The organism is Verrucomicrobiota bacterium (genome assembly GCA_021413925.1).
In the GTDB taxonomy this organism is placed as follows: Bacteria; Verrucomicrobiota; Verrucomicrobiia; order Chthoniobacterales; family UBA6821; genus UBA6821.
Map to the genome: position 1 here is coordinate 1 of JAIOPL010000019.1, position 57671 is coordinate 57671.

Consider the following 57671-nt stretch of genomic DNA (forward strand, 5'->3'; position numbering starts at 1 on the left):
CCGTTTGACGAAGAGGCAGAAAATAAGAGTCGTGCGCGTCGGAGTCCTTTTTCCATTTTTCCAATGAGGAGAGTGGAGAGGGTCAGGCTTCATGGGATGTGCTTTTGGATGGGTGGGATGTAGGACGGATCGCGGTAGGCAGCCAGAGATTGCTTGCGCGATCTGAAAAGATTTTCCTCTCCGATATCATGGATGAGGTGCTGACGGTCGAGATCCTTGCGCAACCCTTCCGTGACACGCGTGAGGGCCAGGATGACACCCCTCTCCATCAGAGTGGCATGCAACTCCAGGAGCGCGCGTCCCGCCGTGAAGTCCATCGAGGTGATCGGTCCGCAGTCGACGATGATGACTCTCACCCCAGGCGATTGGGCGACCAAATGCCGGATCTCATGACAGAAGTGAGGTGCATTGGCGTAATAAAGATCTGTACCGAACCAATAGAGAATAACACCCGGTTCGACAAAGACACCTGGTGCGGCTTTCTCCATACGCCAGTGGATCTCGGGATCGCGGACGACGACGCCAGTGCGCGGCTGATATCCTCTGCGGACATGGTCGAGCAGTGAGACGATGATCGCCAGCACGATGCCGAATTCGACTCCAAGAAAAACGACAGAGGAGGCCGTGAAGAGGGCGACATAGAATTCCTTTCGACCGCAGGTCCAGAGCTTCCGGAATCCTCCCCAGTCGATCATCCCTGTCGCCACCACAAAGACAATCGCCCCGAGGACACAGAGGGGCAGGAACTTAAGCGGTCCAGTGAGCAGGATAAGGACGACGCCCACCGTGGCAGCGGTGGCGAGATTCGCAAGCTGGCTTCGCCCTCCGCACGACTCCAGCATGGCTGTCTGAGTGGGGCTGCCATTGACGACGAAGGTGCCGGTGAGTCCCGCGACAGCATTCGCCGCACCAAGTCCCAGCAGATCCCGGTTCTCATCAGGCACGGTGTGGTGCTTGATTCCAAAGGCTCGAGCGGTCGCTGAGCTCTGGGTGATGATCATGACAAAGCAGGCTCCGGCAACAGGGAGCAGGGCCTTCACGTCTGACCACGAAATCAGCGGTAGGGCCAAGGGAGGCAATCCCCCTTCCACGGGACCGATGAGGCGGATGCCATGGTGCCCGAAATCGAGAAGGTAGCTGGCTAGGATAGTTCCAATCACCGCAATGAGGGCGCCGGGAACCTTTGGGGTCCAGCGTCGGGTGCCAAGTATGAGTGACAGTACGATCAGAGAAACGATCAGGGTCGGAGCATGAACTTCCGGGAGATGGGTGAGAATTGCACGGAGTTGTTCTAGCGTCACCGAGGAGGGCGACGGTATTCCGAGCATCTGGCCAATCACGGCAATCCCGACCTGAAAGCCGACGCCGGTGAGGAAACCGATCAGGACGGTTCGGGAGAGAAAATCAGCCAGAAAACCGAGTCGCAGGAGGCGTGCGAGAATGAGCAGACCTCCAGTGATTATTGCTACCACCGAGGCGTGAGCCAGGAATGCGGCAGTACCTGGAAGAGCCATCGGGGAGACACCGGTCGCAAGGATTGCGGCCGTGGCAGAATCGGCTGCAACGAAAAGTGAGCGCGCCCCTCCGAGCAGTGCGAACGCAATGACCGGGAAGAGAAGGGTGTAGAGACCTGTGATGACAGGTGTCCCAGCAATCCGGGCATACCCCATCGCCTGCGGGATATTCATCGCAGCCAGCGAAACTCCTGCGATGATCTCGGAGAGCAACTTCCCCGGAACCAGCGGGAAGATCCCGGGGCTGAGACCACGACCGATTCCTTGAATTAAGGAGGCCAGGCTGTCTCTAAATGAACTGGGAGAGCGGGGTGCGTTACCCATGCTTAAGCCAGCTGGAGACCGTGAGTAAGGAATGGCTGGAAATCCTCCCTATTCTCAGTGACAAGCTGTGCGGAGCAACTGATGGCCGTTGCGGCGATGATGCAATCAGCCAAAGATCGGGAACGGCGTCCCGTAGCATTAAAGAGGCGCGCAGCTTCATTGGAAACTTCACGATCCATGGGGATCACACCCGTGAGGATCTCCGATACCAGAACGCAATCATCATCAGTGAGCGGGCCGCATCGCAACTCCGCCCAAGCCATCGCACTCACCTGAATGGAGATGCCCTGTCCTATCCAGGCAAGAATACACTCTGACAGCTTGTCCGATGCACCTCCGGCAAAGCGGATCAAGCAGTTCGTATCGAGATGAATGGGGGTACGCATCTTAGCTCCGGGATTCACGGACGGTCTCCATCCACGAATCCACGTTGATCTTGCGTGTCTTGAGTCGTTTTCTGAGCTGTTCTGCTGCCTGTAGGCGATGCGTGATCTCCTTGCTTTGGGAATGGGTCTGTTCTGCAATTTCCAGACTTCTGCGGATCACTTCAGCTTGGGAGGTATGCCAGATGGTGGCCAATTTCCTAAGCCGGGTGATAGCGCTCGCATCTAGGGCAAATGTTGCTCGGTGGGTCATTACAGCCATACCATAACGAGTACCATAACAAATGGATGACGCAAGAGGAGGATGCTATTATCAGGCTCAGGTGACGGGATTAGAGAGGATACCAATCTTCTCAATCTCGACCTCGACGGAGTCCCCTTCTTTTAACCAACGCTGGGGGGTCCTTCCGACGCCCACGCCCGATGGTGTGCCGGTCAGGATCACAGTGCCAACAGGCAACGTGGTGTCGCCGCTCAGGAATTCTATCAGAGCCGGCACATCAAAGATCATGTCGCTTGTGTTAGAATCTTGAAGGGTCTCGTTGTTCACTCGTGTGGTGATGCGGAGGGCATTGGGATCAGGGATCTCGTCACGGGTGACTATCCATGGGCCCATCGGAGCGAAGGTGTCGAAGGACTTGCCGCGGCACCATTGGGAGCCTCCCCATTCCTTCTGCCAGTCCCGGGCGCTGACGTCATTGGCCACGGTATAGCCGAGGACATGATCGAGAGCATTTTCTCGTGTGGCATTGAGACAATTCTTTCCGATGATGATGGCAAGTTCCCCCTCATAGTCGACTTGTGTGGAGACCAGGTTCCTGGGGATCTGAATTGGTGCCCCGGGATCGAGAATGGCTGAAGGATTCTTGAGAAAAAGGACGGGGAACTTCGGGATTTTCGCATTCATCTCCTCGGCGTGCAGGCGATAGTTCAAACCAATGCAGAGGATTGCCGCCGGAACCATTGGTGTCAGTAGAGTGAAGTTGGTGATATGTTCACCCGTGAGGTGAACGCCTTGAAAGGGATCTCCGGAGAGGACCTCCATCGCGTTGCCCTGGTCATCGAGAGGCCGGGCATAATGAATGCTGCCGTCAGAGAGCAGGATGCGGGCAATCTTCATGAATGAAACCTACATGACAAACAGTATTAAGAGCATGAAGATTTCACAGGGATGAAGGTGATTAAGGGGATTGTTCTGGTTCATCCGCAGAAAGTGAGTTTATCCCGAGGCCTGAGGGAAAATGAAGGGTTCGGATCGCGGGAGCGATCGAAGCAAAGGGGGATCCTATTATTAACCACGAAGGGCAATCCAAGTGGGATCCAAGTTAGAGAAACCAAGATGGGTCGGGGCTGTTAGCATGGGCTCCGTTAAGACGGAGCTGGGTTACTGAATGAAGTGCCTCTCCCAAGCTAGCTTGCGAGAGCACATCAGCTCAGCAACCGCCCCGCAGCGCATCCGTGACGGGTGCACTGCGTCCATGCCTGTATTTCGCTAACAGCTTTCAGTCTAATAGGCTGGCATCAGTCCTTTTCAGTTACCTTGGATGGTCCTTTGTCGGTACTTCGTGGTGAAATTCTGCATTGGCTTGTCTTCAAGAACACTTCTCTGTTGCGCCAACTCATAACAGTTTAGGGCCCTACACACTCCTTGCGGAAGATCCATTGTTCTACAGTTTATCCCTTTCATCCCCTTCATCCCTGTGAATGAAGCCTTAAACCTTTTCCATCTGCATGGCACGCTCCGCCATGTCGGGCCCGAGGTAGCAATGCGAACCGACGGAGAGGAAGCCATGCCGAGCGAGCATCTTCATGTAAAAGGAGCGCGATTGGAGACCCTCCTTTGGAAAGTCCCCGACCAGTGAATCCTCGTTGGTATAAAGCTCCAGGAAGGCTACTCCGGCAGCCCGGTGCGCAAGCGAGGCGATTCCCTGCTCGAGTTCACCAAGTGGCAGGTAAAAGAGCGTATCGCTGCAAACGATGAGGTCGTACTCCTCGGAAAGACCGATTTCCTCGAGCGCGGCAAAGGAGCCGAGTTGGATGTTCCGCTTCTTCCCAAAGCGCTCCACAGCATAGCTGCTGGCATCGACTCCGGTATAGCGGATCTTAGGTCGCAGTGTGCGCAGGGCTGAGAACCAGTTCCCCTCCCCGCATCCGACATCGAGCACGGTACGGACGGGGCGCTCGAGATAATACTCGGCAACAGAGAGAGTGAGGGCAGCTTTCCTGCGGATTGCGGCACCCGATTTAACCCGGGTCTTCGGATCACGATACCACCGGTCGAAATAAGCCCGGTCGTAGCGGGCCGGGCCAGATTTTTTACTCATTATAAAAAAATCGGTAATGGGAAACCGGTGATCGGCTATGGGGTTCCGAAAGATCCCCCATCCACCTATCACCTATTACCTATCCCCGGTGCCGTCAGGCACCTAGGAACGAGCAGATGTAGTGGCAGGGATCGAGCTTCACCGTGATGGTGAAGCCGGAGTTCGCGGGAACGTCGAAGGCATGACCCGCTGCATGAGAAAGCGTCTTATCCGTTCCATCCAGCACAACCTCGCAGGAACCCTCGACGATCTCCATGCGTTCGGCCTTGCCCGTTCCGAAATGATAGGTTCCGGGCAGGATGACCCCCACCGTCTTGTGGTCACTCTCCTGGGTGATGACAGTATGTGAGATGACGCGCCCCTCGAAGTAGATGTTGGCCTTGGCATGAATGGTGGCATTAGTGAATTCCATGCTGCGGTGATCGGCGTAAGGCAGATCTTTTGCAAGTGCAAAGCACGGCATTTTCCGCCCATGATCGCCGGCAATGCGCATCGTGCCTCTGATTATCCTTGGTTCTCTAGCTCTCTGGGGCTCCTCGCTGCGTGCCGAGATCGGAGCCTCGCAGGATCAGTGCATTGCCCGTTATGGAAAGCCCGAGCGCGATGCCCTCAAGGAGAGCGGATTACTCTATTTCCGAAAGGATGGCATCTGCACGATCGTTCATTTCTATAAGGGGAAATGCGACGTCCTGAGTCTCTTTTCCGATAAGACCGAATCAGGAGTGCCTGAGGATCTTTCCGCTGATCGGATCAAGTCTCTGCTGAAAAGCGAGGGAGCCAGTCCCGACTGGAGGCCTGCAGGTTGCTACTCGATCAACGGAGTTTGGAACACTGCTGATGGAAAATCCTTCGCCATCTACGACACCATGCGTCACAAACTCGCAATCATGACACATGAAGCCTATGTGAGGGAGAAGGCCGCGGTCGCCAAGGCTCGTTCCGGCCTAAACTAGAAGCCGTCCCCTGAAGATCTTGCAGAGGTAAGGGGAGTCGAACCCCTGGCCTCTCTACATGTGAAATCAAATGCTTAATCAATAAATCGTGGACCGCGTTGTGGTGGTCGTGTTCGGCGTGGTCCTGGTTTGTTGACTAACAGTCGTAGTGCAGGGAGTGCGGCCTCTTTGGGTGCTACTGTAGGAGAAGCACGAAGTTAGCGTTAGGGTGAGTATCAAGCAGGCGATTCCAATCATAGCGGTTGTTTTCATAGATCGAACCTACTCTCAGAGAAGCCTCTAAGCTAGATGGGTAAATGCTTAGAAATGACTAATGTAATGGCTTAGGGATCTCATTCGGATCTCATCCTGCAAGCTAAGCGCTTCTACCAATAGGATTCGGTCAAGAGATGTGGGAGGGTTACAATCTATGAAAACAACCACTCTCACCTTACTTGCCCTAACCTTCCTTGCCGTCGGCGCCCTTTCGAGTTGCAACACCGTTAAGGGTGTCGGTCAGGATGTCAGCGCCACAGGTCGTGGTGTCAGCAAAGGCGCTGGAGCTGTCCAGAGCGCCTTTTAGTCCCTCGTGATCTCTCATCTATAGAGCGCCTAGGGTGATATCCAATATGGGATGGGAATTATCATAGTTCCCGTCTCAGTTGGAATCCGTCCGCATCTCCCAACTCCACTCCAGTCCGCTCCAGTCTGCTCCAGTCTGCTCCCATTCAGTGCGGGGCAGCCTGTGCTGGAGGAATGGTTCTTGTAGCCGGGATACGGCTGCGAAAGAGTGCCCTATGGATCCCTTTTTTACCGGACTCGGCCAGAACGTCTATGATCGTTGGAAGCAGGAGAACTTCGATCTCTCCGCCTTCCCTGGGATCGCTGAGGAAGTCCTTCTGGAGAATCCTCCCTCGGACACCGTCGATCTGGGATCTCTGATCCAGGAGTTCCTCCTCAACGATGAGCAGCCCTTTCAGACATCCTCGGGATTCGGCCAGCCTGAGCTGATCGTCTATGACAATCCCAAGTTTTACATCCAGATCCTCTTCTGGCTGGATGGGACGACCGACATCCATCAGCACGAGTTCTCCGGAGCCTTTCATGTGATGGAGGGGTCGAGCATTCACTCCCACTTTGAGTTCGAGAACGTCCGTCCCGTGACGGCCCATTTCCGTCTCGGCGAGTTGAAGCTCAAGGATGCCACCCTGCTGGAGACGGGAAATACGGTTCAGATCATCTCGGGTCGCAGTTGCATCCACTCGCTCTTCCACCTCGAGACCCCCTCGGTGACCGTCGTCATCCGCACCCATTCCGATCCGGGAACAGGACCTCAGTTCACTTACCTGCCTCCCCATGTAGCTGTTGATCCGGTCCATCACGACGCCCTCACCATGAGACGCAAGCAACTCCTAGATGTGATGGAGCAGACGGGCAATTCCGACTATGCTGATCTTGTTGCCGAGATGGTCGGCGAGCTCGATTTTGAACGTGGCTTCTTCATCCTTCAGAATTGCATCAGCCACCTCAGAAACCTCGGGGGATGGGAGGATGTCTGGGAGGTCTTTTCATCAAAGCACGGAGCCCTTGCAGGACCGGTCGTCCCCACCCTTCTGGAAATCATCCGCCGTGACGGGATCGCAGCGATGCGAGGGAACATCGAGGATGTGGAGCACCGCTTCTTTCTGGCGCTTCTGCTGAATGTGGAGCGACGTGAAGACATTCTGGAGATGGTCTCCCGGAAGTCCGACGGCGATTCTCTGGAAACGATCATGCGCTGGGCTGAGGAGCTAATGCAGGTGACCGAATCCGGAACATGGATCCTGGACGCTGGATTCCCTGAAGAATTCGGCATCGCCGAAGAAGAACAGCCCGTTCTCTTCCTCTCCGCACTGAGTCACTTCATCAGCGGAGGGAAAGCTGCCGCCGAGCTGAAGAGACTCTCCGCAAGCGATCTCGCCCTCCTGAGAGAAACTTTTGCCCGTTCCAGTTGGAGTTCACTGCTCCTCCCTATTCAGGGGAAGAACTCCCCTTCCAAAGGATCAAGCAAGGTGAAAAAAACCGCCGGAAGCAAGAATTCCAAACAAGCGGGGAGAGGGAGGCGATAGCTCTTTCCACGGCACTGGAAGCTCCCAATCCACTGACAACAGCGAAGGCCTCCTTGTTTGCAGAACCCTCTAGTTTGACTGATCGCTCATGACAACAGAAGATCTTGTCATGAAGTGTCATTTGATCGTGGGCTTGTTCCTGTTTCCTGCCGTAACAGGCTCCCTGCTGGCCTCCAATCTCCCCCTTTGGGAACGACTGACACCACAGCAGCAAATGGTCCTGAGTTCCGGAAAGCAGGTCGTTCTTGAGGAGGAGATCCCTGACAATCCTTGGCCAAAACTGACGATCTATCAGTTGGTCAAGAGCAGCTCCGCCGACGTGGCCGCCGTCTTTTGGAACAGCGAACTGGACACGAAATACCTCCCAAACTGCAAGTCAGCACGCATCCTTGATCGCCCCTCGCGCGATGTGCACAAGGCGGAGTTTATCCTCAGAATGCCCTTGTTTCTCCCGGAGGAACTCTACGTGTCGCGGATCACGATCAAGAGCCCTTCGGAGAATGTCTTCGAAATTTCATGGAAGGTGCTGGAGTCGCGTTACTCAAAAGAATGCATCGGCATGATCCGGATCGAACCGCACGGTGATCTGGCTATCTTCAGCTATCAGAACTTCGTGAAGCCACGGAGTAACTTCGCGGGCCTTCTGCGTTGGCCGGCACAGGCCACCATTGTCGATAGCGTGAAGTCCTTGGTACGCCAGGTGGAAACGGAGAAGCAAAAGAACCCTCAACTCCTTGCCGGTCAGCTTCAGGCCGTTGAGCAGGCAGTGGGCCTCCCTCCCGGTTCGCTGCGATAGGGAAGCGCTGAAGGTTGACCGCTAATTCCCGTGAGGCATAGGATCGCCGCATGATCCGTTCGTTTGCTTGTTTCCTGCTGCTCCTTGCCGGAGCAACGGCATCGCTCTCCGCTGAGGAGTCGATGTGGAGTGCGTTGACACAGCAGCAGCATGCGCAGCTTCTCGCTGGCAAACAGGTGGAGTTGGAGGAGGAGATCTCAGGCAAGCCCTGGCCCCGCTTCACGATCTACCATCTCGTGAAAGGGACGCCTGCAGATGTTGCGGCCATTTTTTGGGATTGCGAACTGGATCCGAAGTACATTCCGAACTGCCTCTCCGTACGGATCATTTCACGGCCGGCTCCTTGGATCCACGATGGAGAGTATACGCTGAAGATGCCCCTGTTCCTGCCGGACGAGTTGTATGTGTCGCGGAATGAACTGAAGAGACACTCCGCCAATTCCTATGAAATCTCCTGGAAAGTCCTCCACTCCCGCTACTCCGAATCATGCTCAGGATCGCTACGTATGGAGGAGCACGACGGGAAGACCCTGCTCTGCTACAGTAATCTCGTTGTCCCCGGCAGCCGCATCGCGGGACTTCTCCGCTCAACCGCCGGAAATCAGGTGGTCTCCAGCGTACAGGCTCTTGTCCGGCAGATAGACTCGGAAATCGAGATGAGGCCCCAACTGCTCGAGCAACAGCTTCACTCTCTGGAACACGCTCTGGAAACGGCAAAGTAGCAAGGTGCCGACCCTCCTGCATCTGACCCTACAGGCGTGGCTGCTAGTGGCTGTCGCCGCATTCTGCATCGGTTTCACCAAGGCGGGATTCGGTGGATTCGGACTCATCGCGGTACTCCTCATGGCGCAGGCCTTTCCTGCCAAGGAATCAACCGGAGCCGTGCTCCCGATGCTCATCATGGCTGATTTCATGGCTATCTTCGCCTATCGCAGGCATGTCTCGTGGGGAGAGCTGTGGAGACTCCTCCCATCGACTTTTCTGGGTCTTATCGCGGGATGGTTGCTGATGAGCAGGATCCCCGACGATCTCTTCTCTCACTTCCTTGGTTGGCTTATTCTTGTGATGATGGCACTCGTCCTCTGGCAGCGATTCGACAGGAGGATACTCTCCGGAATCATGCATCACCCAGTTCTCGCGACGGGATCGGGATTTCTGGCCGGAGTGACCACGATGATGGCCAATGCGGGCGGTCCCGCGATGACCTTTTACCTCTTGGCCAAGAGGTTCGACAAGATGGCCTTTGTCGGAACCTGCGCCTGGTTCTTCTGTGTCACTAACCTGGTGAAAGTTCCGCTGAGCTGGAATCTCGGCCTGATCACCATATCCTCCCTGGCGATCAATCTGATGATGCTCCCGGCAATCGTTGTGGGGATGGTCGCGGGGCGCCTCCTTCTCGGGAAAGTTTCCCAAGCAGCCTTTGAATGGGTGGCCATCATCATGGCCATTGCCTCTGCGGCCCGAATGATCATGGCGTGATCTGGCAATCTTCTCTGTTTTAGCCTTCAGCCTTCAGCCTTCAGCCTTTAGTCTCTGCCCATGCCCCGGATTGCCGAAGAGAGTGTTCAGAAGGTCGCCGATGCCAGCGATATCGCGGAGATTATCGGAGGTTATTTTCCACTGAAGCGTGCGGGGACTAGCTTTCGGGCCCTCTGCCCTTTTCACAAGGAGAAGAGCCCCTCGTTCCATGTGAATCCCTCGCGACAGACATTCCATTGCTTCGGCTGTGGTGCCGGAGGCGGTGTCTTCCGGTTTGTGATGGATTACGAGCATATCGATTTCCCCAGCGCTATCCGCAAGCTTGCACAGCGTGCCGGTATTGTCCTGATCGAGAACAATGATCCCGCAGAGCAATCAAGGCGCGACCAGCGCAGCCGCCTTCTCCAACTCCATAAGGAAGCCGCCGAGTGGTTTCATCTCAATCTCCTACGCAACCGCGATGCCGAGCACGCACGTGCCTATCTGAAAAAACGTGGACTCACCAAGGAGATCGCCGTGGAGTGGCTGCTCGGATTCGCACCTGGAGGATGGGAGACTCTTAGGAACTGGGCCATGGCCAAGGGATTTAGCCGGGAGGAGTTGCTGTCGAGTGGACTCCTCACGTCCAAGGAGGGTGATACCCAGGGAGGATATGATCGGTTCCGCGACCGACTGATGTTCCCCATCCGCAATGACTACGGCGAAGTGGTTGCTTTCAGCGGCCGCATTCTCAACGACAACGACCGGGAGGCGAAGTATGTGAACTCGCCTGAGACGCCGATCTTCTCCAAGGGACGCGTCCTCTTCGGCCTAGACAAGAGCAAGCGTCCACTGATCGAGGCCGGATGCGCCATCGTTCTGGAGGGACAAATTGATCTCATCTCCGCCTTCGAGCATGGGGTGAAGAACGTGGTAGCTCCTCAGGGAACGGCCTTCACGAGCGAGCAAGCGCGCCTGTTACGGCGGTTTGTGGATAGGGTGATCCTTTGCTTCGACTCGGACAATGCCGGCCAGAATGCCGTGGAGAAATCCCTTCCGGCTCTCCTGAGTGCCGGACTAGCCGTTCTGGTGGCGAAGCTTCCCGCTGGGGAGGATCCCGACTCACTCATCCGAGGAAAGGGGGTGGAAGCCTTCACTGAGAAGATTTCCGGGGCCAAGGACTTCTTTGATCACACCATCGATCGGGCTGCTGATTCAGCCGGAGGAAGCCTTGGACCAAGGGAGAAAGCCATGGTGGCTCAACGCCTCGGGGGATTCCTTGCCCTGTTATCCGACACGGCCCTCAGAGAGACTACGACAACCCATGTCGCCGTCAGGTTAGGCATTTCCGAGTCGGCACTCCGTGAATCCACCCTGCGCAATGCCATTTCAGTACCTGAACAGGATGAATCCGGCACAATGCCAACAGTTGCCGGAGGACATTCTCCAGTGTCGGCCTCCACAGAACTCATCTGCGGCCTAGCGCTGCTCTCCAAGGAAGCCCGGGAGTGGATATCTTCAGAGACTTCATTCCGTGCCGAGGAGTTGGACCCCGAATTGGCCCTGCTAAGTGAACTCCTGCCTCCACTTCAGGGAGTGGAGACCCCCACCCCTGCGATCGTCCTAGCTTTGATCCCCTCCTCGCTTCAGCCCCTGGTCAGCGGGTGGGAATTGGAGAAGTTGCCCGCGTCGCCTCTGTTGGCTATCCAGGATGCGATCCGCAATCTGCGTATGATCGATCTGAAGAAGAAACAGCAGGCGGCAACGCTCAAACTAAGAAATCCAGGCCTTGAAACGGCTGAAATGATCTCTGTCCAGAAAGAGATCCTTGACCTTCAGCTCAGGATCAACGAACTTTCCGCGCCCGCGACTTCGGTACCAACTGAGCTACGTTGAAAAAAAAATCCAAACCTTCCCCGTCCCGGAAACCCTCCGGAAAGCCCGTCAAGCCAACTCCTGTAGTCAAGAAGGCACCGGCGAAAAAGCCTGCGCCTAAACTGACTAAACCGGCCAAACCTGCTCCAAAAGTAGCTGTCAAAAAGCCACTTCCTGCGAAACAAGCAGCTAAAAAACCGCTTTCCAAGCCAACCCCCGCAGCTAAGAAGGCACCGGCTAAAAAGCCCGCGCCTAATCTAACAGCTCCGGCCAAACCTGTTTCAAAGGCGCCTGTCAAAAAGCCGCTTCCAGCAAAAACGGTTTCCAAGACAGCTCCCGTCACCTCGGCAAAGCCCTCGGCCAAAGAGAATGCAGCCAAGGGTGGAAAGAGCGGTCTCTCCCTCTCCATTTCAGGGCAGGCTCCCGCCAACGCGGCTGAAGCCCAAAAGCTTCTCCAGGAAAAGATCCGCGAACTTCTCAAGCTGGCTAAGGAACAGGGCTACATCACCTTTGAGGATCTTGACGAACATCTCCCGGAGGGAATGAACGATCCGGAGACGATCGATGCCATCCTCGCTCAGCTTCGGGCTGTCGAGATCGATATCATCGACGCCTCCGATGTCGATAGGGTCAAGGAACCCAAGCGTCCAGACGACGAAGAGAAGGATGAGAAGGAGAAGGATGAAAAAGAAGAGAAGGCCGATGGTCGTCTCGATATCCTAGACGACCCCGTCCGCATGTATCTCAAGCAGATGGGCCAGGTTCCCCTCCTCACCCGAGAGCAGGAAGTGGAGATCTCGAAGCGCATCGAGGAAGCCGAGATCAGGATGCAGGATGTGCTCTACCGTTTCGGCTTTATTGCTCACGCCTACCTCGACATGTCCCAGCGCCTGCTCGATTCCCGCGAGCGTTTCGATCGCGTCATTCAGGACAAGAAAATCGAAAGCCGCGAGCGCTACCTGAAGCTTCTTCCTCGCCTAAGCCAGCAACTCCAGCGTCTGGCCGATGTGGTTTCGGATCATTACGTCAGCAAGATCGCTCCGGCGAAGAAGTCCCCTGCTCCCAAGGACGCCGTGGTCTTCGAGAAGCAGATCGATGAGGTCGTGAAGATCTATCCCAAGTTCTTCTTTAAGTCGAAGATCGTCGAGGACTTCGTCACCCATGCTGACGACCACCTTAAGACCCTTCTCTCACTCCGGAATGAGCATCAAAAGCATGCTTCCAAAAAGGATCAGGATGCCCTGCACAAGCGCCATGTTGGTTCCCTTGCCGCCCAGATCGACGAGGCGCATCGCCGGAACTGGATGACGATCGATAACTACCACGAGCGTCACCGCGAGCTGAAGCGTCATTTCCGCGAGGCACTCCGCGCCAAGACCGAGATGGTCGAGGCCAACCTGCGTCTCGTCATCTCGATTGCCAAGAAATACACCAACAGGGGCCTCTCTTTCCTGGATCTCATTCAGGAAGGCAACATGGGCCTCATGAAGGCGGTGGAGAAGTTCGAGTATCGACGCGGTTATAAGTTCTCAACCTATGCCACCTGGTGGATTCGCCAGGCGATCACCCGTTCGATTGCCGATCAGGCCCGCACCATCCGTATCCCGGTGCACATGATAGAGACGATCAACAAGCTGATCCGCGTGCAGAAGCAACTCGTTCAGGAGTATGGCCGCGAACCATCCGCCGAGGAGATCGCCGACGAAATCCAACTTCCAGTGGGACGCGTTCAGGCCGTCCTCAAGATGGCCCAGCAGCCAATCTCGCTTCAGGCGCCCGTGGGTGACAGCGATGATACCAGCTTCGGGGACTTCATCGAGGACAAGTCGGCGGAGAATCCCTCGGACATGGCGGCAATCGTCCTACTCAAGGAGAAGATCAAGGATGTGCTCGAATCCCTCACCGAGCGCGAGCGTCAGGTTCTCGAACAGCGTTTTGGACTCGTCGATGGCTATTCCAGGACACTCGAGGAAGTGGGCAAGCAGTTCAAGGTCACCCGCGAGCGTATCCGACAGATCGAGGCCAAAGCCCTGCGCAAGATGCGTCATCCCACCCGTCTCCGTCAGCTTGAGGGATTCCTCGAGCCGAAGGACATGTAAGGAAGCGACTCTCAATATTTCCGGAAAAGGGGGCATTTCTCATGCCCCCTTTTTCTTTTGCAACCAACACACGCTTTCGGTGTTAATCCCATCAGCCGACCCATGGATATAAATTCTAACCACCAGCACGATAAACTAGATGAACTGGACGAACTGGATAATCCCCCCAAAGGTTCTCTTGACGATCGGCTCTGGAATCTTCTTTCCGCTGATGCGAAGGCCCATCCCATAGCCCCTTCCCCCTGGTTTGCCTCGCGGACTGTTGCGCAAGCCAGAACCAGAACCCAAAGCCAGTGGAATGCGCGCGCGCTGCTTTTACGCTGGCTGATGCCCATTCCTCTTGCGGGATTGGCTCTTGTTGCCCTGCTATTCTCGCAGGGAGTGGGACTCCAAAACCTTAAGGACTTTGGAAAAGAAGGAGCCTATTCCTATGTCTCCACGGATTCGGAATTTGAGCAGCATATGGACCTCCTCTGTTTCACAGAGTAAGAGATTTCTACCAGGAGTAAGAATCATTCTCCCGCAGAGGCGCGGAGGCGCAGAGAGGAAGAGGGCAAGATAAGTGCATTGGGATCAAATTATATTGTCACCATGCCTCATCCCAGTTCAGAGAAGCACTCATCTCGCAAAACCTTGCCGCCTTACGATTTCTACTGGGTTAGACTTTTCTGAAGATCCATTGGATTCAGTCTTAAAAACCCTGCGCCTCTGCGGGAAACTTTCCCAAGCGTCAAAGCTCTAGTCCCCCACGGTCACAGGGGTGTTCAGTCCTACTCTGGAGTAGATGATCTCGGCCATTTCCTGGGGTAGGCGGATGCAGCCGTGAGAGGCTGGGTATCCGGGCAGGATCCCGGCATGCATGCCCACTCCCTGGGGTGTGAGGCGTAGAAAGAACTTCATCGGAGCGCCGCTGAAGTGGGTGCCACTGGGTGCGGCGTCGTGTTTGCTGCTGACGCCTGAGCGGACTACCTGTCCTGAACCATTAACAAAGTTCCCGTAGAGAGAGGAATGGTGATTGGGATCCTTCTCAAGCACAGAGAAGTTTCCCTTCGGCGTCCAGCCATTGCGCCGTCCCGAGGAGATGGGGGAATCAACGGCAACTTTCCCCCCCACTAGCAAATAGACGCGCTGTTTGGAGAGAGAGACCACGATGGTTAGAGGTTGGGCCGATGCCTTCTCAAGTAATGCTCTGTTCACCTTACCAGGCTCTTGCTTTGAGATCAGTTCAGAGGCCGGCTTCATAGCTGTGTTTTGCGGCATCCGTGGTTCCGACGCCAAAAGGCCTGAACATAGAAATCCCGAAATGACGATGCCTGTGCAAAGGACCAATCGGAGGTCATTCATGGATTGAGGAGTTGCAAAGTGCATGGGTGGACAGGGCACAGCAGTATAGTGAGAAGTTAGCATCAGGATGCTCTGCGCGCGATCACTTCCTGTTCCGCTTTCCGAGCCTTGAGCGAAGCCAAGCATTCGGGTTTAGTAAAGTGCGTACAGAAAAGCAGTATGATCGAGCATCTCTACATCCACATTCCTTTCTGTCCCAACATCTGCCCCTACTGCGCCTTTTATAAGGAATCAGCGGGACGGGAGCGGGTCGAAACCTTTCTCGACGCCCTGCTTGTGGAGACCGAGCAGTGGTCGTCTCAGCTGAAACCCAGGACTATTTTTTTGGGAGGCGGCACACCCAGCGCCCTCTCGATCCCGCAGTTCGAAAAGCTTCTGGGCGGCCTGAGAGAGAGACTCGATCTGAGTCATGTTGAGGAATGGACCATCGAGATGAATCCGGCAACTGTGGCGGCGGACAAGGCAGCTCTACTTATGGAGGCTGGGATCAACCGGATTAGCATGGGTGTCCAGTCTTGGGATGATGCAGTGCTGAAATCGCTTGGGCGAACGCACGATGCGGACAAAGCGGAGGATTCGTATCATACGCTCCGGAAAGCCGGTTTCGATAATCTCTCGATCGATCTCATCTTCGGGGTGCCCGGGCAATCCCTGGAATCATGGAGAGACTCACTGGAGCGGAGCCTTCGTTTGGCCCCCGAACATCTTTCCGCCTACGGCCTCACCTACGAGGAGGATACCGAGTTTTTCACTAAGCTGGGACGCGGGGAAATGGCTCCTGACGAGGGGTTGGAGGCCGATCAGTTCGAACTGGCAGCGGAGCTGTTGGGCAACGCCGGATACGCGCAGTATGAGGTTTCCAATTACTCCCTCCCTCGACGGGAGTCACAGCACAATTCCGCTTACTGGAGAGGGTCCGACTATATCGGCCTAGGTCCGAGCGCCTTCTCTACCATGGGATCCAAGCGTTGGCGCAATATTCAGGAAACGGGAATCTACAGCGAAACCACCATGGCGGGTTGCACTGCCGTTGATTTCGAAGAGGAAGTTTCCGAGCGAGTGAAGGCTGGCGAGAGGGCCGCCTTCGGGATGAGGACCAATGCCGGTTTACCATTTTCAGAATCCTCGCCTTGGGAGTTGGAACTCAGGGAGGCTGCTGAACAAGGACTCGTGATGAATGCAAATGACCGTTGGCTCCTTACGTCCAGAGGACGTCTTCTTGCCGACACGGTTGCGGAAATATTTGTGTGAAAGCCTTCGATGTCATTGTTATCGGGGCGGGGCCGGCTGGCAGCACCTGCGCGACGCTCTGTTCCGAGGCCGGCCAGCGGGTGCTCCTGCTGGAGGCTTCCCGCTTTCCGAGGGATAAGGTCTGTGGGGACTGCCTGAATCCCGCCGCTTGGCCTGTCTTGGAGCGACTTTTTGTGGCGGAGCGCGTCCGGGCACTTACTTCCACAACACCGGTGAAGATCCGATTTTCAGTTGCCTCTGCTGGATCGACTGAAATTCCCATTCCTGAATCTCAGAGTTGGAGTAGTAAGAGCTCTACTTCCGAACTGGTGGTCAGGCGTCGCGACTTGGATGAGCTACTGGTTGAGCGTGCTGTCGAAGTTGGCGTTCTCTTCCAAGATGGATCACCGGTTACCGCATTGCGCAGGGTCTCAGGGCATTGGGAAGTCACCACCTCCACGGGTGATTATCACCTTGGCAAGCGCATCGTGGCTGCCGATGGCCGGAACTCCGTGACGGCCCGTTATCTGGGCATGCACATTTCCAGACGACGCAGGGGAAGGATTGGCCTTCAGGTCCATATCCCCCACCCCACGGGTTATGACAGTGCTTTGGAAATGAGGATCTATCGCCATGGCTACGGTGGCCTGGCAGATCTTGGCAACGGCTTGGCCAATCTTTGCCTGGTAGCCAACGATGGAGAGATGAAGGAACTGCGCCAGGAAGCTGAGCTTCATTACGGACTTACTTCTGCCTGCGCCTGGCGGAGCATTACCCCGATTTCGAGAGCAAGCGCGCGCCATGTCGCCCGAGAGGGTGTATTCCTCTGCGGTGATGCAGCGCGTGTCGTGGAGCCCTTTACCGGGGAAGGGATATCCTATGCCCTGAGAAGCGGCGCCCTTCTTGCCGACATCCTGAACTCGGGAAAATCCGACTCCACCATGGTCCTGGTAAGTCAGGAAGAGCTTTATCGGAGAGGACATCGGGATCTTTATCGGAGAGGACTACTCGTGAACCGCTTGACCTGCCTCCTCTCCGAGCACCCAAGGATTGCCCATGCTCTGAGTCCATTCCTGCTGAAGCATCCTAGGCTACTTTCTTTCCTCACCAGCAAGGTGATCAGTATATAATATAATGTGTTACCTTGTTTTTGATTTCGTTGTTGAGTGGGATCAGCTTTGGCCTTTTGATTAGTAGGCACTCACACATCCATGTCCGTAGAAATCCTCTCTCGCATCCAGTTCGCCCTCACAGTCTCCTTTCATTTCCTCTATCCGCCGATGACGATTGGCTTGGGAATGCTCTTGGTGATCATGGAGGGACTTTACATCAAGACCAAGAATCCCCTCTTCCATCAGATGGCCCATTTCTGGACCCGGATCTTCGGACTGATCTTCGCCATCGGCGTTGCCACAGGGATCGTCATGGAGTTTGAGTTCGGGACGAACTGGGCTGCCTACTCCCGCTTTGTCGGTGACATCTTCGGGAGCGCCCTTGCTGCGGAGGGCATCTTTGCCTTCTTCCTCGAGTCTGGATTCCTGGCATTGCTTCTCTTTGGTTGGGACAAGGTCGGTCCCAAGATGCACTTCTTCGCCACGTGCATGGTTTGCCTTGGATCGCATTTCAGCGCCATCTGGATCCTGATCGCCAATTCCTGGATGCAGACGCCTGCTGGATTCCATCTGGAGAAAATCACAGGCTTGGTCCACACCCGCCTTCCAGAGGGTTACATCGTCCAGTCTTCCGACATGGGTCATGTGCGCGCTGTGGTGGATAACTTCTGGGCCATGATCGCTAATCCCTCTTCCCTAAACCGGATCTGTCACGTGGTCTTTGGTGCCTGGCTTGTGGGTGCTTTCCTTGTCATGAGTATCTGCGCTTGGTACCTGCTGAAGGGTCGCTTCACGGCCTTCGCCCGCAAATCAATGACAATAGCGGCCTGCTTCGCCGCCTTCACCACGATCCTCCAGTCGATCAGTGCAGATGCCACCGCTCGTGGCGTGGTTCGCACTCAACCGATCAAGCTGGCCTCCATGGAAGGAGTCTACGAGACCCGCGACTACACCCCGATGACCCTCTTCGGTTATGTCGACACCAAGAATCAGACCGTTCATGGCCCGCAGATCCCGGCCCTCCTGAGCTTTCTCTGCTTTCATAATTTCAAGCAACCGGTGCAGGGACTTCTCTCAATGCCGAGCGACGAGTTCTTGGCAGCACGCAATCCCGGCCTCTCCAAGGAAAAGCTCGCCGAGATCAGGCCGAATTACTGGCCCGTTGTTGGGGCTGTCTTCCAGACCTATCATCTCATGATTTGCATCGGATCGGCGGTCTTCGGGCTCTCCTTCCTGGCGCTCACGCTTCTCTGGAGAGGCTGGCTCTTCAGGGCGGATAATCCCCTCATCCGGGCACTTCTCTGGGTCTATGTCTTCGCAGTGGCGGCCCCCCAGATCTGCATGCAGGCCGGTTGGTTCACTGCCGAGATGGGTCGTCAGCCTTGGATCGTCTACAACATGCTCAAGACCTCCGACGGCATCTCCAGAGCAGTGCATGCGAATCAGGTGGTCTTCTCGATCATTCTTTTTGCCCTGATCTACATCCTTCTTTTCATCACTTTCATCTATCTGCTGAACCGCAAGATCCAGCATGGTCCGGATGAGGATCAGGATCATCACACCAAGGCTCCAGGCTCGAGCGACGCCATAGCTGCAGGCCTCTTCACCCAGAAGGGCCGCGCTTCCAGTCAGGAGTAAACAACCCCTCCCCACTCCCAGCCATGCATCATCTCTCCCATATTCTGAACCTGAACATCATCTGGTTCATCCTGGTTGGCATTCTTTTCACTGGTTACGCCATCCTGGACGGCTTCGACTTCGGTGTTGGAATCCTGCATCTCTTTGTCAAGAAGGACGAGGATCGCCGTATTCTTCTGAACTCGATCGGCCCCGTCTGGGACGGAAACGAAGTCTGGCTTGTCACCGGCGGAGGAGCTCTCTTCGCCGCCTTCCCGGGAGCCTACGCGACGGTCTTCTCAGGATTCTACGATGCCTTCATGCTCCTGCTGGCCGCCCTGATCTTCCGGGCCGTGGCGATTGAGTTCCGCAGTAAGGAACCGGGAAAAGCCTGGAGGAGATCCTGGGATATCGCCTTCAGTGTCGCCAGTTTCCTAGCCGCCCTCCTGATCGGCGTTGCGATGGGCAATATCACCCGCGGCATCCCCCTCGACAGTCAGGGTGATTTCACCGGCACGTTCCTAGGACTCCTCAACCCCTACTCCCTCTTGCTGGGAGTCATGGTGGTCGCACTCTTTGCGATGCACGGAGCCATCTTCCTTGTGCTGAAGACCGAAGGGGAACTCCAAGCCACGATCAAGAGCTGGGTGCCGCGTCTCATCGCCATCTTCCTTCTTTTGTTCCTAGCCTTCAATATCGCCACCTTCTTTGAGTGCCCTGATCTTGTGGCCGTCATGCTGACCCGTCCCTACGGATTCATCATCCTGGGGCTCGATATCGTGGCTGCCATTTCCATCGGATTGATGACGGCCAAGGGCTACGAGTTCGGTTCCTTCCTTATGTCCGCACTCACCATGGTTCTGCTCATGGCCGTGCTTGGGATCTCTTACTTCCCCCATATCGTCATGTCGTCCCCCAACCCGGGCAACAGCCTGACGATCTACAACAGTGCTTCCTCGCACAAGACGCTCGCCTACATGTTTATCATTGCCTGCATCGGTGTACCGATCGTTCTGGCCTACACCGTCAGTATCTACTGGATCTTCCGCGGCAAGACCCGCTTGGGCCACGTGGGATACTAGTTTGGGAAAGTGGTGAAGCCTGAAAGCTGAAACCTGATTAGGAATTCAGAAAAATGAGAGCCTTGCGAAGAGGCTCGCAGAGACAAGGGGGTCTAGTTGTTTTGACTAGCCCTAGCTAAGACATACCCCATCTACCGGGTAGCAGATACGCGCCTTAGGATCGGCGCTATATGGAATGCCAGTGCCTATCCTATCATGTCTTTGCAAGCGTCTTGGTTGATTCCAGTCATTCCCGCACTTTTTTGCGGAATCTCGTTGTGCTTATCAGCCTGTTCCTACTTGTGATTGCACCATCGGCGAGCGCGACGACCTTTACATGGGATGGTAATGGTCCTAATGCAAACTGGAGTGCAACTGCGTCGGGTGGAAACCAGAACAATTGGACTGTGAAGAGATCCTTTCCAGGCAACAACAGCACCAACGATTATATTTTTGCAGGAACTCTAAACCTCAACAATACCAACGACTACACTAACCTCATCGCCACCAGCATTACCTTCACCAATGGCGCGGGTGCTTTCATCCTCAACGGCAACAGCATCACGCTAGCCGGAGGCATCACGAACCTCTCGGCAAATCTACAGACCATCAATCTCGGGCTAATTCTCTCTGGGAACGACATCGTCAACGCCTCGACCGCGAATATTCTTATCAGCTCCAAAGTCAGTGGCACCGGCACCCTCACTGCGGCAGGAGCTTCCACACTCACCCTTTCGGCCTCCAACAGCTACTCCGGTGGTACAATCCTCAACGCCGGCACCCTCGCCATCAGCAACAACTACGCCCTTGGAACCGGTGCCCTCACCTTTGCGAGCAACAGCACGACGCTTCAGGCCCTGGCGAACCTTACCATCACTAACAACTACACGGTCGCCAACGGGGTGATCGGAAGTTTCAACATAGCCTTGGGTCTGACGCTTACCAACAGCGGTCTTATCAGCGGCGGCGGAACGATCCTGCTCACCAACGGAGGTACGCTTCTTCTCTCGGGATCGAACAGTTTCTTGTCGGATGCCAACATTGCCCAGGGCACTCTGACTATCGGGAACTCTTACGCCCTAGGCAGCACTAACAACGGCGTCTTTAACAATGGTACGCTGAATCTCAACGGCTACTCCATCATCCTGGATGATGTTTACGGCTCCGGCACGATTACCAACTCCAGTACCACCCATAGCATCTTCACCATTGGTGTGAATAACGGCTCAGGCACCTATACCGGTACGATCGCGGGAGGAAATGTAATCTCCCTTGTCAAGAACGGCACTGGCACCGAGATCCTCACTGCCTCCAATGCCTACACGGGCGGAACCCACATCACTGCTGGTACAATCACGGTGGGCAACGCAAATGCTCTTGGAAACATCACTAACAACCTGACCAATAACGGGACGCTGAATCTGGCAGGCTTCTCCATCACCCAGGGTTCGCTAAGTGGAGCAGCTGGGATTGTGACCAACGGCATCGCGGGGAATGCGACTCTCACGGTTGGTGACAACAACGCCTCGACCGCCTTTGCCGGATCACTGGTTGCCGGAACCGGAACCATTTCCCTCGTCAAGAACGGCACCGGCACCCTTACGCTCTCTGGAATCAATAGCTACGAGGGGGGCACGTTGCTCAAAGGGGGAACTCTCAACATCAGCTCCGTCAACTCACTCGGTAAGGGCAGCCTTAGCATGAGCGGCATCGGCAAGACTACCCTCGGCTACACTGGCGGATCTGCAACCTTCGCCAACACCATCAACGTCACCTCCGGCATAGGGTTGATCGACAACCTGAGCGGCAATGCCATGACACTCTCTGGTTCCTTGAACAACAGCGGCGGCACATTGGTACTGGCGAACGGCTCCTTCAACGTCAGCGGAAACATCTCCGGCTCCTCACTACTCTCCGACGTCTTTCTCTCTCACGCCAATGTTACTGTCTCGGGTGCGAACACCTACGCAGGGTCAACCGCGATCTTCAACGGATCAACCCTGAGTCTCGGCGTGGCGAACGCCATCCCGAGCAACACCATGGTGACGCTCGGTGCCTCTTCCGACCTTGGCTCCCAGATCAACAATCTGAATCTGAACGGTTACAACCAGAGCCTCACGGGCCTCACCAGCACGGGTAATGCTTACAACCAAGTGGTCAATACCAGCACCACCAACGCGATCTTGAGACTGAGCGGCACCTCCACCTTCAGCGGTTCACTGAACGGAGGGAACCTCGGCCTCATGGTCGCCGGCGGCTCTGGCACGGTCACACTGACTGGCCGCAGCTCCTATACCGGAATCACGACCATCACCAGTGGCACACTTAACCTAAGTAGCACAGCGTTCCTCACGAACTCCTCCAGTGTGGTCGTTCAGAACGGCGGCACATTGCTCCTGAGCGGCTCCAATCAGGTGAATCCCAACGCAACCCTGACTCTCGGCGGCGGTGCACTCTCCATGGGTGGTAACGGCACTCTCGGCAATCGTGCCGCAGCCCAGACCTTCGCAAGCCTGACCCTAACGGCCAACAGCTCTATCGATTTTGCGAATCTAAGTGGCATCTCAAAGCTGACATACGGGTCGATTACGATGGGACCCACCAATAAGCTGACCATCTTTAACTGGAACGGAACCAGCCTATGGGGAACCACCTCGACGACAGGTGGAATTGGGCAATACACCCAGCTGATTGATTTCCTTGGATCCTCGGATTCCGGTGTAAACCTAGCCAACATCAGCTTCTATAGTGGGAATACAACTGGCAGCGGCTTCCTCGGCCACGGCGCTTTCTCAGGCACCCAGATCGTACCGGTACCCGAGCCCGGCGTGATCGCGTCAGCGGCTCTGCTCTCCGGTTGGATGCTCTGTTGGTTGTTCTTTGCCAACCGCGGAGTACTGATCAATCTGATCAATCGTCGTCCCTCCGCCTCATAATTAGACTTTTTTCTTTCAGGTTTCAGGCCTCAGGTCTCATCCTTCCTCTCTACCCGGCGGTGTAGTCCAATGGCAGAGACAAGCGACTTAAAACTGATTTTTGAGCTGTTTTTTGGGGTTTCATTGCGTTGACTCCATTGCCCCTAGAAGCCCATAAATAAAGGCTCTATGCCTGTTTAGCTAGTTTTTATGGGGTATGCCAGAATGGGGGGTCAAGTCGCACAAAAAGTCGCACAGACAAAAGCGATAACTGGTCATTTTTTAGCGGTTTTTCGAGTTTTTCGACATTCTGTGCGACTTGTGCGACTTAGACTGAAGCGACTCCTTTTGAATATCTGATTGAATTCCTATAGATTCGCGGTCGATTCCCTTTGAATTGATCCATGCCCGTCTTTGGGCTACCTTCCCCCCATGCCAGCGGTGAAGAAGCACAAGAAGGATTCCCAGACTACGTTTCGCATCCCTGCCGTCGAGCTGGCTCATCTAAAGAAGGTTGCAGAGTCTGAGGGGCGTTCTGTTCCCGATCTAATCCGTAGAGCAATCTCGAAGGCATACCCCATGCAGAAAAATTAGACATTCCCCCGGCTCCCTTTTTTGGCTTGAAATGAACATCATTGGTATTCATTGGTTAGCTGTCTGGAATCATCCCGGCATAACAAAACAAAAATGAATACTACCCCATGCATCACACTCGACGCTGAAACCATTGCTGCCATTAAATCAGTCTTACGCTCGGAGGATAGGTTGCCGGGTGAGAGCGTGACGGATCAGGTGAAGCGGTTCGCGCTTGGAAGCATCCGAGTATTTCTGGCGGAATTGGCTGGGTAGATACAGAGAGGCCCCCGGTCATGGAGCCGGGGGCCTTCTGGTTAGGGCCCCGCCTTGCGGCGAGTATGATTTTTTTATACTAGTAAATTTCTACGGCGGACCCGAAGCGAATCCATCCCGCGCTCTCGCGCTGCACGATCTCCTCTAGTTGCCGGGTGGTCGAAGCTTCAGGATCGTTGTGACTTATCTCAATCCCATGCTTCAAGCAAAGCTGGGCAAGCTCGATAACGATTTGGGCCTCTTTCTCAAGGCGAGCATCAAGGCGAATGCGGAGATATTCCCGGAAGGCTTCCCAGTTCGAGCGGCGGAATGCGTCGAGCGCGGCTGAGCTAGACGCGCACATGGAAACATAATCGCGGTCCAGCGGCCCCCCGTCCCTGCTCTGGGAGTGGGATTCAATATCGGCATCTGTAGCTAGGCCACTATGTACAAGGCTTTCCAAGCGGTCGCGCTCCATGCGGAACGATTCAACGCTCCAGCGGTCAACGGAGGATTGTAGTTCAGCCTCGCGCTTTACGATTACGCTGATGCTCTTTGGAATTACTGGGGTGGATTTTGTGGACATTTTGGTGAGGTGGTGGGGTGGTGATTACTTGCGGGTGATGCTGGCAACGATCTCTTGGCACTTGGCGCGATTTTCTACGGCAAGGGCGCGGCCCTGCTCGGCATCTTCTGGCGAGGAGTCCTTCAGCATTGCGTGGGCGTTGCTGCAAAGGAGTGCTAGTTGAGAATAAAAAACCGCCTCGGAAATCATCCCGGCAAGAGGCTTGCTAAATGCCATGCGCGATCCAACGAGCACGTCCCCGTTTATGCTGTGGAAGTCGAGAAACCGGCGGAGCGTTGTGGGCGTGGTCTTGCTGAGCTTGGCAACCTCGTCGTGCGTGATTGCCTGCATGACGGGACGCTTCGGGGCGTTCTTCTTGCGAAGGTCGATCCTGATACCGGCATGAAGCTTCTCGATCTTGGCGAGCATCACGGGATTGCTCTGCACCAGCTTGCTGAGTTGGGAGAGTTGGGTGTTATTCATTGCTCTTGGCTTTTGGGGTTGGAACTGGCGCGGGTGCTGGGGCCTCGGCTGGGAGGTGCTGTGTACCTTCGGGGCCGCGAACCTCGAAGCGGATAAAGGGGCGGGTCGATAAGATCATTTTGGGCGTACTCAATTTCATTCCTTCACGGGTCTGTCAAACTGGCGGAGGGTTTTCACCACGCCTCAGTTTCTTTTCCGGGTGCATCGGTGCTTTCCTCCCGGTCGTGCCATGAACGGCCCGGCGCGTCTCCCATCCTGTCCGAACGCTTTCCTTATAGCTCTCCCGTGCTAGAACTGCCTTCTGTCCCCTAGCATGAAAAAAACCAAGCTGCTCCTCCAAGCTGCGAACGTGAAAAGACAAGATCGCCCGGCTAACTTTTAGCTGCTTTGCAATCTCGGAAAGCGGGCGTCTCCCCAGATCATGCCGGTCTGATTGGAGCATCCATAATAAGCAGACGCAGCGGAGCCCAAGGGATTGAGCTGTTGAACCGCTAAGATTTACAGGCAGTAGGCTTTCAAGCGTTTGCTTGAGAAGATCCGATGATGCGGATGATCTCCCCTCGCGTTTCCAGTCCTGCTTTAGTCGCTCAGTCTCCGGGGTCTGAGGGTCGAACTCCTCAAGCAGATTTCGGTCGATCTCATCGTATGAGAAATTGAAGGCGGCGATGCTCGCATCGTTTTCAAAGGCGTGAAAGGATTCCATTCCCTGCGCGGCTTGTCAGATTGAAAGCGCGAGGATGCCCTGTAGCTCCTTTATTTATCAGATCAAGGGACTGAGCGCGGCCCCCAGCAAGAAGACTACTGGCGGCCTTTCTGGAATGGGAACAATTGTTCCCAAATGGAAACCGATTATCTCAAGCCTTTTCATGCAGATTGCCTAGGAGTCATCCGTACCCCTTGGAGCTGCGGCGGCTAGGAGTCTCCTTACTAGAGGGAATCCCTATCGGCCCGAACTGCGGCGGCGATCTTGGTGCGGAGTGCATCAGCCTTATCGTTGAGCTTGGAAAGCTGCCCCTCTAACTTGTCCCGCTCCTTGAGCTGGCGCGGGTCACCTCCATATATTTCAAACAGGTAAGAACGGAGCCTTTGCGCTCCGGGCGATAGGCGGTTGGGGTCGTAGGTCATGGTCATAAAGCTGAGTCGATAGGCTCTCCATCTCCCATATCGGCGCGGGTGCGCTCTACGGCGGCGAGGGCGGCGGATAGGACGCTGTTGCAGTAATCAGCTAGCGTTTGCTCGATGGCCTTTTGAGACTGATTGAAGAGGCGGGGGGAAAGTGTCTTTGGAGCGGTCGATAGCATTTGCTTAACGATCAAATGAGGCGGGCTGAAAATGCGGTTTGCATCATGGGCGGTGATAAGTGTCTTTTCCAAAAGCGCGGCCTCGATCTTGGCGGCGCGGATTTGAGCGGTGAGGCGGTCGGCTTCTAAGTTCAGCTTGCGAAGTCTGGCCTCGGCAATAGGTGAAAGATCGGCTGAAGGGTTTTCGGAACCTTGCTCCTTTAAGATCGTAGATGCCCGGCGGCGGGTAACGCCTAGCTCGCGCTCTAGCGCATCCAGCTTGTTATTGCGGGGGCGGCCTCCTTTGCTCCGGGGTAATGATCGCTGCTTGCTCATGCTATGGGTGAGAGGTCAAACCGGGGTAATCGGAAACGCGCCTGCCGGGTTGCTTGGGCTTTCAATAAGAGTGCGCCCAACCGCAGGGAGATGATGATCGAAAAAGATTCCTTCCCGAAGCGGGGTCTTGCTGGCTTTCAAACCCTGACGATCATCATCACTTTCCAAGCACCTCACTTCCTCACGCCTATATATATAGGCGTTGAGGTGTTGAGGTGTGAGGTGATAATTAGGGTGAGGTGTGCTTGAGGTGCACTTGAGGTGTTGAGGTGCTTTCATGTTTTTACTCTTATGCAACCCTCTCCCACTCCCCATTTAGGTTTTGATGTATGATTGAGGTGGCCTTCATTCTGGCAAAGCGGCGTTCGGCTGTTGAATTGGAGATGTTTTGAAGCCCTTCGATGTCCTGAATGAACTGCTTTGCCTTCCTTGCGCCATTGCGATTTACCAGCTCGGCTACCCTCATCAGCTCCTCCCTCTCCTGAGCGGCCTTCGCTGCGGCTGCGGCCTCCTTGCGCGTTCCTGCTATCGTCTCGAACTGCCCGGACTCATCATCCCATCCAAAGCGCGGCCCTTGTCCTTTGGGTAAATATCCATGACGGGAGGGGCCAAGCCATACGGAAACTGAATCATCTTCCTTCTCCAGCATCACTAGGGACTCAGCCTTCCTTTCTAGTTGGCTTCCAAGATGCCCCCGTGACTTTGCTGTGAGCGTTCCGGGGTTGAGATGGAGAACAAGCAAGATGGGGCAATCAAATCGAATTGCCATGCGGTGCAGTTCTTCGACTAATCCGATAGCCTCTAGCTCATCATTTGGGGAAAGGCAAAGGTCGGCTACCCCGTCAACGATCACTAAAGCAATCCCGCCATGATCCGAACGGGCAGAACTCATTTCAGCCATTAGAGATTCCCTGCGTTCATTTGTTGGAACATCGGCAAGGCTATAACTGCGAAGCCATGCGGGGGGGGTGTTTATCCCGGCGCGGTGCAAGGCTCGCCTCACAAGCTGGTGATGATCGTAACGGCTTTGCTCAGTATCAAAATGAATCACGGCCCGGCCCTTGTGATTCTCGGCAAGGATTCCGAGGTGTTCCTTGTTATCGAGCAGGGTTGCGAGCGTTGCGCCAATAACCGCCGATTTCCCCGCCTTGGCTTGCCCTGTAATGACGGCAAGGTTTCCAGCGGTGCAGATTCCTTGACCCGCTAGGGAAAGAATGGGAACAGCCTTCGGTGGCGGGTTGAGTAGATCGAAGCGGCGATTTTTGAGTTTCCCCCCCGATTGTTCCGATGGAAGCATTTCAAGGAGCTTGATAGCTTCAGCGGGAGTCATTCCCCCCGCCATGTCATCAGCAAGGGCAGCAACGCACTTGCGTCCGTAGAGCTTGCGGAGCTTGTCCAGGCATTGCCCCAGAATCGCTTCGGAAGCTATCCCCTTACTTGCAACGGAGTCCACAAGGGCAAGTGCCGAAGGCCCTCCAACATGGGCAAGCTGCCCCGTCTGCATGAGATGATCGGTTAAGGTCATCCCATTTACGGAGTCCTTTTTTTCGATCTCACAAGCTGCCCGGTATATCGGGGCAAGAGCGTCGAACCATTCTGACAAGATGTCGGGGGAATGATCTCGGATTGCTTCTAAGCCATGCCCGGCAACCATCCATCCCACGATGACCCTTTCGGCTTCAATGTCGGTGAAGGTTGCGCTCATCGTGCAGCCCCCGAACTGACTGACATTTGTCTGACCAGATTGGCAACGATTCGGTCGAACCGAACACGGAAGCCATCTGTGATATTTTTGTCTGCCCTGCGATCCTTCTTCAAGAGGGGGGGGCCTTTTTTGACTTTGGAGATATGGTACATAGTTTTATCACGGAAGGGCCTCCTCACGGGGGCCTTTTCCTTTTTGGATTAGGCGGCGCGGCGGGCTGAAGGGGAGATAACTTCCTTGTGGAATCCTCCTGACATTGCCTTTTGCTCAAATCGCTCTATTTCAGCGCGGCTGATGTATAACTTCCCGAAAATGTTGATCGTCGAGACGATTCCTTCCTTACGCCAGCGCCAGCCTGTCGTGCGGGTTTTGTCTATGCCTTCTAGCCATGCGTCGAAGGAGAGGAGGTTTCCGAGCGGGGTTTCTTTGGATGCTGTTATATGTGGTTGCATAGTAACCCCCCTCGCCTTAATCTGAAAATATGAACGCCGGACAGAGAACAATAGAACAAACCTTTTCGGGGTCATTCCGCCGGGGGGGTACTTTTGAGGCTCTGGGGGTTGCGCTAGGCATCTCCAACGCATCTCTCCGAAGGTGGGCGCGAAGCACTAAACGAGATGGAAGCTCGAAGATAACGGGGGCCCGCTTTATCCGTGGGAGGTGGGTGCTTCTCGGAAAGCTTACTGCAAAGCGCGTCGAGTCTATCCGATCTGGCTTGAACCTTCACCAGCATCTCCCCCCGGCTCCGAAGAAATGGAAGTGGAAGAGCAAGGAAGAGCGACTTCAGATGCTCGATAAAAAGATTCTAGCGGCTTGGGTGGCGCATGATGAAATTCAGCTACCCTCCCCGATTGCGGTTTTTTTTCTCAATCGCGGTGACCCTAGGGAAAAGGTTACCAACTACGGGCGAGCGATTAGCCCGGAGCGTTCTCTGGAATATCAGGAGCAAGAGAGACGGCGACTAATTGCAATGGCCCTTGAACTGAAGAGGGAGAAGCTTGCCCTCGGAAAGCGTCACTTAGACGGAGAGCTTAATCAGGAGGGAGTCACGGAATACCTTGAATCAGAAAAGACGAAGGCAAGGGCGGTGAAGGAAAAGCAGGGCTCTGGGTATGTTAAAAAACATCAGAGAGGGGTGAGATATCGCTAAAGCTTCAGTCCCTCTGCAGCCTTGCGCTTATGTTCGCTGTTGAGATGCCCGTAGGTCTTGCCAACGAGAATCCCCCCGTCCTGATGCCCTAGCCATGCGGCAATCGTCATGAAGTCCACGCCTCCCATCACGCATTGGCTGGCGAAGTAGTGGCGGAAGTGGTGGAACCCTACTTCTGGCATTCCGACGATCTGGCGTACCATCTCGAAGCTAGGGCGTAGAGTTGCGGCGGGTTTGTCCAGTTTCCCCCTTCTAGCTGAAGGGAAAAGCCATTCTGTATCATCTGGCAGAGCGTCCAGAATCGCGGCAAGGGCTTTGCGTAGGGCCTCGCTGAACTGGATTGATCGGTTCTTTTTGCTCTTATTACTGGTAGCCCTGATTGATAAGATTCCCTCTTCCATCTGGACATTATCCCTTTTTATCTTGAGCGCTTCCTGCTCTCGGCAACCTGATGCGGAAAGGAAGGCGATCAGTAAAGCCAGCTGCTTCCCGTTCCGCGCGTGATAGGTCACCTCCTTGTTATCGATCTTGAAGGCGGCGGGGGTTGCTGCCTGTTGGATAAATCGCTCGATCTCATCGCGGGTCAATAGCCTCTTGGCATCCATCTCTTCCTCGTTCTGCTTATCAAGCCGGGGCGGGTGAGTAATCAGATTCAATTTCTTTGCGTACCCCATGCAATTATTGAAGGCAATCAGGTCGAGATTGATGGTTCGATTTTTAACCCCCTCCCGCGTTCGCTTGTTCACGAACGCAACAAGATCCTTCTCTTCGATGCGGTCAATCCGTTTGGCTCCGATATGTTCAATGAGACGCTGAAGGGATTGCTTCTCATGGTCACGAGTACTTTTCCTCTTTGAGAGATAACCCATGCCCCTATTGCGGCGCGTTCCGATGTTTGATTCAAGGTACTGCTCTACCAGCTTGGAAAGGCTGGGGCGTACCCCCGGAAGCTTGATGTCCCCCTTATGCTTCTCGGTGCGCTTGCCTTCAGCCTCGACGATGGCATGGTCAAGACGGGTTGCCTCAAGAGGAATCCGAAGAGCGCGGGTCTTTCCATCTGGGAGGGTTACCCGCATCTGTGCGTAGTACCTCCCGTTGCGAGTCACCATCCCTCGCACTTTGCGATTGCGAGAATCTGTCACAGCGTGGAATCTTCCAGCGTGATCCTTGCCTTTTACATTTGTGCCTTCTGCGCTGCTCTTTTGGGGTGCTTTGCGTCTCATGGCGTAAAAGTCGCACAAAATGTCGCACAGAGTCAATTTCTTTCATCCCCCTCCCCTTTGGATCTAGTGTTTATGAGCTTAGGCGGTGTAGTCCAATGGCAGAGACAAGCGACTTAAAATCGCTCCAGTGTGGGTTCGAGTCCCACCACCGCTAGATTTTTATTTGTCAAACCTGGGTTTATGGAATCGTTACGCTCACGTGAGCCTAAGCTGGGTTGCAAGAGCGCATCCGACATAGAGGGAGCGCGGACAGATGGCAGCTACTCATTCCCGTTAGAGTGACTAGTGGCGCCCATTAGCTTCGGCTAGGCGTCACTGCCAATATTGTCAGACCGGAGATTGCTTCAAGTTGGTGGTGTTATGAAAACACTAAACCAACACAACACATCCTTTGATCCGATCAAGAGCCAAGGAGGGTGCAGAAAAAAACAACAAAACTTCACCCTGATCTGCTGCGTGGCACTCGGACTCATGTCCATCGTCACGGCAAGGGCCGCATTTGATCTCGGAGCGGCGGATCCTTACACCGTGCTCTACGAGGGAAAAGATTCAGTAAGATTCGATGCCTCCGCCTCCTTGGAAGGAAACATCGGGCTCGCCCAAGGAGCTTCCCTCTATCTGAATCCCACCAGCCAGATTAAAGGAAATGTCGACTTTGCCGGCGCCACAAACATCACGGGCGGGAATCTTGTGACAGGGTCGATCTCCGGCAATGTCGGCGCCGTGACCACTGCCATCAACGACATGAACGCATTCTCCTTAACCAAGGCAGCGCTTTCTGGCACTGATCTAGAAATCAACCTGCCAGGGGATCAGACGATCAATGCAACCGCCGGCATACTGAATGGCAACGATTACGTCTTCAATGTAACTGCTTTCAAATTTGAGGGCGGCAAAACATTGACCATTAATGCAGGCGTTGCGGGGAATAATGTGGTCTTTAACTGCGCATCCCTGAAGAACGCAGACTTCAACGGGAAAATCGTTCTCAATGGGCTCACCGCCAACGATGTTTTGTGGAACTTCTCTTCGTCCGATACAACAGTCGGTTTTGATACCGACCTTGGTTTCAAAGGGCAAGCCGACGTCGAGGGCATCTTTCTTAACCCACATGGCACCATCACCATTGGTGGAAATGCAGAGGTGTGCGGCCGTGTCTTCGGGGGAGTAGAGGGCGTCCTGAGAATCAATGGAGGAACCCAGATTAATGCAACATGCGATGTTGTCCCTGAGCCCTCGACCTATCTCCTGATGGGTGTAGGCATCCTGACCGTTGGAATGATCTACCGTCATAAGAATGTCCAGTCATAGGAACGTCTTGACGGAATAACACTACCAAAGACCCGTCTCCCGCTACGGGTGACGGGTCTTTTATCTTATGAATCGCGAACGACTTTTACTCACTCGTGGTGAACATGCTTGTGACCCTCCCTCGTACCCCTCGTGGGGCTCGTGCGACCACCGACTTCTCCTTACCTCTGCACCAATGGATCAGTTACCCTCCCTATCCTAACTCGATCACCGACACGAATCCTGTAGTCCTCGGCAGACCCTACGGATCAGTGGACGAGCTGGATTTGGTCTTTGCCGACATAGGACAGACCACCACCTGGAACCTGATGATCGACCCCATCTCCCAGTATGGACACTTCACTACGGGGGCGACGAATGCCAGTCAGTTCATTGTCGAGGGGGAGCAGCACTACTGGATGAGTATAGCAATCGACCGTCGAACCGGCGCGATCGTCGTCGATCGTCAGTCAGCAACTCGAAGCAGTCCAAGAGTAGCCGTTCAGGAAGAGACTCACTGCTTTATCCAATAGTCTCGACACGGTTTACATCCCCGGTCTCTCTGCCACGAGGGAGCGCGGTGGGGCTTTTTTCCAGGGGAAGTAATGGGACGAGATATCCCTGCGGACAGATTCAGAACAACTAGTCAATCCTAGTAGATGGAGTAGTCGGCAGCATTAGCATGATCTAGCTGTGACCGCCAATAGACGCGAACACCGGCCGGTTTTAATGTGGCAACGTTATGAAAAAAACCATCCATAGTCTGACACGGAAGACACTCCTGCTTGGTGGAGTTTTACTGCCTTTACTGCTTAGCGCAGGCACATCACTCCGAGGAGATACCAATAACTGGTACATCGCCACCGATATCACGGGGGCCAATACCACAATCGACACCAATCACCTGAGTTCCTGGATATTCATTGCCAATACCGACGTGAACATCTGGGGGGGAGATTTCGTGATGAAGTCCGGGTCGTCAACGGTGGCGGACCTCACCTTCTCGCTCTACTATGGGGCCCTCACTCCAACGGATCTCTTTTCGGGCTCCAACAGTGCAGCTCTGATCACGAACATTACGCTCTCGAATGCTCAATTCAATATCCAGAATCCGCCGCAGGGACAGTCGTACAATCCCGTGATCTTCCAGTTCACCAACTCCTCTGGAAGCAATGCTCCGGTAGCACTCTCCAATGGAGTCACCTACACGGCCGCTCTGACATCTCCTGCCGGCACACAGGGATCCGATCAATACTTCATCAAGGACGGTCTTGCACTTCTCTCAACCACCAACATCCCGCCAGTCCTCGATACCAACACCATCACGGATATTCCCGAGCCTGCTCCCTATGCATTCATGGGATTAGGTGCGCTGATTCTAGCCATAGCATACGGTCGTCGCCACATGAGCTGATCACCAGGAACCGAAATCTCCAAAACTCAACCTGTTCCACTCTCAAGAGGTGGAACGGGTTTTTTTCTTGACCGCAAACAGGTCCTACATGATTACATTGCAGGTACCGGTTGGTTATACCCCCTATAACATTATGCCTCGCCATCTCCGAAAGTTCCGGGAACTCAACGCCCAGATCCGTCAACGCAATCTTAAGCAGGAGGGTGAGCAGCGTCCGCCATCCAGTAGTTCTAATGCCCAGCAACTAGCAACCAGAAATCAACAACTAGGCGAGAATAACCAGGACGGGTCAAATAGCGGTATTGTTGATAGTGGCGAAGAATAAAACCTCCGCGTATCAGAATCCGGAATAGCACTCTCCGCCTGATTTCATACCAATTCAGCGAAGAAGAATGAGATCTCCCGCTGCTCTTTATTGATTTTCTCTGCGCCTCTGCGCGACTGCGGGAGAATAAATCAGAAACCATCTGTAATATGCCACGCAGGCCTGCTGATGAGCGCCTGCTTTAGCAATCAAGCAATTCCAGATGAAATCCCTCCTCTCCTCCTCAGCGGGATCACCCCCTCCCCACTTCATCTCTCGGTCATCGATCTGCAGGAGGCATGGTTAAAACCATTAGATGCCGTAGTGGCGATTCATAGGGCGCGTTAGCACATTCAGCCAATATTCAGGAGTCTCTTGGCGGGTTTAAGGTTGGTCTCGTTATGAAAACAACCAACACAACAAATAAACAAGTAAACCAAGCGGGAAGAAAGCAACCCAAGTCATCCTTCCTTCCGCATTGGAGGATAGGAAGTCTCTGCGCGATGATCCTGGGAGTTCTCTCGGCGACAAACGCTCAAGCACAATTCAGCCTGGGGGGAGCCGCCAACTATAGTGTGCTCCAGTCAGGCAACGGCGGCGCTGTGAAAATGGTCAATTCCACCAATAACGGGAACATTGGGATCGGATCACAGGGAGGACTGACTCCTTCACTTGTAGCATCCAATTCCCTTGAGAACGGTGATGTTGATTTCGCTTCAACTGCCATTGTAACGGGGTCTGGGAGTACGATCATAGGAACGACCTCCGGCAACATCGCAGCGGTGAACACGGACTACGCCTACTTGGCGAATCTCTCCGCAACACTGGGCGCTATCACAGGAAACTCGCTTACGATTAATAATACGGCATCTTCACAGACAATCCTCGCCTCAAGCGGCTTTCTGAGCGGGGGAAACCGAGTTTTCAATGTCTCCACCAACTTTAATTTCAATGGCAATTCAGTCCTGACCCTAGACGGTCAGAGTTTGGGTCAATCCATTGTTCTGAACTTTGTTGGATTTGGCACGGCTGCCGGCTGGGGCCTCGGAAGCGGCAGGATTGTACTGACGGGTGGGTTGACCTCCGACCAGGTTCTCTGGAATACCGTCGGCAGCGGTGTGCCAATGGGACTCAACTCCTTCCTTCCAGAAAACAGCTTCTCGGGTGTGTTCCTTAACCCCAATGGCCAGATCGATGTCGACACGACAACCCTCTACGGACGTCTCTACGGAGGTAACGATAGCATCAAGATCACGGGCAGCACCATCAATGCGGTTCCCGAACCCTCTACCTATGCGCTGCTAGGCGTTGGCCTGTTCGGTGCTCTGCTCCTCCATCGTCGCCGCAGAAATGTAGCATGCGCTGATGGAGTCATTGAGGAGGAAGAGGATGCTGAAGATACTGAAGATGTCGATGCACTCGAAGATGCCAAAGGTATCATCATGGTACCTTCACCCAGAGCACTGATGAAGAGAAGGAAGCTGCGCTCAAACCAATGCTGGATGTGAACTGAGTTTTCCCGGGTATTTATTTACCCGGGAGGGAAGCAAGCACGGGTGGCTGGGGGGCTGCTCGTGCTTGTATTTTTTTAAAAGTAACCCCCAGGAATATCCTTCGGAACCTCAATCACTACCATGAGCACAGGAAATTGTGTGAGCGTACTGTGAAATATGATGGTTGACATTATCGTGCGAAGGTTCTGTAGTTAATAAGTAGTTAACAGTTCTCGTAGGATCCTCCCCATGAAGCCTGCATCACACAGCTCACTGAAGCCCTCCGGGGCTAGAGTGGCCATTGTTGACAGTCTGGCCAGTTGCAGGATCGGCCTTTCCAAACACATTCTCGCGAGCGGAAAGCTTCTGATCGCCTGGGCCAGCTCGACAGCCAGGGAAGGGTTGGAGAAGATAGAAGCAGACTCGCCTGACATCCTCATTGTGGAGATCCAGTTGACGGGGCAGGACGGGCTCGAGTTCATCAAGAACCTTCGCCCCCTATACCCGACCATCAAGATTCTCGTTCATTCGTCACTGAACGAGGACTTCTACGCCCGACGATGCCTCCAGGCTGGAGCCATGGGTTTCCTGCACAAGACCGAACCGATGGGACTCCTCCTGCCTGCGCTGGAAACAATCCTCCGCGGTGAGGTCTACCTCAGCACTCGCGTTGCGAGTTCAGCGCTTCTCTCCCTCACACCGGGTCATCAAGGAATGAACAACGATGCTCATCGCCAACTCACTGACCGAGAGCTTGAGATCATCATGCTCATGGCGCAGGGAGATTCCTGTCAGGACACTTCGAGCAAGCTTCAGATAAGCCCCCGGACCGTGCAGGTACACCGCACCAACATAAGGCAAAAACTTTGCTTGGATTCGGCTGCCAGGCTCCATGCCTATGCCGTCCGTTTCTACGGGGATGGCCTGAACTTTGATCCAACCCCCGTCGTGAGTGCCGCTGACGAGGGCAAACTGGTCCCCAAAGAAGCTCTGCCAACATCACTTCCCAAACCACCTCCAAAGACATCCCTCACGAAAACACGGCGACCCATCTCCAAGAAACAATCCGGGAGATCTTCACAAAAAACCCGCTGACATGAGCACGAAAGCAACAACCATCCCTCCAAGAAAAAGAATGGCGTCGGTTTGTACCAAGCCTCGGATTGCTATTGTTGATAGCCAGCCCTCCAGTCGCATCGGCCTTTCCCATTTCATCAAGAAGATCGGCCTCTGGGAGATAGCCTGGGCCAGTGCGACCGCAGAGGAGGCCTTGACTAAAATAGCCGAGGCGCAGCCGGACCTTATGATCCTGGAAATCCAGCTTCCCGGCAAAGACGGACTTGAACTTATCAAGCACCTGATGCCTCTTTATCCGCAGCTGAAGGTTCTTGTTCATTCAGCTCATGTTGAGGAATTTTACGCGGAGCGTTGCCTGCGGGCGGGAGCCATGGGGTACCTCCATAAGATGGATCCCATGGGGAATTTCGAGAACGCCGTGAAGACAGTCCTGCGTGGAGAGTTCTATCTCAATCCGCGCCTGACGCGTCATTCACTTCATTCGATGGTCCATCATGCCAACAACATGAAGGGTAACGATAATAACCTTCATAATCTCACCGATCGGGAACTTGAGGTCATGATCTTGATGGCCAAGGGACACTCCTGCCGGGACAGTGCGGAAAAGTTCCATATCAGCCCCAGGACAGTTCAGGTGCACCGTAACAATATCCGATTGAAGATCGGCCTGGAGAGCGCGGTGGCACTCCATGCGTACTCCGTGCGTTTCTACGGAGAGGATTCCCTTTCTCACAGTCAAGACGACGGGTTAGTACGGTCGACGCCGGAGATGGCAACAGCAGTTGCCGATTTCGTGCCCAAGAAACACTCGAAGGGAAATGGGGAAACCCCCATGAAACCTAAGAACGGTTCGGGCAAGACTGGTTCTCGTCGTGATGTCACAAAAGCCTCCCCTCGCACTTGAGCTGACGCGGACGCTGATATCGAAGCGGAAGTTGTCTAAGCATTCTGCTTAGTAAGATATAAGCATTACAGCAGCTATCGGTAGTGTGGGATCCGATGCAAGATGGCAGGCGATGAATCATCCATCTTCCTCGAATGCCATTACTCTCCGGAAAATCCGGAGACTACGGAATCATCATCTGTCGCCGGAATCACCGGTGAATCATCAAAGCCCGCGATCCGAAGAACCTCCCTATCCCAAGGGTTACGAAATCAGGATCATCTGCATCTATCCCTCGGTCGACGCCGGAAAACTTGGCAAGAAATGGATCGAGACGGCTTTCCGAGAGATGGCCCCACTCTCCAGCACGAGCGTCGAGTATTTCAACATCGCGGTCCTCAACCACGATGGGATCAGCTGGGAGCACATCGTGGAGCGGGTCATGCCTGACATCATCCTCATGGTAAGCGACGGCAATCACATGCTCAGCTCCGGCCTGAGGCACTCGCTGAGCGAACTCCTCTCTCTCCAGAATGGAGGGAAGAAGCCAATGGTCATCTTCCGGGATCTTGAGCCCCTCCCCACGCTCAATACCCGCACCATTCTCGACTATGTCTCCGTGCTCAGTGACAGGAATCACTGTGAGTTCAATGCCGTGAACGGGGACGGCGATTCCATCAGCTGCTTCCGACACCCAAGACTTTTTCTCAAGGGGCGGAAACGCACCGAATAACCCCAACTCCCTCCCCCCACCTTGAATATCCTCATCACTGGCGGTGCCGGATTCATCGGAACCCACCTAGCGGAATATCACCTTGCAAAAGGTGATTCGGTTGTAGCCCTGGATGACCTGAGCACGGGGTCTGAGGAGGTATTCAATAGCCTCCACTGCAGGGACAGCGGAGGGAACTTTCATTTAGAGAAGGGGGATATCCTTACCTGGCCAGATCTTGAGTCCGAGATAGCACGTTCCGATCGTATCTATCACATGGCCGCCGTGGTCGGGATGTTCCGCGTGTTGAAAGAACCCGTCGAGGTGACCCGCGTGAATGTCCTCGGCACGGAGAGACTCCTGGAGTGCATCGCCCGTTGCGGAAATCTTCCCGAACTCGTCATTGCCTCCAGTTCCTCCGTCTACGGCCACTCCCATGAGGCTGTTCTCAGCGAGGGAATCGAGCTGGTCTACGCTCCCGAAAAGGGCGGACTCACCGCCTATGCGCTCAGTAAACTGACAAATGAAATTCAGGCTATGGCCTACCGGGAGATCCACGCCCTGCCGGTCTCGATCCCACGTCTCTTCAATGCCGTAGGCCCCAGACAGTCAGGCAACTACGGCTTTGTCCTGCCTAGGTTTATTAGTCAGGCCCTCTCGGGAGAACCTCTCACCGTCTTTGGCGATGGGACCCAGACGCGGTCCTTCTGCGATGTGCGGGACACGGTGGCCGCCATCGACATCCTCGCCGGAATGCCCGAGTCCTGGGGTCGCGCTGTGAATGTCGGCAACCCGAGGGAGATCTCGATTCTTGATCTCGCACGCATGGTGATCGAGCGCTCCGGCAGCCTCTCTCCTATCGAATTTGTCTCCTTTGAGAAGGGCTATGGAAGCAACTTCTGGCAGGTCACTCAGAGACGCCCCTCCATTGATCTCCTGCAAAAACTCACTTCATTCCAGCATATCTGGACACTCGAAAAAACCATCGACGACCTGATCGAACGCAACCGCACGGCCCTCGTCCCCGGAGGAAGACTTCTATGACAACCACACCTCCACATCGAATTCAATCTATTCGCCCGTTATTCGCTCATCTCCTGCTCATGACGTTGCTGATGACACTACCCGTGGGACTGCATGGAGAGGGTAACACACCACTCTGGAGTGTCGGGCAGACCCTCCCCATGGAGGAACATTACCCGGGCGGAAATCTGAGCACGTACCAACAGGGCCAACTAGCCGAGGGACAGCAGCAGATTCTCCAGGCTCGCGAAGATTACCGTAAGGCGCTTGCAAGCAATCCCGAACAGAAGGACCTCCGAGAGCACTATGCCTGGTTCCTCTACGCCAACGGCTACCACGATAAGGAATGCCTTCGCCTGCTCGAGCAGTCTCTTCCCGATGCCGCCGATCCGACCGGGATCTTCAATGCCATCGTCGAAGTGAGGGAAGAACTCCGCCTGCCCGCCACCCCTCTCAGAAAGCCTCCGGGTGTACTCCAGAAAAAAGCTGTGACACCACATCACGCTGTCATTGCCAAGGCCTCCAGCGGTGAATCCTTGAAGAAGGTCGTGAAGGAGGAGATCGAAACAGTCGAGAGGTTCCACCACTGGATCTTCGTCACTTACTACGATTACAGCTTCTTCAACGATGGTCGTCAGGGATGGCAGGAGGAAGATGCCTCCCTCATCTACCGAGTCAACCAGCGCCTGGCGATCGGCGCCGAGATCGACATCATGCAGCGCCCCCCCTCGGGAACGAACACCTACTATAGCGCTCTGGCCTCCTACTACCTCTGGAAATGGCTCGAGGTTCACGGAAAGATCTCCATCTGTCCCGATCCAACCTTCCTTGCACTGCAGGTCTACTCAGGAGGATTCATCTACCAGGCCGCTCCACGCCTCGGACTCCTGCTCGACTACCAGCGTTACAACTTTATCCAGGGACCCCTCGACCAGATCAATCCCGGCATCGCGTATAACTTCACGGATACAACCTCACTGGTGCTGCGTTATGTCCGCGGATGGGCCTTCAACAATCTCGAGTATAACTACTACTCGGCAGCTCTGAATCTTGGTCTGCCCGGTAACCGTAGGCTCTCGATGGCTTTTGCCTATGGTACGGATCCTGATACCCAAGTCGGGGCTGACGGCAGCAATCTCAGTAGCCTCAGTCCCGCCTACACCTATTCCATCTTCTTCACCCAGCCTATCACGCGCGATCTGAGCCTCTTCACCGGCGTCCAATACATCTACCGCCTCACGCAGAACAACTCCCCGCTATACCAGCAACTCACACCGACAATAGGCCTTTCGATGAAATTCTAATCCCATGAACCTCCTCACCATTGTTCTCATTACTGCGGCCATTCTGACACTCCTCAGTCTACTCCTGCTTGTTATTACCATCGTCCTGAGAATAGCGACGGACCGGAGATTGCGCCGTGATACCGAGTTCAGAAAGAAAGCGAAACCGATTCTTCAATCCTTTCTCTCCGGGGAGGCCTCACTCGAGGCTGCAAAAGCCGCTCTGGCGTATGAGCCGCACGGAGCCATCCAACTTCTTCTGGAAGAGTCTGATGCGCTCGGGACGGAGGGACGTAAAAAACTCCTTCCTCTGCTTGCCTTGATGCCCTTCGAGAAAAAAATGATGACTCACATCACCAGTAGGCGTTGGGAAAAGAGGCTCAGGTCTGCGGAATATCTCGGTTACCTGGGCGATGACTCCGCACTACCGGCGCTGATGACGGCACTCCGTGACGATGTACTTGCAGTTCGATTCGCAGCAGCAAACTCGCTTGCACGTCTTGGATGTCAGGATGCCGTCGAGCCGATTCTCAAGGCACTCGATGTTCCCGGAGAAGTCTCCCAGAGGAGGGTTGTCGAGGTTCTCCAGATCCTCGGGCCCGCCGCCAGCGATCAGATCCTTACCATCCTGAATGATTCCTCTGGGAACCAAACATCCCTGGCTATCGCGGCCCGCATAGCAGGATCACTCCGGATCGAGAATTCCATAAAATCCCTATGCGGACTGCTACGGCATGAAAATGCAAATATCCGCATCAATGTCCTCCGATCCCTCGCTTCCATCAATGATCACTCCGTGACCGACCAGATCGCCGCCCTGGGCGAGGATCCCTCCTGGGAAGTCCGCAGCAGCGTGATGCTGGCCCTGGGCAGACTTGGCGCCACTCAACAGATTCCCCTCCTTCTACAGGGCCTCTCTGATCGGGAATGGTGGGTCCGATTCAACGCCGCAGAAGCCCTCTATTCTCTCGGGGATCCTGGGATCGCAGCACTCAAAGAAGCCGTCGATCACCATGTCGATGCGTACGGACGCGACATGGCACGCCAGATTCTTCAGGAACACGGCATCATCCAATCAAACGAGGAAACCAAGGAGATAAATTCATGAACACCATACGCATCCTTCTCTGGATCATCCTCGGTTATTATATCGCCCTCCACGCGATCTACCTCCTGCTTCTGCTACTCGGATCGCTTCAGATCAGACGTTATAATAGGGCTATCACCTTCGCCGAGTTCCGTAGGATCGGCGAATCACGGCTTACCATGCCGGTGTCACTGATCATTCCATGTTATAACGAGGCCACGATCATCTGCTCCACCATCCTAAATGTCCTCAGGCTCATCTACCCTCAGTTCGAGGTTATTGTTGTCAGCGATGGTTCCAAGGATAACACGATGGAGATCCTTACCGAGAAATTTAAACTCCGCCGCATCGAGAGATTCGGACGCCGTTTTATCAGCACAAAGCCTATCCTCGGCGTCTATGAGTCCTCTGAGTATCCGAATCTTGTCGTGGTAGAGAAGAACAACGGGCGCCGGGCTGATGCCATCAATGCCGGCGTCGCCATGGCTCATTACCCTCTTCTTTGCGTCATCGATGCGGACTGCGTCCTCGAGAGCGATGCGCTTCTTCACATGGCGCGCCCCTTCCTTCGTGATTCGAGGGTGGGAGCCGTGGCGGGAGTCGTCAGGCCCTCGAATGGACTGAGCGTCGTGGAGGGCGAGATCGTCGCCAAGGGATTCCCCAAGACCTTTCTTGGAATGAATCAGGAGATCGAATATGCCCGCAGCTTCCAGTGGGCCAGAATCGGACTCTCACGACTGCGAAGCATGCTCTGCATCTCCGGTGCTCTGATCCTCGTCAAGAAGACCCTGTTCGAGAAACTCGGCGGCCCGTGGCCTGATGCCATCACCGATGACATCGAGTTCACGATGCGACTGAACAGGCACGTCCACGATCGCAGGAACAAGGAGGATGCCCGGATGGTCTTTGCCCCCGATGCAATCTGCTACACAGAGATCCCTGAGAAGATCGGACAGTATGCCTCCCAGCGGAACCGCTGGCAGCGGGGTACACTGCAGGCTATATGGCGCAATCGGGGAATGATCTTCAATCCCCGCTACAGTGCTACTGGGCTCTTCGGAATGCCCTACTTTCTGCTCTTCGAGGGACTTTCGGGCATCGTGGAGCTCTCTGCATGGATTCTGATGGTTGTTTGTCTGGTCCTGCGAATCGCCACCGGCTTCGAGATCGTCGCCATGCTCTTCCTGGCCTACATTATGGGGGTCTTCCTTTCGCTGTCAGCCGTGCTTCTCACCGAGGCTAGCCGCCTGCGCAGTGCAAGATGGCGTGAATTCTGGCGCCTGATCCTGGCGATCTTCCTCGACAACCTGGGGCCTCATCAATTTCACCTGCTCTGTCGCGTGATTGGAACAATCCAATTTCTCCTAGGAAGGCACGACCTCGGTAGGCCGATGGAACGCAATGGCGCCTAGAGCACATCAACTAAACCCATCCCGCCTACAGAGTCGTGATCCCTAAACCCGCAGATTCCCTACATGAAGTTGCCGTTGTCGGTCTCGGTTATGTCGGCATTCCACTTGCAGTTGGCTTTGCCGAGGCCGGATGCCGCACCTTGGGATTCGACCTTGATCAAGAGCGTGTGCGTGAACTTCAGTCCGGTCACTCCCCACTGACCACGGTCCCGGCCGAAAGGATCAATGCAGTTACCGGAAAACAGCTCCTCACCTTTACAGTGAACAAGGAGGACCTTGCCCGCAGTGAAGCAATCATCATCTGCGTTCCCACCCCCCTCCGCACGCACCTCGATCCTGACATCACATTCATCCTCTCGGCTGGTGAGGAGATCGCTCCAGTTCTCAGGAAAGGCATGCTGGTCTCCCTGGAATCCAGCACCTATCCCGGAACAACCCGTGAGGATCTTCGCAAGGGTCTGGAGGAGAAATCAGGGCTCAAGGCAGGTGTTGACTTCGCCCTTGCCTTCTCCCCCGAGCGTGAGGATCCGGGCAATGAGAAGAGTGTTCTCAAGCAGATGCCCAAGGTTGTCGGGGGACTCACTCCTGCATGCCTTGAGCGAGCCGTGGAACTCTACTCGCACGCCGTCAGCAATGTCGTCCCCGTCAGCAATTGCGACACCGCCGAGGCAGTCAAGCTCACGGAGAATATTTTCCGCTTTATCAATATCGCCCTCGTGAACGAGCTCAAGCGCATCTACACCCCCATGGGAATCGATATCTGGGAGGTCATCGAAGCAGCGAAGACCAAGCCATTCGGATTCATGCCTTTCTATCCCGGCCCCGGTGTTGGCGGGCACTGCATCCCGCTTGATCCCTACTACCTCACATGGAAGGCCCGTGAGTTCAATCTCGACACGCGCTTCATCCAGCTTGCGGGTCAGATCAACCGCGGAATGCCCTTCTATGTAGTCAGTCACCTGGTGGAGGGACTCAATACACTTTCCCTGCCGATTCAGGGCGTTCGGATCCTGATCCTTGGTCTATCCTACAAACCGAATATCCCAGATGACCGAGAGTCACCCTCTTACGTGATCATGAATATCCTCAAGGAGAAGGGGGCTGAAGTAGACTTCTATGATCCTTTCATCCCAGTCATCGAAAAGCATGCCGGTCCTCAATGGGCAGGACGTCACTCCATCGATTGGAATCCAGAAACACTAAATAGCTACACTGCTGCTGTCGTCTGCACTCCTCACAGAGGAGTCGATTATTCCCAACTCGCCGAGCATATCCCCCTCATCGTCGACGCATGCAATATCGTCCCCAAGAACAGCAAAGCCCGCGTCATCCCCGCCTAGCAGGGAAACGGGGAATCGACTCGCGCGGAGGCGCAGAGGCGCGGAGGTTTTAGAGATATGAATAAAAACGAGATTGGCACACGGGTTATTGAAGCTGCGATCAGTGTCCATCGGGAACTTGGCCCAGGCCTCTTGGAGAGCGTTTACGAAGTCGTCCTGTCTCGAGAGTTAGCTAATCATGGATTGAAATCCGAGAGGCAAATCCCCGGCACCTTAGAACGAGGATGAGAAAGAGTTTTTGTTATAAAATAAAAAAACCTCCCGATAAATATTCGCGCCTCTGCGATTGCTTGCCCGGCCTCGGCCTATTGGCCTGCGTTACGGCAGCGGGAAAACATTTATCCGGATTCCTCCTATTCCTACTTATGAGTTTATCTTCACTCATGGCGGGGGAATATTTCGAGGGGTTTGATAACCCCGGGAAGCCCCCTGAGCGTGATGGTATCCACTGGGGATACACTGACGAACTGACTCCCGTGGCCGGATGGAAATCCATTATTCCCGGTGACGGCTTCGCCCATCTTTCAGTCACGAGTCATTCGCTCGCGAAGAAAATCAAACACCTCCCTGACGGAAGTGACTTCCTCCCCTTCCAGACACTTTCCCTGGGGCCCATTGGAAGTAATCACCGGATCAGCATCCGGGCGAAGAACATGGCCATCCCCGGTGTCGCCTGCGTCCTCTTCACCTATCGTGAAAAAACCAAGGTGGATGAAATTGATATCGAGGTCACTCCGGACGACACCCAGTCAGCCGAGACAGGACACATGACCGGCACGAACGGCGGGTGGACCGATGTCCGGCTCAATACCTGGGCCAATGCCAGGGAGAGTAAGAATGGCGACGCCTCACTCCTGCCGATGCGGAGCATTCGTGCGCCGATCATCGACTCCAACGGGGAAAAGGTCTCCCACCGCGATGACAAGTTTCATATCTACACGATCGAGTGGCGCATCGGGAGTGTCCTGTTCTTCATCGACGGGGTTGAGCAGGCCTGTATCGATGACGTGGTTCCCGACTATCCCTCCACAGTCATCTTCGGGATGCGACGCATGCCGTGGTCAGGCAAAGCAGATTGGTCTGGTGAGCAAACCCTGCTAGTCGACTGGATCGACATCGAATCACTGAACAAGGAGTGATGAATCTCCCGCGCAGAGGTGCGGAGAATGAAGACCGAGATCTCCCGCAGAGACGCAGAGGCGCAGAGAGGGAAAGTGAAAAGGACTGAGAGTGGAGCACTATTCCTCACCTTCCTGAATTCCACATTCATCATCCCTTTTATCCCCTTCATCCCTGTGAAGTCTTCTCCGCGCCTCTGCGCCTCAGCGGGAGTTATTCCTAAGCTTCCTTAGTTCCACATTCATCATCCCTTCTATCCCCTTCATCCCTGTGAATCCTTCTCCCCTCTCTGCGCCTCTGCGGGATAATTCATTCAGCCCCCTATTCCATCCCCCTCTCCCGCAAACATAAGTAATTGACTTAGATGACACTGATCGTGCGATCCGACAGGCACGCTTACATTTAAGTTGTGAGTGCATCCGTCCCAGAAAATACCACGGCTACCCCACCTCACGAACAGACGGTCCCATCAGTTCCACTACCCCACGATCAGCAGGTCCCCATGCGGCGCAGCACCGATCAGGCTCTGATGCCACACGTGTCATCCCATGCACCGATTCATCCCCATGAGGAGGAACGCATGGCCCGGTTACTAGGCTACGACATCCTCGATACCGAGAACGATGTGATCCTGGACCAACTTACCGCGATGGCTGCCCGGATCACGGGATCCCCGATCGCTCTCATCTCACTGATTGACCGTGATCGACAGTGGCTGAAGTCCCACTACGGCCTCGACGTTGAGGAAACCACACGGGACGACGCCTTCTGCGCCCACACGATTATGGAAGCGGATAAGGTGATGCTCATCACGGATGCCCGGAAGGACGCGCGCTTTGTCTTCAATCCCTTTGTCACGGGTGAGCCACATATCCGCTTCTATGCGGGTGTTCCTCTTCATAATGGGGACAAGCTCGCGATCGGTAGCCTGTGTGTCATCGACCGGAAAGCGAAGGAACTCTCCGAGGAGCAGATCAATTCACTGAAGGTTATAGCCCGGATTGTCATGGATTACCTCGATGTCTATCGCTCCAACCGACATCTCACGCATCTTCTGCTGAAGGAAAAGCAAATCTATAACCGTCTTCTGAGCATGTCCTCAGAGATGACCTCACTATCGATTTCCCTGGACGATGCCCTCCAGAACATCCTGAACAATCTCGATTCCTCACTCGGTTGGCTCTCATGTCGGATCAATAACCTCACGACGCATGAACTACCCGATATCCGGATGAATCCCAGCCTTCCCGAAGACCCTCAGATTGACTCGATTTGGAAGAAGATTGATTCTCAGTCGCCGAAGGTCCTTCGTGAGATGCAGAAGACGGCATTCATCTCCAGCAATGTCACGGGTCCTGAGTATGCCTACCTGGTGGTTCCAGTCAGAAACCGTGGCAAGCTGGTGGCTAGGATTGAAATGATCTATCCGGATCACCGCAAAGCGGACGCGCGGATCAAGGAAGTCTTCGACATCATGGCGGTCACTCTAGGGATCGTCGCGGAGAGGGAGCTTGCCACCATGGAGCTCAAGTATCGGGCCAACCACGATGCCCTTACCGGGGCGATCAACAGGACCCTCTTCCTGGAAGAGCTTCAGAAAGGCATCTCGGAGGCCAAGTGCAGTCACCCCGACGCGGTTCTTCTCTTCCTCGATCTGGATGGATTCAAGGAGGTGAATGATAACTTCGGACACCAGATCGGAGACCGCCTTCTCGTCGAAGTCACGGAACGCCTTCGGAGCCTCAGTCGCGAAAAGGACATTCTCGGGCGCCTGAGTGGCGATGAATTTGTCCTCCTGGTACGCCATCTCGATATCAGCGAGGACCTGGAACCTCTTCTCAAACGGATTCAGAGGCATATCTCCCAGCCCTTCATGCTCGGAGATCTGGAAATCCGGATCACCAGCAGCATCGGGGCCGCGATCCTGGACCGTAACGACCTAACCACACCGGAACTCCTCCGCCGTGCCGAGGAGTCCATGTACCTCGTCAAGAATGGGGAACGCAAGGGCTACTGCATCGCCAACGAGCAGATCATCAAGGAGTTCAAGGATCGCCTCGATCTCGATCACAACATCCATCAAGCCGTCTATGAGAAACGGCTCCTTCTCCAGTTTCAGCCCATCATGGATCTCCGTACGGGAGAGATCTCCTCCGCGGAGGCCCTACTACGGGTATTGAACAAGGATGGCACCATCATGAATGCCTACGATTTCATCCCTTCGCTGGAGCGTAGTCGCCTCATGACTGAGGTCGATGACTGGGTAGTCGCCGAGGCCATCCGGATCGTGCAGCAACATCTGGTCAAGCTGCCGGCGATTCCCGGATTCCGCCTCTCGCTCAATGTGAGTCCAGCAATCCTCATGACTCACGGATATGCTCTCTTCACACTCAATCGCCTGAAGACAGCGAACATACCCCCGGGGATACTGCGCATCGAGATCATCGAGGATCACCTGGACACGAGTAATGCATCACTCATGGAAAACCTCAACCTGTTACGGGAAGCGGGCGTGAGTATTGCGATCGATGACTTCGGGACAGGCTACAGCAACCTTCAGCACCTGACCTCCATACCGTTCGACACGCTCAAGATCGACCGTGCTTTCCTGAAGGGAATCCTGCCGCAGAACACTAAGGATAAAGAGCTTCTGGCCGCCATCGTCGCTCTGGGGGGAACCCTCGGCTACTCGCTTGTCGCCGAGGGAATCGAGAATCAGGAACAGGCCGACTACCTTGTCTCCATCGGGTGCCATCACGGACAGGGATATCTCTATGCAAAACCGATGCCGATCGAAGGCCTTATCGAGTTCATGGTGAATCATTCCCCCCATGTCCTAGCCCTGACCATACCTGACACACCGTCACCTCCCCTTCTCCGGCACCCTCAATTATCCAATCACTGAACACCAAAATACGCCCCAAAATGAGCCCGAAACAGAAACCCAAAGCAACTGGCAAAGCAATTGGCAAAGAGACAGGCAACGTCACATCCAGACCGCAACTCCCCAAGACGCCCACCGGCATTCTCGGTTTGGATGAAATCACCGGCGGTGGATTGCCAAAAGGGCGGCCTATCCTTGTCTGCGGCGCCGCAGGCTGTGGCAAGACAGTGATGGGAATGCAGTTTCTGGTGAATGGCGCCAATCTGTACAATGAACCGGGCGTCTTTATGTCGTTCCAAGAGAGCGAGCAGGAGCTCATCAGCAACGTCGAGGCGTTCGGATTTGATCTGAAAGACCTCATCCGGCGCAAGAAGCTTGTGATTGATTCCATTGCCGTCGAGCGCAGCGAGATCGAAGAGGCAGGCAAATACGATCTGGAGGGTCTCTTCATCCGCCTGGGCCACGCGATCGACTCCATCAATGCCAAGCGCGTGGTGCTTGATACCATCGAATCGCTCTTTAGCGATCTGGGCAACCCCCCACTCCTGAGAGCCGAAATCAGTCGTCTCTTTCGTTGGCTCAAGAAGAAAGGTGTGACCGCCATCATCACCGGCGAACCCGGGGTCGCAATGCTGACGCGCCAGGGACTGGAAGAGTATATCAGCGACTGCGTCATCAAGCTCGATAACCGGATTACTGATCAGATCTCCGAACGCCGCCTGCGCGTGATCAAGTACCGCGGTTCGGAGCACGGCACCAACGAGTATCCATTTCTGATCGATGAGGGGGCAATCACCGTCCTGCCGATCACCTCGGCCACACTGAAACATCTTGTTTCAACCCACCGCGTCCCTACTGGCGTGCAGCGTCTGGATGCCATGCTCGGCGGCAAGGGGTTCTACCAGGGCAGTAGCGTGCTCGTCTCAGGCACAGCGGGCACCGGCAAGAGCAGTCTGGCAGTGCACTTTGTCGACGCCGCTTGCCGCATGGGGGAACGCGCCATCTATTTCACCTTCGAGGAGGGGGCTGAACAGATCATCCGCAATATGCGCTCGATCGGCATCGACTTGGAGCAATGGGTGCGGAGGGGCCTGCTACAGTTTGCGGCTCACCGCCCGACTACCTATGGCCTGGAAAAGCATCTACTCATGATGCAACGGTCTATCAACGACTTCGATCCGGCAGTGGTGGTGGTCGACCCCTTGAACAGTTTTGTCGTGGATGGCAATCAGATGGACGTGAAGGGCATGTTGATGCGCCTGGTGAATTTCATGAAGACGAAGGGCATCACCAGCCTGTTTACTAATCTGACGGCGGGAGGAGGCCCGATCGAGCAGACCGACATACGGATCTCGTCACTGATCGACACCTGGATACTGCTCCGTGACATTGATTATATCGGCGAGCGCAACCGTACTCTCTGCATCCTGAAGTCGCGCGGTATGGTGCATTCCAACCAGGTCCGCGAGTTCTTGTTGACCGAGCACGGAGTGCAGTTGAGAGATGTCTATCTCGGCCCGTCAGGCGTGCTGACCGGCACAGCCAGAGTGAATCAGGAGGCGGCCGAGAAAGCCGCGGAACTGATACGCGAGCAGGAATTGAAGCGCGGCCGCGAGCTACTGGCCGGCAAGCGTTCCATCGTGGAAGCCCAGATTGCCGCCATGCGTGCCGAGTTCAAAGTGCAGGAGCTGGCGAGCCGGAAAGTCACCGATGTACAAGAAGCCATTGAGACACTTGCGGCCGAGCAACGTAAGCTCATGGCGTATGCGCGCGGCAGGGATTTCAGCGCCCAGGGGTCACCAAACCGTCTCAAGAAAGGGAAATCGAAATAAAGAATCTCCGGACGCCACAGCAACAACCGTGAAAGCAACAACCGTGAAAGCGGCTCACGGAAATGCAAGCCCGGATCTGTACGTTCTGCGCCTCTATGTGGCAGGCCAAACGCCGAAGTCGCTCGCGGCCATTACCAATCTGAAGAGGATCTGTGACGAACATCTGGCAGGGCGCCATCAGAGCGAAGTCATTGATCTCCTGCAAAATCCGCAACTCGCGCGCAAGGATCAGATCCTGGCGATCCCGACCCTGGTACGCCTTCAGCCGCTACCGGTGCACAAGATTATCGGCGATCTCTCCGACACAGAGCGTGCGCTCATCGCGCTGGGCCTCCGGGAAAGACCATAGGTTTATAAGGAGAGGCGCGCATGAACAGGAAACCTCTCCAGGATCAACCACAAGGGCTTAAGCAAGCCTCTAACCAAGCCTCTCATGCTCAGAACCCAAGGAAGAGCGAGCACTCTGAGACTGCTAAGACTGCTGAAACTGCTGAGCCCTATATCCTCAAGCTCTACATCGCCGGCATGACGCCGCTCTCGCTGCGCTCCATCGAGAATGCGAAACGAATCTGCGAGGAACATCTGGCAGACCGCTACCAGTTGGAGGTGATCGACATCAGGCAGCAGCCGCAACTCGCGAAGGGGGCACAAATCACCGCGGCTCCAACGCTTATCAGAGAGATGCCTCTGCCTCTGCGTCGCGTGGTGGGCGACTTATCTGACACCCAGCATGTGCTCCTGGGGCTCGACCTGAAGAGGAGAAGATAATGTCCAAGCAACACAACGGCTCTCTAGCAATCCAGGACGAGAACCTGGCGCTGCGGGAAAGACTGGCTGAGGCGGAGCAAACCCTGGAGGCCATACGCAGTGGTCGAGTGGATGCGCTGGTGGCATCGGTCAATGGCGAAGAACGCATCTTCACACTCGAGGGTGAAGATCGCTCTTACCGGATTCTGATCGAGGCGATGCAACAGGGCGCGCTGATCACAAGCACTAGTGGGCTGATTCTGTATGCCAACCACAGCTTTGCCGGCATGCTCAAGGCCCCGCTTGAGAAGGTGATCGGTTCCCTTGTTTCCGACTGGATCGCGCCGCAGAGTCAAGACGTACTGACTTCGCTGCTCCACCTGACTCCTGGTGCGAAACAGAATAGCGAGCTACTGCTGAAGGGCATCGATAACACAGAGGTACCAGTACTTCTTTCTGCAGGGAAGCAGGGGCTGAACGGGGATTCGGATCAGCTCTGGATGGCGATTACAGACCTGAGTGAAGTGATCGCAAGAAAGATAAAAGACGCAAAAGCGCTGGCCCAGCTCGGCGTCGACAAGAAACTGGCCGCTGCGGCACTGCAAACCCTGAACTACACGCGCAGTCTTATCGAGGCGAGCCTCGACCCGCTGGTCGCCATCAACCCCGATGGGATAATCACCGATGTGAATGAAGCCACCATAAAGATCACCGGACGGTCCCGCTCGGAGCTGGTCGGCGTTGATTTCTCGAGTTACTTCACCGACCCCGATGCGGCGCGTAGTGTTTATAAGCAGGTCTTCGAGGAGGGTTTCGTGAAAGACTTTCCACTAACTATTCGCAGCTCCGATGGCCATGTCACCGATGTGCTCTACAACGCCAGCCTCTACCGTGATAAACATGGTCAGGTGAAGGGTGTATTGGCCGCAGCACGCGACATCACCGAGAGAAAGAAGGCTGAAATGACCGCCAGCCGCCTGGCTGCCATCGTCGAATCCTCGGATGATGCCATCCTGGGATTGGAACTGGATGGGACGATCACCAGCTGGAATCACGGGGCGGAACTGCTGTTCGGCTACTCTGCCTGCGAGATGATGGGAGCTTCCAACTTGAAGCTGATCCCGCAGGAGTATCACGCTGAAGAGCATGATATTCTGGAGAAGATCGGACGTGGCGAATCAGTGCTACACAAGGATACCGAGCGTTTGACCAAGCAGGGAGAACGGATCCATGTCTCTCTCACGGCGTCGCCCATCAAGAATGCCGTCGGCCAGGTTATCGGTGTCTCGAAAGTGGCTCACGACATCAGCGAGCGCAAACATGCCGAAGCTGAAATCCTCAAGCTCAACTCCGAATTGGAACAACGAGTCAAGGAACGCACCCTGGCCCTGACTGTGAGCGAAGAACGCCTGCGCATGGCCGCCTTGTCTGCCGACATTGGAATCTGGGATTGGGATCTCGAGAGCAATAAAGTCTCTTGGGACAGGCTGATGTTCTCAATCTACGGGATGCCGGAGACTGGGAACAGCGTCATCAGATATGAGGATTGGAAAAGCCATGTGCACCCGGACGACGTGGAGAAGCAGGAATCCTTACTTCTCCAGCTCATTGAGAAGCAGGGGCATCAACAGCGGGAATTTCGGATTATCCGGGATTCGGACCATGCCATACGGATCATTCGAGCCTCCGACGCCACTGTCATAGGGGAGCATGGGAAGACGATTCGCATCGTCGGTATCAATGTCGACATCACCGAAGGGATGGAAATGGTGGGTGAGATTCGCAATCTGAACGCTAGTCTCTCGAACCGCGCCGAGGAATTGGAGGCCTCGGTAAAGGAGCTCGATTCCTTCTCCTACTCGGTCTCACACGATCTGAGAGCCCCGTTGCGAGCCATCGATGGGTTTTCACGCATCGTCGAGGAGGACTACGCACCCAAGCTCGATGACGAGGGAAGACGCCTGATCGGTGTGATCCGTGGCGAGGCTCATCGGATGGGCCGCCTCATTGACGATCTTCTGGCCTTCTCCCGTCTCGGCCGACTGAAGGGCGAGGCGGTGACGATCGACATGAGAACGATGGCCCAAGAGGTTTTTCAGGAGCTGGTGGCACAGGAACCAGGACGCACGATCCACCTCAACCTGCATCCGATCCCGCCAGCCTTCGGCACGGAGGCAATGATCAGGCAACTCTGGGTCAATCTGATCGGGAATGCTGTGAAGTTCACCATGAATCGGGAGGTGGCCGAGGTCGAAATCGGCGTCATGCCGGGAGAGGATACTGAACATGGTGATGAGCTGAACAAGGGCCAACACGTTGAGAAGATTTATTTCATCAGGGACAACGGCGCGGGCTTCGACATGCGCTATGTCGACAAGCTCTTCGGTGTCTTCCAGAGGCTCCACAGCAAGGAGGAGTTCCCCGGAACCGGCGTGGGGTTGGCACTGGCCCAACGGATCGTCAATCGTCATGGGGGACGAGTCTGGGCCAAGGGTGAAGTGGACAAGGGGGCGACCTTTTTCTTCACCATCCCTGATAACGGGAACCATGCAACCACCGTTCCACAATCATCCATTAAACCAACATCATGAACTGCAAATCCACCGACATCCTGATCGTCGAGGACAATCCGAACGATGCTCTCCTCACCATCCGTAGCCTCAAGGAGCACAATCTGGCCAATAACATCGTCCATGTCAGGGATGGTCAAGAGGCCCTAGATTATCTCTTTGCAGAGGGGGGCTACAGCGACCGGGATCCCCTGAACCTCCCCAAGGCTATCCTGCTTGATCTAAAACTTCCCAAACTGGACGGCCTCCAGGTCCTGGCCAGAATCCGAGGTGACGAACGGATGAAGTGCGTGCCTGTCGTGATCCTTACCTCCTCTCAGGAGGAAGGGGACCTGGTTAAATCTTACAAGCTCGGCGCCAACAGCTACATCGTGAAGCCAGTGGAGTTTGAGAGTTTCTCAGCCGCCATCAAACAACTGGGTTTCTACTGGCTCCTGCTCAACAAGCTGCCCGTTCAAACCGCAATACCATGAACCACATGACAGGCAAAACTATCAGGATACTCATGTTGGAGGATTCGGACTTCGACGCAGAACTGGTGATCAGGGAACTCCGTAAGGGGGGGCTCGACTTCGTCTGGCACCGGGTACAGACCCGGGAGGAATACCGGCTGGCACTCAAGAGCTTCCTGCCAGACCTCATCCTGGTCGACTACAAGCTACCCGATTTCGACGGTGGTCAGGCCATCGTCATGGCCAAGGAGATCTGTCCAGGTGTGCCGGCGATCGTCGTGACGGGAGCGGTCGGTGAGGATACGGCCGTGGAGCTCTTCAAGAAAGGTGCCACCGACTTCGTGCTCAAGGATAGGATATCGGGACGGTTACTCGGAGCTGTCGAGAGGGCGATCGCGGAGTCCATCAACCGCATAGCGAGGCGTCAGGCCGAGGAGCAGCAATCACAGCTCAATGCGGAACTCCGGCGCCTGGCCACCCACGACCCACTGACCGGAGCGGCTTCACGGACACTTCTTCTGGAGAAGGTTGAGGAAGCCATTGCCGGGATCAATCCGCAAGCTCCCGAAACGGCCTTCTTCTCGATTGATCTGGATAGCTTCAAGCAACTCAATGCCACCTACGGGGCGAACTTGGCCGACCAGGTCCTAGTTGAGACCGCGCGGAGGCTGAACGCACTCTGCGGACTGAATGATCTGGTCGGCAATCTCGGGGGTGACAAATTCTTCCTACTTCTGCGTCGTGCCGGGTTGGAACAAGAGTTGCCCGCTCTTCTGAAAAAGATTGAGAGCTGCTTTGGGCGGCCTTTCCATCTCAGGAACCTCGACATCACAGTCGACGCCTCGATCGGCGGGGTAATCCTCAGAATCCCCGGGGAGACCACGGCCAATATCCTCGCCCAGTGCGAGGAGGCCATGAGACAGGTCAAACTCGGTAAACACGAAGGCATCTTCATGGTGGATGAACGCATCATCAAGGAGCTGAAACGACGCAGCCTGCTGGATAACGAGATCATTGAGGGAGTGAAAACCAAGAGTCTCTTTCTCCTCTTCCAGCCGATCGTCAGCCTGGAAACAGGCAAGATCCACGGGGCGGAGGGATTGCTGCGATTCCGTCAGAAGGACGGCTCCGTCCTGCCTGCGGCGGAATTCATGGATGCTCTAATCCGCACAACCTCCCTCTCCCTAATGGATGAAGCCGTTATCTCCAACTTCCTCGACTCCAGCAGGGGTCAGATCGAACCGCTACTCCAGAGAAAGGATTTCCGATTTTCATTCAACATATCCCCCGGCATCCTGGCTAACGTGGGTTATGCGGAGAAGATTCTTGCCCAGATCTCAAAGGGGGGCGCCAATCCCAACTCCTTCACCCTCGAGATCCTCGAGGAGGGACTCATGCCGACGAACGGTACGGTGAGGGAGAACCTGTCGATTCTGCAACAAGCGGGCATCCATGTCGCCGTCGATGATTTCGGTATCGGCTACAGCAATCTAGTGAGACTCTCCCGACTCCCGATCAATGAGCTGAAAATCCCGAGGGAGTTGATCGGCGGCATCAAGTCGGGCGATGCGAGGTTGAAAGCCGTACTCGAAACCATCGTCGGTATTGCGAAATACCTCGGTCTTCTAATCGTCGCCGAGGGAGTCGAGGAGCAGGTTGAGGCAGACCATCTCCGCGCTCTTGGTTGCCAATACGCCCAGGGCTATCTCTATGGGAAAGCAATGCCGCTTGAAGAGCTGATGACGCTCATCGGAAGTCACTAAGGCTATTGCTTCGCCCTCATGGGGAACTAAGCGTTTCTACCAATTGAAGGCTCATCCTGCCCGGAGGATGATCTCCTTATGACGGAAAATCATAATGACCTCTTCAGCGAAGAGGAATTCAACACGGAAGCTCATATCCCCATCTTGGGCCCCGAGACTTACCTGCTTGCCGACTGGAAGATGCCTCCCCATGCGCGGGGTGTTGTCCTCTTTGCCCACGGTAGCGGGAGCAGTAGGCACAGTCTGCGCAACAGGGCTGTCGCCAGGTATCTGGTCAGTCGTGGCATCGGGACCTTCCTCCTAGATCTCCTGACCGCGGAGGAGGAGCGGGTCGATAACGTAACACGAGATTTCCGTTTCGATATTCAACTGCTAGCCAAGCGACTCGTGATGGCAACGCGCTGGATACGCTCTCAACCGGTGACCAGCGAGCTGCCCCTCGGTTACTTCGGGGCCAGCACCGGCGCAGCAGCAGCACTCGTGGCCGCGGCAAAACTGCAGGATGAGATAGCGGCTGTGGTCTCCCGAGGAGGGCGACCCGATCTTGCCGGGAGCGCCCTCGCCGATGTCAACTCCCCCACCCTTCTGATCGTGGGAGGAAATGACACGGAGGTGGAGGTTCTCAATAGGCGGGCCTTGGCAAAGCTCTCATGCAGCAAGAAGCTCTCGATTATCCCGGGGGCGACTCATCTCTTCGTGGAACCGGGAACTCTCGAACAGGTTGAGGTCCTCGCAGCCAACTGGTTTCTGAAACAATTCGCCGTCCATGAACCCGTGACTATGAGCACGGGAGGGAGGATCCGGTGATGCGATTCCACGACAGAAAGGAGGCGGGTCAACTACTGGCACTGGAGCTGGCGTGCTACAAGGATCGTAGAGACGTGCTCATCCTTGCACTGCCACGAGGAGGAGTTCCGGTGGCCCATGAGATCGCCTCAGTGCTCCATTGCCCACTCGACGTACTGGTGGTGAGGAAGCTGGGTGTTCCAGGACACGAAGAGATGGCCATGGGTGCCATCGCCACGGGGGGAATCCGCCTGATCAATCCTGACATTGTTTCCGCTCTCGGAATCACTCCCCAAGCCGTCGAGTCTGTCGAGCGCAAGGAAGAGGCGGAACTTGTTCGCCGTGAAAGAACCTACCGGGGAAACCTCGGGCTACTAGACCCCAGCGAGAAGATAATCATTCTGGTCGATGACGGCATTGCCACGGGAGCGACCATGCAGGCGGCGATCGCCTCACTGAAACAGCGCCATGTCAGGAAGATCATCGTGGCTTCTCCCGTAGCCCCTCACTCGGTGGTCTTATCACTCCGTCGCGTGGCAGACGACGTGGTCACGGTGTTGACTCCGGAAGACTTCGGCGGTGTGGGACGTTGGTATGAGGATTTCTCCCAAACCTCCGATGAGGAAGTGCAGCAGCTACTAGAGGCTGACCATGAGAGCTCTCTAACCACACACCATCCATGAAAACTGAGACTGAGATCCTTCGAAAATCGGTAATTCCCCTCACCGGCGGCCCTGCTGATTTTGATCACCTGATTGAACGGGCGCGGGACAAGCGGGTGGTCCTTCTCGGGGAGGCCTCCCACGGAACCCATGAGTTCTACAAAGTTCGCGCCGAGATCACGAAACGGCTGATTCGCGATCTCGGATTCAATGCGGTCGCTATCGAGGGAGACTGGCCCGATGCCTACAGGGTGAACCGCTTCGTGCAGGGAGCAGGAGGCGATCCGGAGGCCATCGATGCGCTCGGGGGATTTAAACGGTTCCCCCAATGGATGTGGCGCAATAGCGATGTCCTCGATTTTATAGGTTGGCTTAGGAACTGGAATGGATCTGTCGATGACGACCATCGGAAGGGACATCATGACGGGAAATTCGCAACGGGGTTTTACGGTCTGGATCTTTACAGTCTGAACGCCTCAATGAAGGCTGTGATTGATTCCCTCAAAAAGATCGATCCGGCGGCAGCGAATCGGGTGGCCTCGCATTACTCATGTTTCGACCATTATGACAGCGACACCCAGCGCTACGGCCTCCTGGCCGGATCAGGAATGTCCGAGAGCTGCAAGCAGCAGGTAATGGCCGCGATCGCTGAACTCCAAGTCCGAAGAGAATCGTATCTGGGGCGGGACGGCATACGTGCAGCCGATGATTTCTTCGATGCCGATCAGAATGCACGTCTCGTCCATGACGCGGAGGAATACTACCGCACGATGTTCCGCCACGATGTCTCCTCGTGGAATCTCCGCGACAAGCACATGATGCAGACGCTGCTACTCTTAATACACCATCTCAAGCAGACCCGACTCAGGGCGAAGG

56 protein-coding genes and 1 tRNA gene (1 of these 57 running past the window's edge) are annotated in these 57671 nt (G+C 55.0%); 42 read left to right on the top strand and 15 right to left on the bottom strand.

Annotation, left to right across the window (positions count from 1 at the left end; all coding sequences use genetic code 11):
- Nucleotides 1–89 precede the first annotated feature (89 nt).
- From K8R57_08545 to K8R57_08570, 6 genes are all read right to left on the bottom strand, one after another.
- Entirely contained in the window at nt 90–1838 is a 1749-nt protein-coding gene (locus K8R57_08545; protein ID MCE9588347.1) for a SulP family inorganic anion transporter, read from the bottom strand.
- A 2-nt stretch (nt 1839–1840) separates the two neighbouring features.
- A complete protein-coding gene (locus K8R57_08550; protein MCE9588348.1) occupies nt 1841–2224 on the bottom strand; it encodes a PIN domain-containing protein in 384 nt (127 codons plus the stop codon).
- Nucleotide 2225: 1 nt separating this feature from the next.
- Nucleotides 2226–2474 carry a hypothetical protein gene (locus K8R57_08555; protein ID MCE9588349.1) on the bottom strand — a complete coding sequence of 83 codons (249 nt, stop codon included), beginning with the start codon at nt 2472–2474 and terminating at the stop codon, nt 2226–2228.
- A gap of 66 nt (nt 2475–2540) precedes the next feature.
- Nucleotides 2541–3341: a fumarylacetoacetate hydrolase family protein gene (locus K8R57_08560; GenBank protein MCE9588350.1), complete on the bottom strand. Its 801-nt coding sequence runs from the start codon at nt 3339–3341 to the stop codon at nt 2541–2543.
- 592 nt (nt 3342–3933) lie between these two features.
- Nucleotides 3934–4545, bottom strand: a complete 612-nt coding sequence (locus K8R57_08565) for a class I SAM-dependent methyltransferase (GenBank protein MCE9588351.1) — start codon at nt 4543–4545, stop codon at nt 3934–3936.
- A gap of 94 nt (nt 4546–4639) precedes the next feature.
- A complete protein-coding gene (locus K8R57_08570; protein ID MCE9588352.1) occupies nt 4640–4957 on the bottom strand; it encodes a pyrimidine/purine nucleoside phosphorylase in 318 nt (105 codons plus the stop codon).
- A 73-nt stretch (nt 4958–5030) separates the two neighbouring features.
- On the opposite strand from K8R57_08570, the gene K8R57_08575 reads away from it, so the two are divergent.
- The 9 genes from K8R57_08575 to K8R57_08615 all read left to right on the top strand — a co-directional run bounded on the left by K8R57_08575 (nt 5031) and on the right by K8R57_08615 (nt 14302).
- On the top strand, nt 5031–5498 hold the full coding sequence (locus K8R57_08575; GenBank protein MCE9588353.1) for a hypothetical protein: 468 nt from the start codon (nt 5031–5033) through the stop codon (nt 5496–5498).
- A 409-nt stretch (nt 5499–5907) separates the two neighbouring features.
- Nucleotides 5908–6060, top strand: a complete 153-nt coding sequence (locus tag K8R57_08580; protein MCE9588354.1) for an entericidin A/B family lipoprotein — start codon at nt 5908–5910, stop codon at nt 6058–6060.
- A gap of 214 nt (nt 6061–6274) precedes the next feature.
- Nucleotides 6275–7585: a hypothetical protein gene (locus K8R57_08585; GenBank protein ID MCE9588355.1), complete on the top strand. Its 1311-nt coding sequence runs from the start codon at nt 6275–6277 to the stop codon at nt 7583–7585.
- Nucleotides 7586–7673: 88 nt separating this feature from the next.
- Nucleotides 7674–8381, top strand: a complete 708-nt coding sequence (locus tag K8R57_08590) for a hypothetical protein (GenBank protein ID MCE9588356.1) — start codon at nt 7674–7676, stop codon at nt 8379–8381.
- 50 nt (nt 8382–8431) lie between these two features.
- Nucleotides 8432–9103, top strand: coding sequence for a hypothetical protein (locus K8R57_08595; GenBank protein ID MCE9588357.1), 672 nt, complete (start codon nt 8432–8434; stop codon nt 9101–9103).
- 4 nt (nt 9104–9107) lie between these two features.
- Nucleotides 9108–9860 (top strand): sulfite exporter TauE/SafE family protein, encoded by a 753-nt coding sequence (locus tag K8R57_08600; protein MCE9588358.1) that lies wholly within the window; start codon nt 9108–9110, stop codon nt 9858–9860.
- Between the two features lie 60 nt (nt 9861–9920).
- Complete coding sequence (gene dnaG, locus K8R57_08605; protein MCE9588359.1) at nt 9921–11735, top strand: DNA primase; 1815 nt, start codon at nt 9921–9923, stop codon at nt 11733–11735.
- A gap of 101 nt (nt 11736–11836) precedes the next feature.
- Nucleotides 11837–13813: an RNA polymerase sigma factor RpoD gene (gene rpoD, locus K8R57_08610; protein MCE9588360.1), complete on the top strand. Its 1977-nt coding sequence runs from the start codon at nt 11837–11839 to the stop codon at nt 13811–13813.
- Between the two features lie 102 nt (nt 13814–13915).
- Nucleotides 13916–14302: a hypothetical protein gene (locus K8R57_08615; protein MCE9588361.1), complete on the top strand. Its 387-nt coding sequence runs from the start codon at nt 13916–13918 to the stop codon at nt 14300–14302.
- Between the two features lie 249 nt (nt 14303–14551).
- On the opposite strand, the gene K8R57_08620 is transcribed toward K8R57_08615, so the two are convergent.
- Nucleotides 14552–15010, bottom strand: a complete 459-nt coding sequence (locus tag K8R57_08620) for a L,D-transpeptidase family protein (GenBank protein MCE9588362.1) — start codon at nt 15008–15010, stop codon at nt 14552–14554.
- Between the two features lie 306 nt (nt 15011–15316).
- Here K8R57_08620 and hemW point away from each other — a divergent pair, with 306 nt between their 5' ends.
- The 7 genes from hemW to K8R57_08655 all read left to right on the top strand — a co-directional run bounded on the left by hemW (nt 15317) and on the right by K8R57_08655 (nt 23941).
- Nucleotides 15317–16408, top strand: coding sequence for a radical SAM family heme chaperone HemW (hemW, locus tag K8R57_08625; protein ID MCE9588363.1), 1092 nt, complete (start codon nt 15317–15319; stop codon nt 16406–16408).
- Complete coding sequence (locus tag K8R57_08630; protein ID MCE9588364.1) at nt 16405–17517, top strand: NAD(P)/FAD-dependent oxidoreductase; 1113 nt, start codon at nt 16405–16407, stop codon at nt 17515–17517. Before hemW ends, K8R57_08630 begins: the two co-directional genes overlap by 4 nt.
- Before the next feature lie 81 nt (nt 17518–17598).
- Nucleotides 17599–19137, top strand: a complete 1539-nt coding sequence (locus K8R57_08635) for a cytochrome ubiquinol oxidase subunit I (GenBank protein MCE9588365.1) — start codon at nt 17599–17601, stop codon at nt 19135–19137.
- 23 nt (nt 19138–19160) lie between these two features.
- Nucleotides 19161–20198 carry a cytochrome d ubiquinol oxidase subunit II gene (cydB, locus tag K8R57_08640; GenBank protein MCE9588366.1) on the top strand — a complete coding sequence of 346 codons (1038 nt, stop codon included), beginning with the start codon at nt 19161–19163 and terminating at the stop codon, nt 20196–20198.
- 170 nt (nt 20199–20368) lie between these two features.
- Complete coding sequence (locus tag K8R57_08645) at nt 20369–23113, top strand: autotransporter-associated beta strand repeat-containing protein (GenBank protein ID MCE9588367.1); 2745 nt, start codon at nt 20369–20371, stop codon at nt 23111–23113.
- Nucleotides 23114–23524: 411 nt separating this feature from the next.
- On the top strand, nt 23525–23686 hold the full coding sequence (locus K8R57_08650) for a ribbon-helix-helix domain-containing protein (GenBank protein ID MCE9588368.1): 162 nt from the start codon (nt 23525–23527) through the stop codon (nt 23684–23686).
- A 93-nt stretch (nt 23687–23779) separates the two neighbouring features.
- Nucleotides 23780–23941, top strand: coding sequence for a hypothetical protein (locus K8R57_08655; protein MCE9588369.1), 162 nt, complete (start codon nt 23780–23782; stop codon nt 23939–23941).
- Nucleotides 23942–24020: 79 nt separating this feature from the next.
- Here the strand turns inward: K8R57_08655 and K8R57_08660 are convergent, their stop codons facing one another.
- From K8R57_08660 to K8R57_08690, 7 genes are all read right to left on the bottom strand, one after another.
- Nucleotides 24021–24506: a hypothetical protein gene (locus K8R57_08660; GenBank protein ID MCE9588370.1), complete on the bottom strand. Its 486-nt coding sequence runs from the start codon at nt 24504–24506 to the stop codon at nt 24021–24023.
- A 24-nt stretch (nt 24507–24530) separates the two neighbouring features.
- On the bottom strand, nt 24531–24968 hold the full coding sequence (locus K8R57_08665) for a hypothetical protein (protein MCE9588371.1): 438 nt from the start codon (nt 24966–24968) through the stop codon (nt 24531–24533).
- 154 nt (nt 24969–25122) lie between these two features.
- Entirely contained in the window at nt 25123–25671 is a 549-nt protein-coding gene (locus K8R57_08670; GenBank protein MCE9588372.1) for a hypothetical protein, read from the bottom strand.
- A 224-nt stretch (nt 25672–25895) separates the two neighbouring features.
- A complete protein-coding gene (locus K8R57_08675; GenBank protein MCE9588373.1) occupies nt 25896–26093 on the bottom strand; it encodes a hypothetical protein in 198 nt (65 codons plus the stop codon).
- A gap of 2 nt (nt 26094–26095) precedes the next feature.
- A complete protein-coding gene (locus K8R57_08680; protein ID MCE9588374.1) occupies nt 26096–26584 on the bottom strand; it encodes a hypothetical protein in 489 nt (162 codons plus the stop codon).
- Between the two features lie 289 nt (nt 26585–26873).
- Nucleotides 26874–28289, bottom strand: coding sequence for an AAA family ATPase (locus K8R57_08685; GenBank protein ID MCE9588375.1), 1416 nt, complete (start codon nt 28287–28289; stop codon nt 26874–26876).
- Between the two features lie 200 nt (nt 28290–28489).
- Nucleotides 28490–28741 (bottom strand): hypothetical protein, encoded by a 252-nt coding sequence (locus K8R57_08690; protein ID MCE9588376.1) that lies wholly within the window; start codon nt 28739–28741, stop codon nt 28490–28492.
- A 335-nt stretch (nt 28742–29076) separates the two neighbouring features.
- On the opposite strand from K8R57_08690, the gene K8R57_08695 reads away from it, so the two are divergent.
- A complete protein-coding gene (locus tag K8R57_08695; protein MCE9588377.1) occupies nt 29077–29439 on the top strand; it encodes a hypothetical protein in 363 nt (120 codons plus the stop codon).
- Here the strand turns inward: K8R57_08695 and K8R57_08700 are convergent.
- Nucleotides 29436–30548, bottom strand: a complete 1113-nt coding sequence (locus tag K8R57_08700; GenBank protein MCE9588378.1) for a tyrosine-type recombinase/integrase — start codon at nt 30546–30548, stop codon at nt 29436–29438. The genes K8R57_08695 and K8R57_08700 overlap by 4 nt on opposite strands.
- Nucleotides 30549–30743: 195 nt before the next feature.
- Here K8R57_08700 and K8R57_08705 point away from each other — a divergent pair.
- From K8R57_08705 to K8R57_08825, 25 genes are all read left to right on the top strand, one after another.
- Nucleotides 30744–30816 (top strand) — tRNA-Leu (locus K8R57_08705).
- Nucleotides 30817–31022: 206 nt separating this feature from the next.
- Nucleotides 31023–31973, top strand: coding sequence for a PEP-CTERM sorting domain-containing protein (locus tag K8R57_08710; GenBank protein ID MCE9588379.1), 951 nt, complete (start codon nt 31023–31025; stop codon nt 31971–31973).
- 95 nt (nt 31974–32068) lie between these two features.
- Nucleotides 32069–32485 carry a hypothetical protein gene (locus K8R57_08715; GenBank protein MCE9588380.1) on the top strand — a complete coding sequence of 139 codons (417 nt, stop codon included), beginning with the start codon at nt 32069–32071 and terminating at the stop codon, nt 32483–32485.
- Nucleotides 32486–32694: 209 nt separating this feature from the next.
- Nucleotides 32695–33366 carry a hypothetical protein gene (locus K8R57_08720; protein ID MCE9588381.1) on the top strand — a complete coding sequence of 224 codons (672 nt, stop codon included), beginning with the start codon at nt 32695–32697 and terminating at the stop codon, nt 33364–33366.
- A gap of 705 nt (nt 33367–34071) precedes the next feature.
- On the top strand, nt 34072–35178 hold the full coding sequence (locus K8R57_08725) for a PEP-CTERM sorting domain-containing protein (GenBank protein ID MCE9588382.1): 1107 nt from the start codon (nt 34072–34074) through the stop codon (nt 35176–35178).
- A 234-nt stretch (nt 35179–35412) separates the two neighbouring features.
- A complete protein-coding gene (locus K8R57_08730; protein MCE9588383.1) occupies nt 35413–36258 on the top strand; it encodes a response regulator transcription factor in 846 nt (281 codons plus the stop codon).
- A 1-nt stretch (nt 36259) separates the two neighbouring features.
- A complete protein-coding gene (locus K8R57_08735; protein ID MCE9588384.1) occupies nt 36260–37144 on the top strand; it encodes a response regulator transcription factor in 885 nt (294 codons plus the stop codon).
- A 196-nt stretch (nt 37145–37340) separates the two neighbouring features.
- Nucleotides 37341–37856, top strand: a complete 516-nt coding sequence (locus tag K8R57_08740; GenBank protein MCE9588385.1) for a hypothetical protein — start codon at nt 37341–37343, stop codon at nt 37854–37856.
- Between the two features lie 21 nt (nt 37857–37877).
- Nucleotides 37878–38879, top strand: coding sequence for an NAD-dependent epimerase/dehydratase family protein (locus K8R57_08745; protein MCE9588386.1), 1002 nt, complete (start codon nt 37878–37880; stop codon nt 38877–38879).
- 59 nt (nt 38880–38938) lie between these two features.
- Nucleotides 38939–40162: a hypothetical protein gene (locus K8R57_08750; protein MCE9588387.1), complete on the top strand. Its 1224-nt coding sequence runs from the start codon at nt 38939–38941 to the stop codon at nt 40160–40162.
- Between the two features lie 4 nt (nt 40163–40166).
- On the top strand, nt 40167–41249 hold the full coding sequence (locus K8R57_08755; GenBank protein MCE9588388.1) for a HEAT repeat domain-containing protein: 1083 nt from the start codon (nt 40167–40169) through the stop codon (nt 41247–41249).
- The gene (locus tag K8R57_08760) at nt 41246–42640 is read left to right on the top strand and encodes a glycosyltransferase (GenBank protein ID MCE9588389.1); all 1395 of its coding nucleotides are present in this window, start codon (nt 41246–41248) and stop codon (nt 42638–42640) included. Before K8R57_08755 ends, K8R57_08760 begins: the two co-directional genes overlap by 4 nt.
- A 38-nt stretch (nt 42641–42678) precedes the next feature.
- Nucleotides 42679–43980: a nucleotide sugar dehydrogenase gene (locus tag K8R57_08765; GenBank protein MCE9588390.1), complete on the top strand. Its 1302-nt coding sequence runs from the start codon at nt 42679–42681 to the stop codon at nt 43978–43980.
- A 57-nt stretch (nt 43981–44037) separates the two neighbouring features.
- Nucleotides 44038–44208: a GxxExxY protein gene (locus tag K8R57_08770; protein ID MCE9588391.1), complete on the top strand. Its 171-nt coding sequence runs from the start codon at nt 44038–44040 to the stop codon at nt 44206–44208.
- Between the two features lie 137 nt (nt 44209–44345).
- Nucleotides 44346–45119: a glycoside hydrolase family 16 protein gene (locus K8R57_08775; GenBank protein ID MCE9588392.1), complete on the top strand. Its 774-nt coding sequence runs from the start codon at nt 44346–44348 to the stop codon at nt 45117–45119.
- 509 nt (nt 45120–45628) lie between these two features.
- Entirely contained in the window at nt 45629–48004 is a 2376-nt protein-coding gene (locus K8R57_08780; protein MCE9588393.1) for a sensor domain-containing phosphodiesterase, read from the top strand.
- A 20-nt stretch (nt 48005–48024) separates the two neighbouring features.
- On the top strand, nt 48025–49815 hold the full coding sequence (gene kaiC / locus K8R57_08785) for a circadian clock protein KaiC (protein ID MCE9588394.1): 1791 nt from the start codon (nt 48025–48027) through the stop codon (nt 49813–49815).
- On the top strand, nt 49748–50164 hold the full coding sequence (locus tag K8R57_08790) for a circadian clock KaiB family protein (GenBank protein MCE9588395.1): 417 nt from the start codon (nt 49748–49750) through the stop codon (nt 50162–50164). The genes kaiC and K8R57_08790 overlap by 68 nt, the downstream gene beginning before the upstream one ends.
- A 20-nt stretch (nt 50165–50184) precedes the next feature.
- A complete protein-coding gene (locus tag K8R57_08795) occupies nt 50185–50583 on the top strand; it encodes a circadian clock KaiB family protein (protein ID MCE9588396.1) in 399 nt (132 codons plus the stop codon).
- On the top strand, nt 50583–53153 hold the full coding sequence (locus tag K8R57_08800) for a PAS domain S-box protein (protein MCE9588397.1): 2571 nt from the start codon (nt 50583–50585) through the stop codon (nt 53151–53153). The genes K8R57_08795 and K8R57_08800 overlap by 1 nt, the downstream gene beginning before the upstream one ends.
- Nucleotides 53150–53605 (top strand): response regulator, encoded by a 456-nt coding sequence (locus K8R57_08805; protein ID MCE9588398.1) that lies wholly within the window; start codon nt 53150–53152, stop codon nt 53603–53605. Before K8R57_08800 ends, K8R57_08805 begins: the two co-directional genes overlap by 4 nt.
- On the top strand, nt 53602–55347 hold the full coding sequence (locus K8R57_08810; protein MCE9588399.1) for a GGDEF domain-containing response regulator: 1746 nt from the start codon (nt 53602–53604) through the stop codon (nt 55345–55347). Before K8R57_08805 ends, K8R57_08810 begins: the two co-directional genes overlap by 4 nt.
- A gap of 78 nt (nt 55348–55425) precedes the next feature.
- Nucleotides 55426–56154 (top strand): lysophospholipase, encoded by a 729-nt coding sequence (locus tag K8R57_08815; GenBank protein MCE9588400.1) that lies wholly within the window; start codon nt 55426–55428, stop codon nt 56152–56154.
- Nucleotides 56154–56816, top strand: a complete 663-nt coding sequence (locus tag K8R57_08820) for a phosphoribosyltransferase (protein MCE9588401.1) — start codon at nt 56154–56156, stop codon at nt 56814–56816. Before K8R57_08815 ends, K8R57_08820 begins: the two co-directional genes overlap by 1 nt.
- Nucleotides 56813–57671, top strand: the 5' portion of a protein-coding gene (locus K8R57_08825) for an erythromycin esterase family protein (GenBank protein MCE9588402.1). 497 nt of this gene lie beyond the right edge of the window; the window shows 859 of its 1356 coding nt (coding positions 1–859); it begins with the start codon at nt 56813–56815; its stop codon lies beyond the right edge, outside the window. Before K8R57_08820 ends, K8R57_08825 begins: the two co-directional genes overlap by 4 nt.

Coding starts and splice junctions, on each gene's coding strand:
- K8R57_08775 (MCE9588392.1), top strand. CDS start 44,346: ATGAGTTTATCTTCACTCATGGCGGGGGAATATTTCGAGGGGTTTGAT.
- K8R57_08670 (MCE9588372.1), bottom strand. CDS start 25,671: ATGGAATCCTTTCACGCCTTTGAAAACGATGCGAGCATCGCCGCCTTC.
- K8R57_08685 (MCE9588375.1), bottom strand. CDS start 28,289: ATGAGCGCAACCTTCACCGACATTGAAGCCGAAAGGGTCATCGTGGGA.
- K8R57_08555 (MCE9588349.1), bottom strand. CDS start 2,474: ATGACCCACCGAGCAACATTTGCCCTAGATGCGAGCGCTATCACCCGG.
- K8R57_08580 (MCE9588354.1), top strand. CDS start 5,908: ATGAAAACAACCACTCTCACCTTACTTGCCCTAACCTTCCTTGCCGTC.
- K8R57_08770 (MCE9588391.1), top strand. CDS start 44,038: ATGAATAAAAACGAGATTGGCACACGGGTTATTGAAGCTGCGATCAGT.
- K8R57_08760 (MCE9588389.1), top strand. CDS start 41,246: ATGAACACCATACGCATCCTTCTCTGGATCATCCTCGGTTATTATATC.
- K8R57_08545 (MCE9588347.1), bottom strand. CDS start 1,838: ATGGGTAACGCACCCCGCTCTCCCAGTTCATTTAGAGACAGCCTGGCC.
- K8R57_08570 (MCE9588352.1), bottom strand. CDS start 4,957: ATGGAATTCACTAATGCCACCATTCATGCCAAGGCCAACATCTACTTC.
- K8R57_08565 (MCE9588351.1), bottom strand. CDS start 4,545: ATGAGTAAAAAATCTGGCCCGGCCCGCTACGACCGGGCTTATTTCGAC.
- K8R57_08725 (MCE9588382.1), top strand. CDS start 34,072: ATGAAAACAACCAACACAACAAATAAACAAGTAAACCAAGCGGGAAGA.
- K8R57_08655 (MCE9588369.1), top strand. CDS start 23,780: ATGAATACTACCCCATGCATCACACTCGACGCTGAAACCATTGCTGCC.
- dnaG (MCE9588359.1), top strand. CDS start 9,921: ATGCCCCGGATTGCCGAAGAGAGTGTTCAGAAGGTCGCCGATGCCAGC.
- K8R57_08585 (MCE9588355.1), top strand. CDS start 6,275: ATGGATCCCTTTTTTACCGGACTCGGCCAGAACGTCTATGATCGTTGG.
- K8R57_08710 (MCE9588379.1), top strand. CDS start 31,023: ATGAAAACACTAAACCAACACAACACATCCTTTGATCCGATCAAGAGC.
- K8R57_08700 (MCE9588378.1), bottom strand. CDS start 30,548: ATGGTGACTCGCAACGGGAGGTACTACGCACAGATGCGGGTAACCCTC.
- K8R57_08815 (MCE9588400.1), top strand. CDS start 55,426: ATGACGGAAAATCATAATGACCTCTTCAGCGAAGAGGAATTCAACACG.
- K8R57_08720 (MCE9588381.1), top strand. CDS start 32,695: ATGAAAAAAACCATCCATAGTCTGACACGGAAGACACTCCTGCTTGGT.
- K8R57_08805 (MCE9588398.1), top strand. CDS start 53,150: ATGAACTGCAAATCCACCGACATCCTGATCGTCGAGGACAATCCGAAC.
- hemW (MCE9588363.1), top strand. CDS start 15,317: ATGATCGAGCATCTCTACATCCACATTCCTTTCTGTCCCAACATCTGC.
- K8R57_08635 (MCE9588365.1), top strand. CDS start 17,599: ATGTCCGTAGAAATCCTCTCTCGCATCCAGTTCGCCCTCACAGTCTCC.
- K8R57_08645 (MCE9588367.1), top strand. CDS start 20,369: ATGGAATGCCAGTGCCTATCCTATCATGTCTTTGCAAGCGTCTTGGTT.
- K8R57_08795 (MCE9588396.1), top strand. CDS start 50,185: ATGAACAGGAAACCTCTCCAGGATCAACCACAAGGGCTTAAGCAAGCC.
- K8R57_08810 (MCE9588399.1), top strand. CDS start 53,602: ATGAACCACATGACAGGCAAAACTATCAGGATACTCATGTTGGAGGAT.
- K8R57_08735 (MCE9588384.1), top strand. CDS start 36,260: ATGAGCACGAAAGCAACAACCATCCCTCCAAGAAAAAGAATGGCGTCG.
- K8R57_08550 (MCE9588348.1), bottom strand. CDS start 2,224: ATGCGTACCCCCATTCATCTCGATACGAACTGCTTGATCCGCTTTGCC.
- cydB (MCE9588366.1), top strand. CDS start 19,161: ATGCATCATCTCTCCCATATTCTGAACCTGAACATCATCTGGTTCATC.
- K8R57_08780 (MCE9588393.1), top strand. CDS start 45,629: ATGCCACACGTGTCATCCCATGCACCGATTCATCCCCATGAGGAGGAA.
- K8R57_08755 (MCE9588388.1), top strand. CDS start 40,167: ATGAACCTCCTCACCATTGTTCTCATTACTGCGGCCATTCTGACACTC.
- K8R57_08560 (MCE9588350.1), bottom strand. CDS start 3,341: ATGAAGATTGCCCGCATCCTGCTCTCTGACGGCAGCATTCATTATGCC.
- K8R57_08790 (MCE9588395.1), top strand. CDS start 49,748: ATGCGCGCGGCAGGGATTTCAGCGCCCAGGGGTCACCAAACCGTCTCA.
- K8R57_08660 (MCE9588370.1), bottom strand. CDS start 24,506: ATGTCCACAAAATCCACCCCAGTAATTCCAAAGAGCATCAGCGTAATC.
- K8R57_08730 (MCE9588383.1), top strand. CDS start 35,413: ATGAAGCCTGCATCACACAGCTCACTGAAGCCCTCCGGGGCTAGAGTG.
- K8R57_08675 (MCE9588373.1), bottom strand. CDS start 26,093: ATGACCTACGACCCCAACCGCCTATCGCCCGGAGCGCAAAGGCTCCGT.
- K8R57_08590 (MCE9588356.1), top strand. CDS start 7,674: ATGACAACAGAAGATCTTGTCATGAAGTGTCATTTGATCGTGGGCTTG.
- K8R57_08820 (MCE9588401.1), top strand. CDS start 56,154: ATGCGATTCCACGACAGAAAGGAGGCGGGTCAACTACTGGCACTGGAG.
- K8R57_08695 (MCE9588377.1), top strand. CDS start 29,077: ATGCTCGATAAAAAGATTCTAGCGGCTTGGGTGGCGCATGATGAAATT.
- kaiC (MCE9588394.1), top strand. CDS start 48,025: ATGAGCCCGAAACAGAAACCCAAAGCAACTGGCAAAGCAATTGGCAAA.
- K8R57_08615 (MCE9588361.1), top strand. CDS start 13,916: ATGGATATAAATTCTAACCACCAGCACGATAAACTAGATGAACTGGAC.
- K8R57_08595 (MCE9588357.1), top strand. CDS start 8,432: ATGATCCGTTCGTTTGCTTGTTTCCTGCTGCTCCTTGCCGGAGCAACG.
- K8R57_08665 (MCE9588371.1), bottom strand. CDS start 24,968: ATGAATAACACCCAACTCTCCCAACTCAGCAAGCTGGTGCAGAGCAAT.
- K8R57_08800 (MCE9588397.1), top strand. CDS start 50,583: ATGTCCAAGCAACACAACGGCTCTCTAGCAATCCAGGACGAGAACCTG.
- K8R57_08650 (MCE9588368.1), top strand. CDS start 23,525: ATGCCAGCGGTGAAGAAGCACAAGAAGGATTCCCAGACTACGTTTCGC.
- K8R57_08575 (MCE9588353.1), top strand. CDS start 5,031: ATGCGCATCGTGCCTCTGATTATCCTTGGTTCTCTAGCTCTCTGGGGC.
- K8R57_08690 (MCE9588376.1), bottom strand. CDS start 28,741: ATGCAACCACATATAACAGCATCCAAAGAAACCCCGCTCGGAAACCTC.
- K8R57_08680 (MCE9588374.1), bottom strand. CDS start 26,584: ATGAGCAAGCAGCGATCATTACCCCGGAGCAAAGGAGGCCGCCCCCGC.
- K8R57_08750 (MCE9588387.1), top strand. CDS start 38,939: ATGACGTTGCTGATGACACTACCCGTGGGACTGCATGGAGAGGGTAAC.